41 protein-coding genes and 1 tRNA gene (1 of these 42 only partly in view) are annotated in these 57,671 nt (G+C 71.8%); 13 read left to right on the top strand and 29 right to left on the bottom strand.

Going from position 1 to position 57,671, the window contains the following annotated elements; all coding sequences use genetic code 11:
- Positions 1 to 166: 166 nt before the first annotated feature.
- The 3 genes from uvrC to uvrA all read right to left on the bottom strand — a co-directional run bounded on the left by uvrC (position 167) and on the right by uvrA (position 5,977).
- On the bottom strand, positions 167 to 2,386 hold the full coding sequence (gene uvrC / locus OG896_RS30795) for an excinuclease ABC subunit UvrC (RefSeq protein ID WP_329370576.1): 2,220 nt from the start codon (positions 2,384 to 2,386) through the stop codon (positions 167 to 169).
- A 47-nt stretch (positions 2,387 to 2,433) separates the two neighbouring features.
- A complete protein-coding gene (locus tag OG896_RS30790) occupies positions 2,434 to 2,865 on the bottom strand; it encodes a Rieske (2Fe-2S) protein (RefSeq protein WP_329370574.1) in 432 nt (143 codons plus the stop codon).
- 142 nt (positions 2,866 to 3,007) lie between these two features.
- On the bottom strand, positions 3,008 to 5,977 hold the full coding sequence (gene uvrA / locus OG896_RS30785; RefSeq protein ID WP_329370572.1) for an excinuclease ABC subunit UvrA: 2,970 nt from the start codon (positions 5,975 to 5,977) through the stop codon (positions 3,008 to 3,010).
- Positions 5,978 to 6,222: 245 nt separating this feature from the next.
- Here uvrA and OG896_RS30780 point away from each other — a divergent pair, with 245 nt between their 5' ends.
- Positions 6,223 to 6,879, top strand: coding sequence for an MBL fold metallo-hydrolase (locus OG896_RS30780; protein WP_329370570.1), 657 nt, complete (start codon positions 6,223 to 6,225; stop codon positions 6,877 to 6,879).
- Between the two features lie 56 nt (positions 6,880 to 6,935).
- Here the strand turns inward: OG896_RS30780 and OG896_RS30775 are convergent, their stop codons facing one another.
- Both OG896_RS30775 and OG896_RS30770 read right to left on the bottom strand, forming a co-directional pair.
- Entirely contained in the window at positions 6,936 to 7,415 is a 480-nt protein-coding gene (locus OG896_RS30775; RefSeq protein WP_329370568.1) for a hypothetical protein, read from the bottom strand.
- On the bottom strand, positions 7,412 to 7,891 hold the full coding sequence (locus OG896_RS30770; protein ID WP_329370566.1) for a hypothetical protein: 480 nt from the start codon (positions 7,889 to 7,891) through the stop codon (positions 7,412 to 7,414). The genes OG896_RS30775 and OG896_RS30770 overlap by 4 nt, the downstream gene beginning before the upstream one ends.
- 39 nt (positions 7,892 to 7,930) lie before the next feature.
- Here OG896_RS30770 and OG896_RS30765 point away from each other — a divergent pair, with 39 nt between their 5' ends.
- Positions 7,931 to 8,923: a helix-turn-helix transcriptional regulator gene (locus OG896_RS30765; protein WP_329370565.1), complete on the top strand. Its 993-nt coding sequence runs from the start codon at positions 7,931 to 7,933 to the stop codon at positions 8,921 to 8,923.
- Between the two features lie 31 nt (positions 8,924 to 8,954).
- On the opposite strand, the gene OG896_RS30760 is transcribed toward OG896_RS30765, so the two are convergent.
- The 5 genes from OG896_RS30760 to uvrB all read right to left on the bottom strand — a co-directional run bounded on the left by OG896_RS30760 (position 8,955) and on the right by uvrB (position 16,534).
- A complete protein-coding gene (locus OG896_RS30760) occupies positions 8,955 to 10,064 on the bottom strand; it encodes a cytochrome c oxidase assembly protein (protein ID WP_329370563.1) in 1,110 nt (369 codons plus the stop codon).
- A gap of 149 nt (positions 10,065 to 10,213) precedes the next feature.
- Positions 10,214 to 11,317 (bottom strand): TerC family protein, encoded by a 1,104-nt coding sequence (locus OG896_RS30755; protein WP_329370562.1) that lies wholly within the window; start codon positions 11,315 to 11,317, stop codon positions 10,214 to 10,216.
- A 274-nt stretch (positions 11,318 to 11,591) separates the two neighbouring features.
- The gene (locus OG896_RS30750) at positions 11,592 to 13,559 is read right to left on the bottom strand and encodes a TerD family protein (protein WP_329370560.1); all 1,968 of its coding nucleotides are present in this window, start codon (positions 13,557 to 13,559) and stop codon (positions 11,592 to 11,594) included.
- 82 nt (positions 13,560 to 13,641) lie between these two features.
- Positions 13,642 to 14,220: a TerD family protein gene (locus OG896_RS30745; RefSeq protein WP_328462811.1), complete on the bottom strand. Its 579-nt coding sequence runs from the start codon at positions 14,218 to 14,220 to the stop codon at positions 13,642 to 13,644.
- A 217-nt stretch (positions 14,221 to 14,437) separates the two neighbouring features.
- Positions 14,438 to 16,534 carry an excinuclease ABC subunit UvrB gene (gene uvrB, locus OG896_RS30740; protein ID WP_329370558.1) on the bottom strand — a complete coding sequence of 699 codons (2,097 nt, stop codon included), beginning with the start codon at positions 16,532 to 16,534 and terminating at the stop codon, positions 14,438 to 14,440.
- A gap of 141 nt (positions 16,535 to 16,675) precedes the next feature.
- Between uvrB and OG896_RS30735 the strand changes: the two genes are divergently transcribed.
- Together OG896_RS30735 and OG896_RS30730 are read left to right on the top strand one after the other, a co-directional pair.
- Complete coding sequence (locus OG896_RS30735) at positions 16,676 to 17,203, top strand: methylated-DNA--[protein]-cysteine S-methyltransferase (protein WP_329370556.1); 528 nt, start codon at positions 16,676 to 16,678, stop codon at positions 17,201 to 17,203.
- 250 nt (positions 17,204 to 17,453) lie between these two features.
- Positions 17,454 to 19,814 carry an alpha-L-fucosidase gene (locus tag OG896_RS30730; protein WP_329370554.1) on the top strand — a complete coding sequence of 787 codons (2,361 nt, stop codon included), beginning with the start codon at positions 17,454 to 17,456 and terminating at the stop codon, positions 19,812 to 19,814.
- 67 nt (positions 19,815 to 19,881) lie between these two features.
- On the opposite strand, the gene OG896_RS30725 is transcribed toward OG896_RS30730, so the two are convergent.
- The 4 genes from OG896_RS30725 to OG896_RS30710 form a co-directional block, all read right to left on the bottom strand.
- Complete coding sequence (locus OG896_RS30725; RefSeq protein ID WP_329370552.1) at positions 19,882 to 20,856, bottom strand: slipin family protein; 975 nt, start codon at positions 20,854 to 20,856, stop codon at positions 19,882 to 19,884.
- A 28-nt stretch (positions 20,857 to 20,884) separates the two neighbouring features.
- Positions 20,885 to 21,250: a tetratricopeptide repeat protein gene (locus tag OG896_RS30720; RefSeq protein WP_328462821.1), complete on the bottom strand. Its 366-nt coding sequence runs from the start codon at positions 21,248 to 21,250 to the stop codon at positions 20,885 to 20,887.
- Positions 21,251 to 21,464: 214 nt separating this feature from the next.
- Positions 21,465 to 22,076 carry a dephospho-CoA kinase gene (coaE, locus tag OG896_RS30715; RefSeq protein ID WP_329370550.1) on the bottom strand — a complete coding sequence of 204 codons (612 nt, stop codon included), beginning with the start codon at positions 22,074 to 22,076 and terminating at the stop codon, positions 21,465 to 21,467.
- A 43-nt stretch (positions 22,077 to 22,119) separates the two neighbouring features.
- Positions 22,120 to 23,055, bottom strand: a complete 936-nt coding sequence (locus OG896_RS30710) for a PAC2 family protein (protein ID WP_328462825.1) — start codon at positions 23,053 to 23,055, stop codon at positions 22,120 to 22,122.
- Between the two features lie 212 nt (positions 23,056 to 23,267).
- On the opposite strand from OG896_RS30710, the gene OG896_RS30705 reads away from it, so the two are divergent.
- Entirely contained in the window at positions 23,268 to 24,257 is a 990-nt protein-coding gene (locus tag OG896_RS30705; RefSeq protein WP_329370549.1) for a right-handed parallel beta-helix repeat-containing protein, read from the top strand.
- Between the two features lie 79 nt (positions 24,258 to 24,336).
- Here the strand turns inward: OG896_RS30705 and rpsA are convergent, their stop codons facing one another.
- Positions 24,337 to 25,836, bottom strand: a complete 1,500-nt coding sequence (gene rpsA / locus OG896_RS30700; RefSeq protein ID WP_328462829.1) for a 30S ribosomal protein S1 — start codon at positions 25,834 to 25,836, stop codon at positions 24,337 to 24,339.
- 295 nt (positions 25,837 to 26,131) lie between these two features.
- Here rpsA and OG896_RS30695 point away from each other — a divergent pair, with 295 nt between their 5' ends.
- Both OG896_RS30695 and OG896_RS30690 read left to right on the top strand, forming a co-directional pair.
- Complete coding sequence (locus OG896_RS30695) at positions 26,132 to 26,965, top strand: class I SAM-dependent methyltransferase (protein WP_329370546.1); 834 nt, start codon at positions 26,132 to 26,134, stop codon at positions 26,963 to 26,965.
- Positions 26,962 to 29,544 carry an ATP-dependent RNA helicase gene (locus OG896_RS30690; RefSeq protein WP_329370544.1) on the top strand — a complete coding sequence of 861 codons (2,583 nt, stop codon included), beginning with the start codon at positions 26,962 to 26,964 and terminating at the stop codon, positions 29,542 to 29,544. The genes OG896_RS30695 and OG896_RS30690 overlap by 4 nt, the downstream gene beginning before the upstream one ends.
- Before the next feature lie 205 nt (positions 29,545 to 29,749).
- Here OG896_RS30690 and OG896_RS30685 read toward each other — a convergent pair whose 3' ends face one another.
- Together OG896_RS30685 and polA are read right to left on the bottom strand one after the other, a co-directional pair.
- The gene (locus tag OG896_RS30685) at positions 29,750 to 31,039 is read right to left on the bottom strand and encodes a lytic transglycosylase domain-containing protein (RefSeq protein ID WP_329370543.1); all 1,290 of its coding nucleotides are present in this window, start codon (positions 31,037 to 31,039) and stop codon (positions 29,750 to 29,752) included.
- Positions 31,040 to 31,350: 311 nt separating this feature from the next.
- Entirely contained in the window at positions 31,351 to 34,017 is a 2,667-nt protein-coding gene (gene polA / locus OG896_RS30680) for a DNA polymerase I (RefSeq protein WP_329374383.1), read from the bottom strand.
- Between the two features lie 192 nt (positions 34,018 to 34,209).
- Here polA and OG896_RS30675 point away from each other — a divergent pair, with 192 nt between their 5' ends.
- Together OG896_RS30675 and OG896_RS30670 are read left to right on the top strand one after the other, a co-directional pair.
- Entirely contained in the window at positions 34,210 to 36,495 is a 2,286-nt protein-coding gene (locus tag OG896_RS30675) for an FdhF/YdeP family oxidoreductase (RefSeq protein ID WP_329370541.1), read from the top strand.
- Between the two features lie 115 nt (positions 36,496 to 36,610).
- A complete protein-coding gene (locus tag OG896_RS30670) occupies positions 36,611 to 37,090 on the top strand; it encodes a PaaI family thioesterase (protein WP_329370539.1) in 480 nt (159 codons plus the stop codon).
- Between the two features lie 25 nt (positions 37,091 to 37,115).
- Here OG896_RS30670 and OG896_RS30665 read toward each other — a convergent pair whose 3' ends face one another.
- Together OG896_RS30665 and OG896_RS30660 are read right to left on the bottom strand one after the other, a co-directional pair.
- Positions 37,116 to 37,865 carry a transcriptional regulator gene (locus OG896_RS30665; protein ID WP_329370538.1) on the bottom strand — a complete coding sequence of 250 codons (750 nt, stop codon included), beginning with the start codon at positions 37,863 to 37,865 and terminating at the stop codon, positions 37,116 to 37,118.
- A 105-nt stretch (positions 37,866 to 37,970) separates the two neighbouring features.
- A tRNA-Leu gene (locus OG896_RS30660) sits at positions 37,971 to 38,045 on the bottom strand.
- A 104-nt stretch (positions 38,046 to 38,149) separates the two neighbouring features.
- Between OG896_RS30660 and OG896_RS30655 the strand changes: the two genes are divergently transcribed.
- Positions 38,150 to 38,788 (top strand): ANTAR domain-containing response regulator, encoded by a 639-nt coding sequence (locus OG896_RS30655; RefSeq protein ID WP_329370536.1) that lies wholly within the window; start codon positions 38,150 to 38,152, stop codon positions 38,786 to 38,788.
- A 107-nt stretch (positions 38,789 to 38,895) separates the two neighbouring features.
- Here OG896_RS30655 and OG896_RS30650 read toward each other — a convergent pair whose 3' ends face one another.
- The 6 genes from OG896_RS30650 to pyk all read right to left on the bottom strand — a co-directional run bounded on the left by OG896_RS30650 (position 38,896) and on the right by pyk (position 46,884).
- Positions 38,896 to 39,612 (bottom strand): ABC transporter ATP-binding protein, encoded by a 717-nt coding sequence (locus OG896_RS30650; RefSeq protein ID WP_328462845.1) that lies wholly within the window; start codon positions 39,610 to 39,612, stop codon positions 38,896 to 38,898.
- Complete coding sequence (locus tag OG896_RS30645) at positions 39,609 to 40,592, bottom strand: ABC transporter ATP-binding protein (protein WP_329370534.1); 984 nt, start codon at positions 40,590 to 40,592, stop codon at positions 39,609 to 39,611. Before OG896_RS30645 ends, OG896_RS30650 begins: the two co-directional genes overlap by 4 nt.
- Before the next feature lie 8 nt (positions 40,593 to 40,600).
- Positions 40,601 to 42,493 (bottom strand): branched-chain amino acid ABC transporter permease, encoded by a 1,893-nt coding sequence (locus OG896_RS30640; protein WP_329370532.1) that lies wholly within the window; start codon positions 42,491 to 42,493, stop codon positions 40,601 to 40,603.
- Between the two features lie 5 nt (positions 42,494 to 42,498).
- Positions 42,499 to 43,428, bottom strand: coding sequence for a branched-chain amino acid ABC transporter permease (locus OG896_RS30635; RefSeq protein WP_328462851.1), 930 nt, complete (start codon positions 43,426 to 43,428; stop codon positions 42,499 to 42,501).
- Positions 43,429 to 43,661: 233 nt separating this feature from the next.
- Positions 43,662 to 44,912, bottom strand: a complete 1,251-nt coding sequence (locus OG896_RS30630) for a branched-chain amino acid ABC transporter substrate-binding protein (protein ID WP_329370530.1) — start codon at positions 44,910 to 44,912, stop codon at positions 43,662 to 43,664.
- Between the two features lie 535 nt (positions 44,913 to 45,447).
- Positions 45,448 to 46,884 carry a pyruvate kinase gene (gene pyk / locus OG896_RS30625; protein ID WP_328462855.1) on the bottom strand — a complete coding sequence of 479 codons (1,437 nt, stop codon included), beginning with the start codon at positions 46,882 to 46,884 and terminating at the stop codon, positions 45,448 to 45,450.
- Between the two features lie 314 nt (positions 46,885 to 47,198).
- Between pyk and OG896_RS30620 the strand changes: the two genes are divergently transcribed.
- Positions 47,199 to 49,034, top strand: coding sequence for a bifunctional metallophosphatase/5'-nucleotidase (locus OG896_RS30620; protein WP_329370527.1), 1,836 nt, complete (start codon positions 47,199 to 47,201; stop codon positions 49,032 to 49,034).
- On the opposite strand, the gene OG896_RS30615 is transcribed toward OG896_RS30620, so the two are convergent.
- Positions 49,003 to 50,439, bottom strand: coding sequence for a lysine N(6)-hydroxylase/L-ornithine N(5)-oxygenase family protein (locus tag OG896_RS30615; RefSeq protein WP_329370525.1), 1,437 nt, complete (start codon positions 50,437 to 50,439; stop codon positions 49,003 to 49,005). The two genes, OG896_RS30620 and OG896_RS30615, sit on opposite strands and share 32 nt — an antisense overlap.
- A complete protein-coding gene (locus tag OG896_RS30610; protein ID WP_329370523.1) occupies positions 50,436 to 51,821 on the bottom strand; it encodes a pyridoxal phosphate-dependent decarboxylase family protein in 1,386 nt (461 codons plus the stop codon). The genes OG896_RS30615 and OG896_RS30610 overlap by 4 nt, the downstream gene beginning before the upstream one ends.
- Positions 51,822 to 52,145: 324 nt before the next feature.
- Between OG896_RS30610 and OG896_RS30605 the strand changes: the two genes are divergently transcribed.
- Positions 52,146 to 52,886, top strand: coding sequence for a hypothetical protein (locus OG896_RS30605; RefSeq protein ID WP_329370521.1), 741 nt, complete (start codon positions 52,146 to 52,148; stop codon positions 52,884 to 52,886).
- A 130-nt stretch (positions 52,887 to 53,016) separates the two neighbouring features.
- Here the strand turns inward: OG896_RS30605 and pepN are convergent, their stop codons facing one another.
- On the bottom strand, positions 53,017 to 55,521 hold the full coding sequence (pepN, locus tag OG896_RS30600; RefSeq protein WP_329370520.1) for an aminopeptidase N: 2,505 nt from the start codon (positions 55,519 to 55,521) through the stop codon (positions 53,017 to 53,019).
- Positions 55,522 to 55,661: 140 nt separating this feature from the next.
- Here pepN and OG896_RS30595 point away from each other — a divergent pair, with 140 nt between their 5' ends.
- On the top strand, positions 55,662 to 56,588 hold the full coding sequence (locus OG896_RS30595; protein ID WP_329370518.1) for a hypothetical protein: 927 nt from the start codon (positions 55,662 to 55,664) through the stop codon (positions 56,586 to 56,588).
- Positions 56,589 to 56,766: 178 nt separating this feature from the next.
- On the opposite strand, the gene OG896_RS30590 is transcribed toward OG896_RS30595, so the two are convergent.
- A protein-coding gene (locus OG896_RS30590) for a glutamate synthase subunit beta (RefSeq protein ID WP_328462869.1) crosses the window boundary here: on the bottom strand, positions 56,767 to 57,671 show its 3' portion. It continues 559 nt past the right edge of the window; 905 of the gene's 1,464 nt are visible here — the last part of the coding sequence; its start codon lies beyond the right edge, outside the window; it ends in the stop codon at positions 56,767 to 56,769.

Below are 57,671 nucleotides of genomic sequence, written 5' to 3'. Positions count from 1 at the left end.
CTGGTCCCGTTGTCGGCGGTGTTCTCGTCGATGGTGCTGTTCCCGTTGGTGGTGCGGATGTCGTCGGTGGTGCCGGTCTCGTCGGCGGTGCCGCTCGCGTCGCCGGAGCCGGTCTTGCCGGTGCTGCCGGTGCCCGGTGTGGCGGTCCTGGGTTCTTCGTGCTCGCTCATCTGCTCTTCCCCCGATGGTCTGACGGGTCTGCCGCGGGCCCGGCGGACTGCCCGTCGCTGTCCTCGATGATCTCTCCGGTCGCGGTGTTCACGGCCGGCCCGGCCGGTGCCGCGGCCGCCAGGGTGGCGGCGACCGTCTCCGCGGTGCGAAGGCCGATCCCCGGTACCTCGCAGATCTCCGCGATGGTCGCCGAGCGCAGCCGCTTCAGCGAGCCGAAGTGCTTGAGCAGGGCCTGCTTGCGGGTTGCGCCGAGCCCGGGCACCGCGTCCAGGGCGCCGGCCTTCATCGACTTGGAGCGCTTGCTGCGCTGGTAGGCGATGGCGAAGCGGTGTGCCTCGTCGCGGACCCGCTGGAGCAGGTACAGGCCCTCGCTGGTGCGCGGCAGGATCACCGGGTCGTCGTCGCCCGGCAGCCAGACCTCCTCCAGCCGCTTGGCCAGTCCGCAGACCGCGACGTCGTCTATGCCGAGCTCGGCCAGGGCCCGGCTCGCGGCGGCGACCTGGGGCTGGCCGCCGTCGACCACGACGAGCTGCGGCGGGTAGGCGAACTTGCGGGGGCGCCCGGTGTCGGGGTCGATCGGACCGCCGACCGCCTCGTCCTGCTCCGCCGCGTCGTCGTGCCCGGCCAGGTCGTGCCCGTGCCCGGCCAGGTGATCGGCCAGGTCGTGCTCGTGTCCGGCCAGGTGATCGGCCAGGTCGTGGTCGTGGTCGTCGGGCTGCTGCCGGCCGCCGTCGGGCGGGCCCTGCTGGTCCTGCGGGTTCTCCTCCTGCTCCTCCCACTCGCTGGTGCGCTGCTTCTCCTGGAGGTAGCGGCGGAACCGGCGGGTGATCACTTCGTGCATGGACCGGACGTCGTCCTGCCCGGCGAACGACTTGATCTGGAAGCGGCGGTACTCGCTCTTACGGGCCAGGCCGTCCTCGAAGACCACCATGGACGCCACCACGTCGTCGCCCTGGAGGTGGCTGATGTCGTAGCACTCGATACGCAGCGGCGCCGTGTCGAGGTCGAGGGCGGTGGCGATCTCCTCCAGCGCGCGGGAGCGGGTGGTCAGGTCCGAGGCGCGCTTGGTCTTGTGCAGGGCCAGCGCCTGCTGCGCGTTGCGCTGCACGGTGGCCATCAGGTCCTTCTTGTCGCCGCGCTGCGGCACCCGCAGGCTGACGTGCGAACCGCGCCGCTCGGCCAGCCACTGCGCCACCGGCTCCTCCGGCTCGGGCAGCGCCGGGACCAGCACTTCCTTGGGCACGCCGCCGCTGCCGCCGGACTGCTCCGCGTCACCGCGCTCGTCGCCGTACAGCTGCTGGATGGCGTGCTCGACCAGGCCCGCGGTGTCGACCGCCTCCACCTTGTCGGTGACCCAGCCGCGCTGCCCGCGCACCCGGCCGCCGCGGACGTGGAAGATCTGCACGGCCGCTTCGAGTTCGTCCTCGGCGACCGCGATCAGGTCGGCGTCGGTGGCGTCGGCGAGCACCACCGCGTTCTTCTCCATGGCGCGGCGCAGCGCCTCGATGTCGTCGCGCAGCCGGGCCGCCTGTTCGTACTCCATGGCGGCGGCCGCGTCCTTCATCCGCTGCTCCAGCCGGCGCAGGTAGGTGCCGGTGTGGCCGGCCATGAAGTCGCTGAACTCCTCGGCGAGTTCACGATGGTCCTGCGGGCTGATCCGGCCTACGCAGGGCGCGGAGCACTTGCCGATGTAGCCGAGCAGGCAGGGCCGGCCGATCTGCGCGGAACGCTTGAACACCCCGGCCGAGCAGGTGCGGACCGGGAAGACCCGCAGCAGCAGGTCGACGGTCTCGCGGATCGCCCACGCGTGGGCGTACGGCCCGAAGTAGCGCACGCCCTTGCGCTTGGGCCCGCGCATCACCTGGACCCGCGGGAACTCCTCGTTCATCGTCACGGCGAGCGACGGATAGCTCTTGTCGTCGCGGTACTTGACGTTGAACCGCGGGTCGAACTCCTTGATCCAGGAGTACTCCAGCTGCAGCGCCTCGACCTCGGTGGAGACCACCGTCCACTCCACGGACGCGGCGGTGGTCACCATCGTGGCGGTGCGCTGGTGCAGGTTGGTGATGTCCTGGAAGTACGACGACAGGCGCTGCCGCAGGCTCTTCGCCTTGCCGACGTAGATCACCCGGCGGTGCTCGTCCCGGAACTTGTAGACCCCTGGGGAGTCGGGGATCTGGCCCGGCTTCGGTCGATAGCTGCTGGGGTCTGCCATGCCTTCCACCCTACTGTCGGGAGACGACGATCCAGGGGCAGGAGCGGTCAGGTCGCGGGGCCCGCCGTCAGCTTGCCGCCGACCGCCTTGATGTCCACCGCCGGCAGCGCCTTCGGGGCCGGGCCGCGCACGACGGCGCCGGTCTCGGCGTTGAACTCGCTGCCGTGGCACGGGCAGGACGCGGTGGTGCCGTCCACCGTGTCGAGCACGCAGCCCTCATGGGTGCAGACCGCGCTGAACGCCTTGAAGGTGCCCTGGGTCGGCTGCGACACCAGCACCTTGTCGTCGCGGAAGAGCTTGGCGCCGCCGACCGGCACCGCGGAGGACGCGCCGAGGTCCACCGGCTTGGTCGGGCCGTCCGCGGAGTCGTTCTTCTTGCCGCCGCACGCGCTGAGGCCGACTCCGGCGGCTCCGACGGCGCCGGCCAGGGCCGCGCCGCGAAGGACGGTCCGACGGGTGGCGGGCAGTTCGGTGGACATGGGCGCTCCTGGTGCGGGATGTGACCGGTCTTGCGGTCCGTACCTTACGTCCCGCACCTGGACGCCTTTGCGACGGCATACCGCGACAATGTCCCCGGCCCGCGTGGAGCCGGGGACACCTGCCGTCCGGGACGCCCGCCGGCTATGCCTTGGCGGCGCGCTTGCGCGGAGCCACGGCCTTCTTCGCCGTCTTCGCTGTCTTCGCCGCCGCGGTCGCCTTCTTCGCCGGAGCCCGCTTCCTGGGCGCGGGCACGGCCGCGTCGCTGACCGCGTCCGGGCTGAGGATGTCCCGCAGGAACTTGCCGGTGTGGCTGGCCGGGACGCCCGCGATCTGCTCGGGGGTGCCCTCGGCGACCACCAGCCCGCCGCCGCTGCCGCCCTCGGGGCCCATGTCCACCACCCAGTCGGCGGTCTTGATCACATCGAGGTTGTGCTCGATGACGATCACGGTGTTCCCCTTGTCGACCAGCCCGGAGAGCACCTTGATCAGCTTGCTGATGTCCTCGAAGTGCAGACCGGTGGTGGGCTCGTCCAGCACGTAGACGGTGCTGCCGGTGGCGCGCCGCTGCAGTTCGGAGGCGAGCTTCACCCGCTGCGCCTCGCCGCCGGAGAGGGTCGGGGCGGGCTGGCCGAGCCGGACGTACCCCAGACCGACTTCGTTGAGGGTGCGCAGGTGGCGGGCGATGGCGGGCACCGCCTCGAAGAAGTCCAGCGCCTCCTCGATCGGCATGTCCAGCACCTCGGCGATGGACTTGCCCTTGTAGTGCACCTCAAGGGTCTCCCGGTTGTACCGCGCGCCGTGGCAGACCTCGCAGGGGACGTAGACATCCGGGAGGAAGTTCATCTCGATCTTGATGGTGCCGTCGCCCGAGCAGTTCTCGCAGCGGCCGCCCTTGACGTTGAAGGAGAAGCGGCCGGGCAGATAACCGCGGACCTTCGCCTCCATCGTCTCGGCGAACAGCTTGCGGACGTTGTCGAAGACGCCGGTGTACGTGGCCGGGTTGGAGCGCGGGGTGCGGCCGATCGGCGACTGGTCGACGTGCACCACCTTGTCCACCAGGTCGTCGCCGTCCACCCGGGTGTGGCGGCCGGGGACGCTGCGGGCGCCGTTCAGCTCGCGGGCGAGGTGGGTGTACAGGATGTCGTTGACCAGGGTGGACTTGCCGGAGCCGGAGACACCGGTGACCGCGGTGAGCACGCCCAGCGGGAAGGACACGTCGATGTCCTGGAGGTTGTGCTCGCGGGCGCCGTGCACCGTCAGCCGGCGCGCACGGTCGATCGGGCGGCGGTCGGCCGGGGTCGGGATGGAGCGCTTGCCGGAGAGGTACTGCCCGGTCAGCGACTCCTCGTTGACCAGCAGCTCCTTCAGGGAGCCGGAGTGGACGACCTTGCCGCCGTGCTCGCCGGCGCCGGGGCCGATGTCCACCACCCAGTCGGCGGTCTTGATGGTGTCCTCGTCGTGCTCGACGACGATCAGGGTGTTGCCCAGGTCACGCAGCCGGACCAGGGTCTCGATCAGCCGGTGGTTGTCCCGCTGGTGCAGGCCGATGGAGGGCTCGTCCAGGACGTAGAGCACGCCGACCAGGCCGGAACCGATCTGGGTGGCCAGCCTGATCCGCTGCGCCTCGCCGCCGGACAGGGTGCCCGCGGCGCGGTTGAGCGAGAGGTAGTCCAGGCCGACGTCGACCAGGAAGCGAAGCCGCTCGTTGACCTCCTTGAGGACGCGCTCGGCGATCTTCTTGTCGCGGGCGGCGAGCTTCATCCCGGCCAGGAACTCGGCGCAGTCGCTGATCGACATCGCGGCGACGTCGGCGATCGACCTGTCCTGCACGGTGACCGCCAGAACGATCGGCTTCAGCCGCCGGCCCTCACAGGTGGGGCAGGGCACCGCCCGCATGTACCCCTCGAAGCGCTCGCGGCTGGAGTCGCTCTCCGACTCGTTGTGCCGGCGGCGGACGTAGGGGATCACGCCCTCGAAGTGCGTGGTGTACGAGCGCTCGCGGCCGAACCGGGTCTTGTACGCCACCCGGACCTCGGACTTGTGCCCGTAGAGCAGCGCCTTCTTGGCGCGCGCGGGCAGACCCGCGTACGGGATGTCGGTGCGGAAGCCGACCTCCTTGGCGACGCTCTGCACCAGCTTGTCGAAGTACCCCTTGGACATGCCGCTGGACCACGGTGACAGGGCGCCCTCGTCGAGCGACTTCTGCTCGTCGGGCACGATCAGCTCGGGGTCGATCTCCATCCGGGAGCCGATGCCGGTGCAGTCCGGGCAGGCGCCGAAGGGCGAGTTGAAGGAGAAGGAGCGCGGCTCCAGCTCCTCGAACGACAGGTCGTCGTAAGGGCAGTAGAGGTGCTCGGAGAACATCCGCTCGCGCTGCGGGTCGTCCTCGGGCAGGTCGACGAAGTCGAGGATGACCATGCCGCCGGAGAGGCCGAGCGCGGTCTCCACCGAGTCGGTGAGGCGGCGCTTGGCGCTGTCCTTGACGGTGAGGCGGTCGACGACCACCTCGATGGTGTGCTTCTCCTGCTTCTTCAGCTTGGGCGGGTCGGTGAGCTGGACGGTGGCGCCGTCCACCCGGGCCCGGCTGTATCCCTTGGTCTGGAGGTCGGAGAAGAGGTCGACGAACTCGCCCTTGCGCTCGCGCACCAGCGGGGAGAGCACCTGGAAACGGACGCCCTCCTCCAGCTCCAGCACCCGGTCCACGATCGCCTGCGGGGACTGCCGGGCGATCGGACGGCCGCACTCGGGGCAGTGCGGCTTGCCGATCCGGGCGAAGAGCAGCCGCAGGTAGTCGTAGACCTCGGTGATGGTGCCGACGGTCGAGCGCGGGTTGCGGGAGGTGGACTTCTGGTCGATGGAGACGGCCGGTGACAGGCCCTCGATGAAGTCCACGTCGGGCTTGTCCATCTGCCCGAGGAACTGCCTGGCGTAGGACGAGAGCGACTCGACGTACCGGCGCTGGCCCTCCGCGAAGATCGTGTCGAAAGCGAGCGAGGACTTCCCGGAACCGGACAGCCCGGTGAACACGATGAGCGAGTCCCGGGGCAGGTCCAGCGAGACGTTCCGGAGATTGTGCTCGCGAGCGCCGCGGACGGTGAGTCGGTCGGCCACGCCAGTGCACCTTTCCGTAGTAGGGGGACGGTGAACGGTCAACACCCCCCGGTCAGCCTAAACGGGGAACGGTCGACATTTCTTCCTCTCGGACCTCTTGCCGGTCCTGTCGCCGCCGTCTGGCCCGGCCGCTGCGACACTCACGACTCTATAGCACGCACATTCGATTCCCGGCCTTCCACTGCCCCTTTCACCCGATCGTGTGGTGCATGCGTCCCAGGCGTGACAGGCCATAGGCTGGGCGCATGGCGTATACGGGAGAGGTCACGGTCGGCGGCACGCCCGACGTGCACGAGCTGGAAGACCTGATCATCACGAAGGTCGCGGTCGGCCCCATGAACAACAACGCGTACCTGCTGCGCTGCCGGGCCACCGGCGAGCAGCTGCTGATCGACGCGGCCAACGACGCGGGGACCCTGCTGGAGGTCGTCGGTACCGATGGTCTCACTTCCGTGGTCACCACCCATCAGCACGGCGACCACTGGCAGGCGCTCCAGGACGTGGTGACGGCCACCGGGGCCGCCACCTACGCCGGGCGCGAGGACGCCCCGGGCATCCCCGTGCCCACCGGCACCCTGCTGGACGACGGCGACACCGTCCCGCTCGGCCCGCTGCGCCTCACCGTCCGCCACCTCGTGGGCCACACCCCCGGCAGCGTCGCCGTCATCTACGACGACCCGCACGGTCACCCGCACGTGTTCACCGGCGACTGCCTGTTCCCCGGCGGCGTGGGCAACACGCACGACGACCCCGCCGCGTTCACCAGCCTCCTCGACGGCGTGTCGGCCAAGCTCTTCGACGTCCTCCCGGACGAGACCTGGGTCTACCCGGGCCACGGCGACGACACGACCATCGGCGCCGAGCGCCCCCACCTCGCGGAGTGGCGCGCACGCGGCTGGTGAGCGGGGCAGGGCCGCAGGGCCGGCCGGACCGGTCCGGCCGTGCGGTCCGGTACGGCTCAGTCCCGGCGGCGGGTCAAGCGCATCGTCCAGTTGGTCAGCCAGGTGGCGCCGCCGTCGGTGGAGAACGCCTGCTCCCACCGGGCGGCGTCGGCGGTGACGCCGCTCCACAGGAACCGGACCCGCACGTTGCGGCCCTCGTGGCGGTCGTTGCCGTGGAACTCGCCGACGCCGTCGGTGAAGCGGCCGACGACCGGTGGGAACAGGGTGCCGGTGCGCTCGCTCGCCCAGTACAGGGACCACTCCTGGCGGACAGGGTCGTGGAGCCGCAGGGTCAGGCCGGCGGAGCCCTTGGTGGGGAAGGTCACCTCGTCGAAGTTGGCGTTCCCCCCGAAGTGGCCGGAGGCGCGGCTCACGCCGGGGAACTCCTCCCAGGGCGACTGCGGGTCGAGGAAGTCGGTGCGCCGCCGGTTGGCGACGTCCCAGGTGCCGACGAGGAAGTCGAAGTCGTGCGCGGTGCTGCTCGGGGTGCTGGTCACGGGCGGTCTCCGGTGGTGCCGTCGGGAAGGGTGTCCAGGAGGTAGGCGTCCAGGTCGGGCGGGTCGGCGGCCAGGACGTGCCGCACCCAGGCGTCCCGCTCGTGCAGCAGCGGCGGCAGCTCCCAGACGCAGCCGATCAGCGACCGCTCGACCCGGACGAAGCGGGTCGGGTCGTGGTCGGGGCAGCCGAGCACTGGCTGCCCGGCCGCCGCTCCCGCGAAGTGCAGGGCGTTGTCCCAGGCCCAGGTGTAGGCGTTGAGGTAGGCGCCGTCGTCCCCTCCCCTGTGGAGGACGACGAAGCCCGCGCCGGGCGTCCCGTCGGGTTCGGGCAGCAGGTCGGGCAGGAGCGCGTACGCGGCCGCCTCGACCTCCGGCGCGATCCCCGCGGGGTCGGCGGTGACGTGGTACCGCTTGAGGCGGCGACCGCCGACCTCCAGCGGCGGCCGCGCGGTCAGCAGTTTCTCGGTGAAAGGCATGGCTGGACGCTAGAACGGCTTCACTGACACCCTGTGTCAGTGAAGTCCAGCCGGCTGCTGTCGATCCTGCTGCTGCTCCAGAACAGGGGCCGGCTGACCGCCGCCCAGCTCGCCGCGGAGCTGGAGGTCTCGGTCCGCACCGTCTACCGCGACGTGGAGGCCCTGCACGCCGCCGGTGTCCCGCTCTACGGCGACGCCGGCCACGCCGGCGGCTACCGGCTGCTCGACGGCTACCGGACCCGGCTGACGGGGTTCACCTCCACCGAGGCCGACGCGCTGCTCCTGTCCGGCGCGCCGGGCCCGGCCGCGGACCTGGGGCTCGGCCCCTCCCTGGCGGCGGCCCAGCTGAAACTGCGGGCGGCCCTTCCCGCGGAGCTGCGCGCCCAGGCGACCAGGATCGCCGCCCGCTTCCACCTCGACGCGCCGGGCTGGTACACCGAGGACGCCGATCTGCGGTTCTTGCGGCAGGTCGCGGACGCGGTCTGGCACAGCAGGACGATCGAGGTCCGGTACCGCCGCTGGAAGGAGCCCACCGACGTCGACCGCCGGCTGGAACCGTACGGCCTGGTGCTCAAGGCCGGCCGCTGGTACGCGGTGGCGGGCCCGGGGCCGCGTACGTACCGCGTGGACCAGATCCTCGCGCTGACGCCCACGGCGGAGGGCTTCCAGCCGCCGCCGGACTTCGACCTGGCGGACTACTGGCAGCGCCACCAGGCGGACTTCCACGCCCGCCTGCACCAGGAGGAGGCCACGGTACGGCTCTCCCCCGCGGCGGCGGCGCGGCTGACCGGGGCGGCGGCCCGGGCGCTCGCGGCCACCGGCAGCACGGAAACGGACGGCTGGACCCGCGCGGTACTGCCCGTGGAGTCCGCGGACCAGGCGCACGCCTTCTTCCTGTCGCTGGGCGCCGAGGCCGAGGTACTGGCGCCGGCCGCGCTGCGCGCACGGCTGGCCGAGACCGCGGCCGCGCTGGCGGTCCGCTACGCCGGGCCCGCGCCGGAGGCGGAACCGCCCACGGCCGCCGCGCCCTGACCCGCCTCCGGGCGCCGGGCCGCGGTGGCGCTCAGCGGCGGCGGCGCATCCGCTCGCCGACCTCGCCCTCGTCCGTCTCCCACCAGGGGCGGGTGGACACGGGCACCTCGGCCCGAGCGGGCGCGGCCGGGGCCGAGGGGGCGGGCACCGCGGCGGAGGGCGCGCCGCCGCCCGAAGCGCCACCGGAAGCCCCGCCCGAAGCGCCCGCGGGAGAGTCGGAGGCCGCCGAAGCCCCGGAAGGCACCTGCTGCTCGGCCCGGGCCGACAGCACGGCCTCGCGGTCGAGGGCGGCGTCGAGCGCGGCGGTCTTGTCCCGGTCGGCGCGCCACCACTCCATGAAGACCAGCAGGAGGAAGGGCAGCCCGACGAGTTCGGCGAGGGCGAGCATGAGGCCGCCGCCGAGCATCTGGTCGCGCTTGACGGAGGGCCCCCAGTCGCGGGTGTGCGTGTGGTACCAGTGGCCGGCGACCAGGGTGCCGCTGGTCATCACGACGATGCCGGGCACGGAGTCGAAGAGTCCGTCGAGGAAGACCAGGACCGCGCGCACCGGGTGGTTGCACCAGCGCGGCAGCAGCTCCTGGCGGCTGAGCATGGGCAGCACGAACAGGCATCCGGTGAGCAGCAGTTGCAGGTGCATCAGCTGCCGTACGGAGTCGTGGGCGAGCGCGTGCGGGAAGTACGGCGTGAAGTAGATGGTCAGTTCGGAGACGAGCACCAGGACCGAGCTGATCAGCGGGTAGGTGAGCACGCGCACCGGGCGGGAGGAGAACGCGCGGCGCAGGCGGCTGCCGGGGGCGGCGAGGCCGATCGGGTCGCCGAGCGCGAGGCCGAGCGGGGCGAACAGGTCGAGCAGGATGTTCTGCACGGCCGCGGGCCAGAACAGCACCCGGTTGTAGACGGCGAGCGCCGACATGGTCGCGAACACCAGGGTGCCGAGGCCGAAGACGTAGAAGACGGCGACCCGCCACAGCGGCCAGCGGCCACCGGAGGCGAGCCTGCGCCGTACGCCGTATCCGTACACCGCGCCGAGCAGGAGCACGGCGGCCAGGGCGACGCCGTCGAGTTGCCAGGTGCCGAGGAAGCGGCTCCCGGTCAGCTCGGGCAGTGCCTGGAAGCCGGGCGCGGCTGCCGTGGTCGCCACATCTGTGCCTTTCGCGTGGGTCCTGGGCCGACGGAGCCACGCTAGTCCCCGGGCCGGGCCGCCCGTACGCAGGGGGGCGGCCCGGGGCCGGGGTGTCGTCAATCGCCGTGGGCCGCCCGGGGCGCCGCCGGACGGCCGTCAGGGGTGTGTCAGGACCTCTGGCGGCGCTGGGCCGGCTGCCGGTCGAGCCGGTGGGAGCCGGACTCCGGGGCGGGTCCGCCCTGGTCGGAGGGGTCCTCGGCGGTGTTCCCCGCGGTGTCCCCGGCGGGGTGTTCCCCGGCGGGCGCGGGCGTGGTGCCGTCGGCCGGGGCGCCCCCGCGGCTGACGGCCAGGCTCGTCGCGGTCGTCACCGCGAGCACGGCCACGATCACCCCCAGGGAGACGGGGATGGAGATCTCGGGGACGTGCACCCCGGCCTCGTGCAGGGCGTGCAGCACCAGCTTGACGCCGATGAACCCGAGGATCACCGAGAGCCCGTACGACAGGTGCACCAGCCTCTTGAGCAGGCCGCCGATCAGGAAGTAGAGCTGGCGCAGGCCCATCAACGCGAACGCGTTGGCGGTGAAGACGATGTACGGGTCCTGGGTGAGGCCGAAGATCGCCGGGATCGAGTCGAGCGCGAAGAGCACGTCGGTGGTGCCGATGGCGAGCATCACCACGAGCATCGGGGTCATCAGCCGCTTGCCGTTCTCGGTGACGAAGAGCAGCGTGCCGTGGTAGCTCCGGGTGGACGGGACGCGCTTGCGCACCGCCTTGAGCACCCGGTTCTCCTCGAACTCCTCGTCCTGCTGGGGTCCGGCCATCGCCTCCTTGACCAGCTTCCACGCGGTCCAGATCAGGAACGCGCCGAAGATGAAGAAGACCCACGAGAAGCTCGCCACGATGGTGGCGCCGGCCGCGATGAACACCGCGCGCAGCAGGAGCGCGATGAGCACGCCGATCAGCAGCACGCGCTGCTGGTACCGCGTGGGCACCGCGAACTTCGCCATGATCAGCACGAAGACGAAGAGGTTGTCGACGCTGAGCGACTTCTCGGTGATGTATCCGGCGAAGAACTCGCCGGCGGGGCGGCCGCCGGCGAAGACCAGCAGGCCGACGCCGAACAGCCCGGCGAGGACGACCCAGACCGCGGTCCAGATCCCGGCCTCGCGGACGGACACGTCGTGGGGGTTGCGGCCGATCAGAAAGTCGGCGCCGATGAGGGCGAACAGTCCTGCGATGGTGAGCGCCCAGAGGGTGAGCGAGACATCCACGGGATCTCCGGCTGTAGCGGTCGGTCAAACAACCGTACACGAATGCCCAAGAAATGGTAAAGAGATGCCGAAGGTGACGGCGTGTCGCACTCCGGGCGGCAGCGGCTCGCCGGGCAGGTCGTGCGTGCTCGCGGGCAGTCCGTACGGGGCCGAGCGGGCGGCTTCGGGCCGTGCGGACGCCGCGTCAGATCGGGCGGGGAACGGGGGCGGCGTGGGGAACGGTGGCGGCGTCAGCCGCGGCGGCCGGGGCGGGCGCGGTACGGCCGAGCCGCCCTCACCTCCCGTATGCCGGACGGGCCGCGGCCAGCCTGCGCAGCACCTGCGCCACCACCTGGCTGCCCGGCGGCACCAGCGCGGGTTCGTACGTCCACGCGTGGCCCACCCACGGGTCGGCGAGGTGGTCGCTGGGCAGCGGGGTGAGCCGCAGCATCGAGCGCCACAGCGGGTCGAGCACCGGGCCGTACGCCGAGGCGTCGTCGCGATCGGCGACCAGCAGCAGGTGGACGCCCGCGGCGGGCCCTTCGTCGGCGAGGTAGCGCAGCTGGTTGACGGCGCGGTCGTCGAAGCCGTACGGGAACTCGTTGACGATCAGCAACTGCTCGGCCTGGTCGAACCCGGGCGGCAGCGAGTCGGCCGCGCCGCCGCGCATGGCCATCTGGAGCAGGTCGACCCGCGCGGTGAGGCGGCCCAGCACCTCGTTGACACCGGCGGCGCCCGCGGCCGGCGGCGGCAGCGCCAGCGCGCCACCGGAGTACAGCGGGGCGAACGCGGTGGCGGCCGAGCCGGCCGGGTCCAGCGCGTGCATGGCGAAGCCGCCCGCCGGGTGGCAGGCCAGCAGCCGGGCGGCGGTCGCGACGGCGACCTCCATCGCGACGCCGCGGTCGTCGGCGCTGTCGATCCACAGCCCGCGCTCCAGCGGCAGCCGGACCAGCAGCGGGATCTGCAGTTCGGGCGCCTCGGGCACGGTGAGGCCGCCGAGCCGCACGGCGAGCGCCGGCTGCTCGGGCACTTCGTACGCGTGCCAGGCCGGGTTCTCCCAGCCGGCGAACGCGGGCGGCAGCGCGGGCTCGACCACCTCGGCCTCGGCGGCGAGTTGGGCGAGGTCGCGGTCGAGCACGGCCCTGGCCTGGTCGACCAGCGCGACCTGCTTCGTCATCGCCTGGTCGCGGGCCGCCTCGGCCTGCGCTCCGCCGCGGGTGCGCGGGTCGGCGAGCAGCGCGTCCAGCTCCTGGTCGTACCGCGACTGCGCGAAGTCCTCGGCGCTGCGGTACGCGGCGACGGTGCGGGCCAGATCCTCGAACATGCCCCAGATCTGGTTGTGCAGCCGCTCCTCCAAGGTCCAGCCGCCGGCGTCCCCGGCGACCGGGACGGGCGGGCCGTCCGCGGCGGCGGATGCCGCGGCGGACGGGGCGTACTGCGGCGGGTGCGGCGGCATCGGCGGGGCGCTCGACGCGGACGCCGGCTCGGGCTGCGGCGCGGCCGGTACGGTGCGGCGGCGCGGGTGGCGGTAGTCCACCGGGCCGGCCGGCGGCGCTTCGGCGGGGGCGGGCACGGTGGGCGCCGCGGAGGTCGTGTGTGCCGCGGGCGAGGTGGGCGACGTGGGCGTGGCGGGCGAGGTGGGCGCTGGGGGCGCGTCCACCGAGCGGGACTGCTCGCGCTCCACCGCGTCGTGGATCTCCTGCGCGACCGCGCGGGCGTCGGGCACGCCCTGGTCGAGCAGCAGCGCGGGCAGCCCGCCGTCGTACCCCTGGCCGACCGCGCGGACCTTCCAGGTGCCCTGGCGCCGGTAGAGCTCGACGGCGAGCAGGGCGGTCTCGCGGCCCAGGCCGGTGAGGGTGTAGCCGGCGATGGCGGTGCCGTCGGGGTCGGTCACGGCCACCTGCGGGGCCGGCGCGGCACCGAAGTCCGCGGGGGCGCCGGCGCGGCCGACGGGCAGCGCCAGCAGGACGTGCACGCGGTGCACGTCCTGCGGCATGGCGCCCAGGTCCACGGCGAGGCGGTGCTCGGCGGCGGCCTGCCGGGGCACCTCGACACCCGGAAGCTGCGGAGCGCCGGGGTGGGCCAGCCACTCCCGCCCGGCCGCCGGGCCCGACCGGCCGTCGCCGCTGTCCGGCCCGAAGGCCCGGCCCTCCGCGTCGCCCAGGGTGACCGCGGCCACCACCGGGGTCCCCGCCGACACCCGGATCTCCAGCCGGTTGCCGGGCAGCGGATGGTTCTGCCCCCGGACCAGTTCGGCCGTCATGCCAGCCGCCCCCTGCTTTTCGTTGTCGTGCGTGTCCGTCTGCGCGCCGTGGCCCGGTCGCCCGGGCCACGGCCCCACCCTGCTACAGGGCGGGCAGTATCGCCGGGATCAGGTCCTGGAACGTCCGGCCGTTGGCCGCGGTGCCGATCGCGGTCATCGACCAACCGGTGGTGCCGCGCTGCACCTTGGCCATGATCTGCGCGGTGTACGGGCCGCCGCCGGTGAGGGTGTAGCGGGCCAGCTCCTGGCCGTTGCTCTCGTCCACCAGGCGGCAGAACGCGTTCTGCACCTCGGCGAAGGTCTGGCCGGTGAAGGAGTTCACCGTGAAGACGATCTGGTCGACGTGCACCGGGACCCGCTGGAGGTCGACGATGATCGACTCGTCGTCGCCGCCCTGGCCCGCGCCGCCGACGAGGTTGTCGCCGGTGTGCCGGACCGAGCCGTCGTCACTGGTGAGGTGGCGGAAGAACACCACGTCGACCGGCTGCTTGTCGGCGAAGAGGACCGCGGAGGCGTCGAGGTCGATCTCCCGCGTGCGGCTGCCGAACAGACCCCGGCGCGGCGCAGCCTGCCAGCCCAGCCCCATCCTGACCGCGGTCAGCGTCCCCCCGTCGGCCTTGCTCAGGCTGATCTTCTGCCCCTTGGTCATGTTGACCGTCACGCGCTGTCCCCTCTCACCCGTTGTGTTCCGACTGCTTCGTGCGCTTCATCCGCGGCTCAGGCACGGAAAAGCCGTGCCCGCACCCTAACAAGACGCCGCCGGACGGTATCCCGGTTCGTCAGCGCGGAATTCCGATTGTCCGCCCGCCCCCTCACGGTGCTGACGCGCTTGCCCGCCCGGGGATACCGCGACGCAACATCCGCGGGCGCGGCCGGCGTTACGCGATGCCCGCCTCGCGCATCTGCCGCAGCTCCTTCTTCAGGTCGCTCAGCTCGTCCCTCAGCCGGGCCGCCACCTCGAACTTCAGCTCGCCGGCCGCGGTGTGCATCTGCTCGGTGAGTTGGGCGATGAGATCGGCGAGTTCCTCGGCGGGCATCGCCGCCCCCGTCCGCTTCTCGCCGGCCTTGCCGGCCAGCGCCGGCACCGGCGCCTTGCCGCGCGAGCGCTGCCGCCCGGAGCCCAGCAGCTCCTGCGTGTCGGCCTCCTCGCGCGCGTAGGCGTCCAGGATGCCGGCGATCTTCTTGCGCAACGGCTGCGGGTCGATGCCGCGCTCGGTGTTGTACGCGATCTGCTTCTCCCGGCGGCGGTTGGTCTCGTCGATGGCCTTCGCCATCGCCGGGGTGATCCGGTCGGCGTACATGTGCACCTGGCCGGAGACGTTACGGGCGGCGCGGCCGATGGTCTGGATGAGGGAGGTGCCCGACCGCAGGAAGCCCTCCTTGTCCGCGTCGAGGATCGCCACGAGCGAGACCTCGGGCAGGTCCAGGCCCTCACGCAGCAGGTTGATGCCGACCAGGACGTCGAACTCGCCGGCGCGCAGCTCCTGGAGCAGCTCCATCCGGCGCAGCGTGTCGATGTCGCTGTGCAGGTACCGCACCTGCACGCCCAGCTCCAGCAGGTAGTCGGTGAGGTCCTCGGCCATCTTCTTGGTGAGGGTGGTGACCAGCACCCGCTCGTCCTTCTCCGCGCGCACCCGGATCTCGTGCACCAGGTCGTCGATCTGGCCCTCGGTGGGCTTGACCACGACCTCGGGGTCGATCAGTCCGGTCGGCCGGATGATCTGCTCCACCACGCCGTCGCCGCGGGAGAGTTCGTACGGCCCAGGGGTGGCCGACAGGTAGACCTTCTGGCCGACCCGGGTCAGGAACTCCTCCCACTTCAGCGGGCGGTTGTCCAGCGCGGAGGGCAGCCGGAAGCCGTGGTCGACGAGGGTGCGCTTGCGGGACGCGTCGCCTTCGTACATCGCGCCGATCTGCGGCACCGTGTTGTGCGACTCGTCGATGACCAGCAGGAAGTCCTCGGGGAAGTAGTCGATGAGGGTGTCCGGGGCGGAGCCGGGGCCGCGGCCGTCGATGTGCCGGGAGTAGTTCTCGATGCCGGAGCAGGTGCCGATCTGCCGCATCATCTCGATGTCGTACGTGGTGCGCATCCGCAGCCGCTGGGCCTCCAGGAGCTTGCCCTGCTTCTCCAGCAGGGCGAGCTGGCCCTCCAGCTCCTGCTCGATCCCGGCGATGGCCCGCTCCATGCGCTCGGGTCCCGCGACGTAGTGCGTCGCGGGGAAGACGTAGACCTGCTCGTCCTCGGTGATGACCTCGCCGGTGAGCGGGTGCAGCGTGTAGAGCGCCTCGATCTCGTCGCCGAACATCTCGATGCGGACGGCCAGCTGCTCGTAGACCGGGAAGATCTCGACGGTGTCGCCGCGGACCCGGAAGGTGCCGCGGGTGAACGCCAGGTCGTTGCGCGTGTACTGGATGTCGACGAACTTGCGCAGCAGCCGGTCGCGGTCGATCACGTCGCCGACCTTGAGCCGGACCATCCGGTCGATGTACTCCTGCGGGGTGCCCAGGCCGTAGATGCACGAGACGGAGGCGACCACGACGACGTCCCTGCGGGTGAGCAGCGAGTTCGTCGCCGAGTGGCGCAGCCGCTCCACCTCTTCGTTGATCGACGAGTCCTTCTCGATGTAGGTGTCCGTCTGCGGGACGTACGCCTCCGGCTGGTAGTAGTCGTAGTACGACACGAAGTACTCGACCGCGTTGTTCGGCAGGAGCTCGCGGAACTCGTTGGCGAGCTGGGCGGCCAGCGTCTTGTTCGGGGCCATCACCAGGGTGGGGCGCTGGAGCCGCTCGATCATCCACGCGGTGGTCGCCGACTTGCCCGTGCCGGTGGCGCCGAGCAGCACCACGTCCTGTTCGTCGGCGCGGATACGGCGCTCGAGGTCCTCGATCGCCGCCGGCTGGTCGCCGCTGGGCTGGAAGGGGCTGACGACCTCGAAAGGCGCCACAGTGCGTTCGATGTCTGAAACGGGCCGCATGACACCACCGTACGGCGCCCCTGTGACAATCACGGTCCCGCTCGCCCCGCCCACCTCACGAAACGGCTTTGACCTGCGGTTTCCATGGTGGCGGCGGTGAGGCCGGGGGCGTTGTCGGACCCTGCGTCTAGCGTGGTGGGCATGGACGAGGTGGCGTGGGTGGTGCGGGACACGGCGGTGGGGCCGCTGATGGCGGCGTGGAGCGGTCAGGGTCTGGTGCTGGTGGCGTTCAGGGCGGGGCCGGCGACGGTGGCGCGGGAGGTGGGCGCGCTGGAGCGGCGGCTGGGGTGCGCTGTGGTGGAGGACCCGGAGCGGCTGGCGCCGGTGACGGAGCAGCTGGCCGCGTACTTCGCGGGGGAGCTGAAGGAGTTCGATCTTGCGCTGGACTGGTCGCTGACCACCGGTTTCAACCGGCGGGTGCTGCGGGAGCTGGCGACGGGCGTGCCGTACGGCGCGGTGGTGGGCTATCAGGACCTCGCCGACCGGGTGGGCGAGCCGGGCGCGGCGCGGGCGGTGGGCGCGGCGATGGGGGCGAATCCGCTGCCGGTGGTGGTGCCCTGCCACCGGGTGGTGGAGAGCGACGGCGGCATAGGCGGCTTCGGCGGCGGCCTGGAGATCAAGCGGACGCTGCTGGCGCTGGAAGGGGTGCTCCCCGCTCCGCTGTTCTGACGGCATCCCGGCGGGTCGGTGGGCCGGTGGGTGCGCGCGCTGCCCCGCTTCCGGCGGGTCGGTGGGCCGGCCCCGCGGACCGGGTGCCGGTGCGCCCGGGTGGGCCCGGCTGCGCCCGCCGGGCGAAGCGTGCCCGGGAACGGCCCGTTCGGTCCGATCTATTGACATGCCCCCGCCTCCTCCCCAGGATCACTCATCGGATGTATACCCATTCGCGATGGGCCAATCCCCAGGGCACTGAGGAGGGCGCATGACCACGTTCCCACGACGCCAGGTACTCGGAATGGCAGCGGGCGCAGCCGTGGGCACCACACTGATCTCCGCAGGAAGCGCGGCGGCCGACACCGCCGACACCGCAGCATCGCAGGCCACTTCGAATACGTGGGGGACCGTGCCGGACGCGGTACAGGTCCCGCTGGACGCCTGGTTCGACAACGACGGCATCGACACCGCGGCCGCCCGCGGCGGGGACTTCGACGGCTCCGGCTACTCCTTCCCCGGCGAGGAGCTGCCGTCAGGGACAGCAGTCGTCGGAGGGGTGAGCTTTCGCTTTCCCTCGTCCGCGGCCGGCGCCAAGAACAACATCGTGGCGAACGGGCAGCGCGTCGACCTCCCGCCCGGCGGGTATCTGTTCGCCTCGTTCCTCGTCTCGTGCAGCTACGGCGCGACCTCGGGCACCGCGACCGTGCACTACGCGGACGGCAGCACGTCCACCGCCGCGCTCGGCGGCGGCGACTGGTACTCCGGCGGCGGTGCGTTGACCACGACCTTCCGCTACTCCCCCGACGGCACCGACCCGCACCCGGTCTCCATGAGCGTCAGCGAGCTGTGGACGGACCCGACGCGGCAGGCCGTCGGTGTCACCCTTCCCTCCACCGGGCCGGCCCAGGCCGGCACCTCCGCGCTGCACGTCTTCGCGCTCTCCCTGCAGCCGGCCGCCACCGGCCGCGCGCTGACCATCCGCTCGGCCGCCTCCACCAACTCGCTGACCGGCCCGCACGGCACCCAGAGCGTCGAGGCCACCGTGCTCAACGCCGGCACCGTGTGGGTCCGGCCCACCGACGCGCTCTCGGTGGACGTCTCGGTCGACAGCGGCTCCGCCGGCGCCCGTACGATCGCCCCCGCCGCGGTGCCGTTCCTCGGGCCCGGCGAGCAGGCCCGGCTGCGGATCGGCATCCGCAACGCGCCGGGGACCGCGCCCGGCACCGCCGCCACGGGCACCGTGCGGGTCACCGGCCGCGGCCGGACCGCCGCCGCCCGCAGCACCCCGCTGATCCTCGGCACCCCCGACTACCAGCCCACCGACGCGTCGCTCGACACCCACCAGGCCCCGTACTGGTTCAGCGACGCCAAGTTCGGCATCTTCATCCACTGGGGCGTCTACTCGGTGCCGGCCTGGTCGCCGGTCGGCGGCTCGTACGCCGAGTGGTACTGGAACTCGATGCAGACCACCGGCGACCCGGTGAACGCCTACCACGCGCAGACCTACGGCGAGGACTTCGCGTACGACGACTTCATCCCGATGTTCACCGCGAGCCGGTTCAACCCCCGTTCCTGGGTGGAGCTGTTCCAGGACGCGGGCGCCGAGTACTACGTGCTGACCTCCAAGCACCACGAGGGCTTCGCGCTGTGGGACACCAAGGTCTCCGACCGCAACGCGGTCCGGATGGGACCCCACCGCGACCTGGTCGACGCGCTGTTCACCGCGTCGCGCACGTACACCCCGCGGCTGCACAACGGCCTGTACTTCTCGATGCCCGAGTGGTTCAACCCGGACAACCCGTGGATGGGCCACGCCCCGCGCAACCCGTACACCCTGGAGCCGGTGCCGTACACCGGCTACACCGCGGGCAAGGACTTCGTCGCGGACTACCAGGCCCCGCAGATGCGGGAGTTGATCGAGGGCTACGACCCCGACGTCATCTGGTGCGACATCGGCGGCGCCAACGACAGCGACCATGTGCTCGCCGACTACTTCAACCACGCCAAGAACCGGGCGCGTCCGAAGGACGTGACGGTCAACGACCGCTCCGGCATCGCGCCGCACGACTTCACCACGCCGGAGTACACCACCTACGCCAACACGGTGGTGGCGAAGTGGGAGGCCAGCCGCGGCCTGGACCCGCACAGCTACGGCTACAACCGCGCGACCCCCGACGACCAGTACATGACCGCGGAACAGGTCGTGCAGACGCTCGTCGACATCGTCAGCAAGAACGGCAACTTCCTGCTCGACATCGGGCCCAAGGCCGACGGCACCATCCCGTCGGTCATGGAGCAGCGGCTGCGGGAGACCGGCCGGTGGCTGCGGGTCAACGGCGAGTCGGTCTACGGCACGACGTACTGGTCGGCAATGGCGCAGCTCGACGAGCTGCGGTTCAGCGTCAAGCAGGGCGAGGCGTTCTACATCTCCTCGCTGGGCGACCCGGGCAGCAAGCTGGTGGTGCGGGCGCCGGTGCCGATCCGCAAGGGCGACAAGGTGACCATGCTGGGCCATGACCGGCCGCTGGACTGGGAGTTCGACGGCGGCACGCTCACCGTGCAGGTCCCGGCCGCGGCCCGCGCGGCCGGGAGGTACGCCTGGGTGTTCAAGGTCCACTGGTCGCGCTGACGTGCTGACCGCGCCGCCCCGCGGTCCCGGGGCGGCTACGTCCCCGGTCCCCGTCCCCGGCCCCCGCTCACTCCTCGGAGCTGCGCGGGTCGGGGATCTGCGGGCGGCCCGCGGCCCGGGGCAGTTCGGCCGGGGCGGGTGCGTCGGGCTCGGTGAGCGCGGCGCGCTCGGCCGCGGGATCGGCCTTCGGGCCGGCCCCGGCGGCCTGCTCGCCGGCCGACCCGGCCTCCGCCTCGGCCGGCGCCCCCTGCTCGGCGCCGCCCGTACCGCCGGTGCCCCCGGTGCCGCCCGCCGCCCGGTCGAAGAAGCGCAGCATCTCCACCGGGAACGGCATGACCAGCGTGGAGTTCTTCTCCGCGGCGACCTCCACCACGGTCTGCAGCAGCCGCAGTTGCAGGGCCGACGGGTTGGCGTCCATGGTCTTGGCCGCCTCGGACAGCTTCTGGGACGCCTGGAGCTCACCGTCGGCGGTGATGATGCGCGCCCGCCGCTCCCGATCGGCCTCGGCCTGCCGGGCCATGGACCGCTTCATGGACTCCGGCAGCGCCACATCCTTGATCTCGACCCGGTCGATGTGCACGCCCCACCCGGTGGCGGGGGTGGACAGCATCAACTCCAGCCCCTCGTGCAGTCGCTCCCGCCCCGAGAGCAGGTCGTCCAGTTCGCTCTTGCCGATGATCGAACGCAGCGAGGTCTGCGCGACCTGGAGCATCGCGAACTGGTAGTTCTGCACGTCGACCGTGGCCCGGATCGGGTCGATCACCCGGAAGTACAGCACGGCGTCGACCCGCACCGACACGTTGTCGCGGGTGATGCCGTCCTGCGCGGGCACCGGCATGGTGACGACCTGCATGTTCACCTTCGTCATGCGGTCCATGAACGGCACCAGCATGCGCGGGCCCGGCTCCTTGGGCAGCGCGTTGACCCGACCGAAGCGGTAGATCACCCCGCGTTCGTACTGCTTCACCACCTTGACGCTGCTCATCAGCCCGATCACGCCGATGACGGCGAGGATGATCACAAGGACGACGACGGCTTCCATACCCGGGCCCCTCTCGCAGGGCAGTAGGTCAGTTCGCGTCGAAGCGGGCAGCGGCCAGGTAGTCGGGGCGCGGGTCGAGCGCGGCGGCGAGCCGGAAGTGTCGCTGGGCCTCGGCGGAGCGGTTGGCGCGCTCCAGGGTACGGGCGAGCGCGAAGTGCGCGAAGGCGTTGTCGGGTTCCCGTTCGAGAACGATCTGGAACTCCAGCTCGGCCGGGCGCAGTTGGGCCGCGGCGAAGAAGGCGCGGGCGCGCAGCAGGCGGGCCGCGGTGTTCTCCGGGTGGGCGGCGATCACGGGGTCGAGGAGCTTGACGGCACCGCGCGGGTCGCGGGCGGACAGCAGCTGCTCCGCGGCGCGGTAGTCGATGACGAGGGTTTCCGGGGACCGCTCTTGCAAGGCCGCCTCCCTGGAATCGGGCACGGGTGACGAGTGATCGTCTGGTCAGACATACCCAACACAACCGGCGGCAACCGCATTCCCGACGGCATCCCGCCCGGCTCGGCCCGGCCCTTGCCTGCCCGCCCCACCTGCCCGGCCGGTCCCCATGGCCCGGTCCCCATGACCCTTGTCCCGCCGCGCCCCCGCGCCCCCGCGCCCGCCCCGTACGGCCCTACGCCCCCGCGGACCCGCTCGCGCGTTCCCGCAGCTTCCGCCAGACCTCCCGCACCTGCGGTTCGAGGTCCTCCAGCGGCCCGTCGTTGTCGATCACCAGGTCCGCGATCGCCAGTCGCTCCTCACGGGCGGCCTGCGCGGCCATCCGGGCGCGGGCCTCCGGTTCGGCCATGCCGCGCTGCCGGACCAGCCGGTCGAGTTGCGTGGCGGGGGCGGCGTCCACGACGACCACCAGGTCGTAGCGCGGGGCGAGGCCGTTCTCGGTGAGCAGGGGGACGTCGTGCACCACGATCGCGTCCGGGCCCGCGGCCTGCTGGAGTTCGGCGGAGCGCTCCGCGACCAGCGGGTGCACGATCGCGTTGAGCGCCTTGCGGCGCTCCTCGTCGGCGAAGACGATCGCGCCGAGCTTCGGGCGGTCCAAGGCGCCGTCCTCGCACAGTACGCCCGGGCCGAACTCCGCGGCCACCGCGGCCAGTCCGGGCGTGCCGGGCTCGACCACCTCCCGCGCGATGCGGTCGGCGTCCACCACGGTCGCGCCGTACGACCCGAGCAGGCGCGTCACCTCGCTCTTGCCGGCACCGATGCCCCCGGTCAGCCCCACGTTCAGCATGTGCAGAGCTTAACGGGACGGCTCCGGCGCGCGGGCTGCCGGCTCAGCGCCCGTCGTCTTCCTGGTCGGCGAGGAACCGCTCGAACTCGGCGGCCAGGTCGTCCGCGGAGGGCAGGTCCACGGGTTCGGCGATCAGGCTCTCGCGGTTCTGCGAACCGGCCACCGCGTCGTACTGGCTCTCCAAGCCGCGGACGACGGAGACGAGTTCGCCGTCGCCCTCGGCGACCTGGCGGTCGATCTCGACGCGGACGGTGTGGGCCTCGCGGCGCAGCGCGTGCGCCACGTCGGGCAGCACCAGGCCGGTCGCGGCGGTGATGGTCTCCAGGACGGCGAGCGCGGCGTCGGGGTAGGGCGAGCGCGCGAGGTAGTGCGGCACGTGGGCGGCGACGCCGAGGACGTCGCGGCCGGCTTCGGCGAGCCGCAACTCGACCAGGCTGGCGGCGCTGCCGGGGACCTGCGCCTCGTCGAACCAGGCGCGGTGGCCGGGCATCAGGTCCACCCGGTTGCCGTGCGGGGTCAGGCCGACCGGGCGGGTGTGCGGCACGCCCATCGGGATGCCGTGGAAGTTGATGGCCAGTCGGACGCCGAGCCGCTCGATCACCTGGAGCACGGCGGCACTGAAGCGCTCCCACTCCACATCCGGCTCGGAGCCGGTGAGCAGCAGGAACGGCGTGCCGGTGGTGTCCCGCACCAGGTAGAGGTCGATGCAGGGCGCTTCGTACGACGACCAGTGGTCGCGCTCGAAGGTCATCAGCGGGCGGCGCGCGCGGTAGTCGACCAGCCGGTCGGCGTCGAAGCGCACGACGAGCTGGTTGTCGAGCCGGTCCAGCAGGTGCTGTGCGATCTGCTGGCCGGTCTCGCCGGCGTCCATGTAGCCCTCGAAGTAGTAGAGCAGGACGGGCCCGGCGTCGCCGACCGCTTCGTCAACGGCTTCGGCACCGCCCGGTTCGTACGCGTACAGCCCCTGCGGATCGCCCACGGTGATCGTCCTCCCTCGGTCCTCGTCAGCCACAACGAACCGTATCCGCCTGCCATTCCCGCGCACGCGGGCCAACCGGTTTCCGGCCGGGGCCGGTTCCCACCCTTGACCGGCCACCGGACCGCCCCTACGGTCGCGACACGCCGTCGTTGTTCATGATGACGGCCATCGTCCACATACCTGATACGTACCTGAATCCGAAAGGTGTTCGGATGCGAACCCCTGCGCTCCCCCACGCGCTCCCCCACCCGTTCCTCACGCTGTCCGCGACCGGCGCGCTGCTGGCCGTCGGCTGCCTGCTCCCGGCCGCCACCGCCACCGCGGCACCCGCCGCCACCGTCGAGGTCACCACCGCCAAGGAGCTCAAGGCCGCGCTCACCGCGGCCGCTCCCGGCCAGACCATCCACCTCGCCGACGGCACGTACACCGGCAACTTCAAGGCGTACACCCCGGGCACCGCGGACGCCCCGATCACGCTCACCGGCTCCTCCGCCGCGATCCTCAGCTCCTCCGGCGGCTACGGCCTCTACCTGGACGGCGCGAGCTACTGGAACGTGGACGGGCTGACCGTCACCGGCGGCCAGAAGGGCATCGTCACCGACACGGCCGACCACGTGGTGATCGACTCGGTGACCGTGCACGACCTGCAGATGGAGGGCGTGCACTTCCGCACCTCCAGCACGGACGACGTGATCCGGAACTCCCGGATCTACAACACCGGCCTGCAGCGCCCCGGTTACGGCGAGGGCGTCTACGTCGGCACCGCCAACACCCTGGACGACAAGAGCGACCGGGTGCAGATCCTCGACAACGTCATCGGCCCGAACGTCGGCGCCGAGAACATCGACCTCAAGGAGGGCACCACCGGCGGCGTCGTCTCCGGCAACACCTTCGACGGCAGCGGCCTGAGCATGACGAACTACGACGACTCGTGGGTCGACGTCAAGGGCAACGACTACACGATCACCGGCAACCACGGCAGCCGCACCATCAACGACGGCTACCAGACCCACACCCAGCAGCCCGGCTGGGGCTGCGGCACCGTCTTCCGCGCCAACGACTCCGACCTCACCGGCTCGACCGGCGCGAACCAGCTCGCGATCGACGTCACCAACGCGTCGGCCGACTGCCCCACCACCGTCTACGGCTCCAACACCGTCACCGGCGGCAAGGGCCTGACCAACATCGCGGTCACCCCGTAGGCCGGCGGAAACGGCGGTGGGCCCGCACCTCTCGGGAAGAGAGGTGCGGGCCCACCGTGGAGCCTTGGAGCGGAGAGCGTCAGCTCTGGCCGCCCGCGAGCTTCTCGCGCAGTGCGGCGAGCGCCTCGTCGGAGGCGAGGGCGCCGCTGCTGTCGTCGGACTCCGAGGAGTACGAGCCGCCACCGGTGCCCGCGGCCGCCGCCGGGGAAGCGGAGCCGGCCTCGGCCGCCGCCTGCTCGTCGGCCTCGCGGGACTTGATGACCTGCGCCTGGTGCTGCTCGAAGCGGGCCTGGGCCGTGGCGTACTGGCCCTCCCACTCCTCGCGCTGCTTGTCGTACCCCTCGAGCCAGTCGTTGGTCTCGGGGTCGAAGCCCTCGGGGTAGATGTAGTTGCCCTGGTCGTCGTAGGACGCGGCCATGCCGTACAGGGTCGGGTCGAACTCGACCGAGGCCGGGTCGGCGCCGAAGGACTCGTTGGCCTGCTTGAGGCTCAGCGAGATCCGGCGACGCTCCAGGTCGATGTCGATGACCTTGACGAAGATCTCGTCGTTGACCTGGACGACCTGCTCGGGGATCTCCACGTGGCGCTCGGCCAGCTCGGAGATGTGCACCAGGCCCTCGATGCCCTCGTCCACGCGGACGAACGCACCGAACGGAACGAGCTTGGTGACCTTCCCGGGCACGACCTGCCCGATCTGGTGGGTCCGGGCGAACTGCTGCCACGGGTCTTCCTGGGTCGCCTTCAGCGACAGGGAGACGCGCTCGCGGTCCATGTCGACGTCCAGGACCTCGACCGTGACCTCCTGGCCGACCTCGACGACCTCGGAGGGGTGGTCGATGTGCTTCCAGGACAGCTCGGAAACGTGCACCAGGCCGTCGACCCCGCCGAGGTCCACGAACGCACCGAAGTTGACGATCGAGGAGACGACGCCGGAGCGCACCTGGCCCTTCTGCAGGGTGGTGAGGAAGGTCTGGCGGACCTCGCTCTGGGTCTGCTCCAGCCAGGCACGGCGGGACAGGACCACGTTGTTGCGGTTCTTGTCCAGCTCGATGATCTTCGCCTCGAGCTCCTTGCCGACATACGGCTGGAGGTCGCGGACCCGGCGCATCTCGACGAGCGACGCGGGCAGGAAGCCGCGCAGGCCGATGTCGAGGATGAGGCCGCCCTTGACGACCTCGATGACGGTACCGGTGACGATGCCGTCCTCTTCCTTGATCTTCTCGATGGTGCCCCACGCGCGTTCGTACTGCGCGCGCTTCTTCGAGAGGATCAGGCGGCCTTCCTTGTCCTCCTTCTGGAGGACCAGGGCCTCGATCTCGTCGCCGACGGCAACGACCTCGTTGGGGTCGACGTCGTGCTTGATCGACAGCTCGCGGGAGGGGATGACGCCTTCGGTCTTGTAACCGATGTCGAGCAGGACCTCGTCCCGGTCGACCTTCACGATGACGCCGTCGACGATGTCGCCGTCGTTGAAGTACTTGATCGTCTCGTCGATCGCGGCGAGGAAGGCTTCCTCGTTGCCAATGTCGTTGACCGCCACCTGCGGGGTGGTACGAGGGGCCTCGGTGCTGCTCGTCATTAGGGAAAGGACTCCGGTACGGACAGTAAGTCGTAGGTACTGCTACGCCGGGAGCCTTTTTCTACCTGCCGCCCCCACCTACTCACGGGGGCCCGAAGCCGCTAGGCCGAGGGTTTGCAACAGTTCGAGCGTGGCCTGCTCCGTCTGAGGCGCGCAGGCTCGCAGCGCAACTTGTAGCATACGGGGGCAGCCGGGCACGGTCAATGCGCGAAGAGGCACAGCAGGCGCATAACGGACCGAACCGGCCCAACTCCACCACCCGCTGGTCTTCTCAGAGAGTACGACGACTGCCGCGATGATCCAAGGACCCGAACCCGAAGCGACCCGGCGCACCGCGGGGACCACGGAGAGCAGCCGGGCGAACCGCCGGTGGTGGGACCGCAACGCCGACGAGTACCAGCGCGAGCACGGCGACTTCCTCGGCGACGACCGCTTCGTGTGGGGCCCGGAGGGGCTCGACGAGGCGGAGGCCGGGCTGCTCGGCCCGGTCGGCGGGCTCAAGGACCTGGACGTCCTGGAGATCGGCGCCGGCGCCGCCCAGTGCTCCCGCTGGCTCGCCGCGCGCGGCGCCCGCCCGGTCGCCCTCGACCTGTCCCACCGCCAGCTCCAGCACGCCCGGCGGATCGACCTGGACGACGACGCCGGCCCGGGCAAGGGGAACGCGCCCGCCCTGGTGCAGGCCGACGCCGGCACCCTGCCCTTCGCCGACGCCTCCTTCGACCTGGCCTGCTCCGCCTACGGCGCGCTGCCCTTCATCGCGGACACCGCACGCGTGCACCGCGAGGTGGCGCGGGTGCTGCGACCCGGCGGCCGGTGGGTGTTCTCCGTGACGCACCCGGTGCGCTGGGCCTTCCCCGACGAGCCCGGCCCCGAGGGCCTGACCGCCGTCTCCTCCTACTTCGACCGGACCCCCTACGTCGAGCAGGACGACCGCGGACTGGCCGTCTACGTCGAACACCACCGCACCCTGGGCGACCGGGTGCGGGAGATCGCCGCGGCCGGGCTGCGGCTGGTCGACGTGGTCGAGCCGGAGTGGCCGGCGTGGAACGACCAGGAGTGGGGCGGCTGGTCCCCGCTGCGCGGACGGCTGCTGCCGGGCACCGCGATCTTCGTCTGCCTCGCCCCGTGATCCGGCCGCGGCCCGAGGGCCTGGCCCTGCCGGTCGCCCCGGTGGTGCCCGCGCTGCTGGCCGCGCTGCGGGAACGCGGCCGCGCGGTGCTGGCCGCACCGCCCGGGACCGGCAAGACCACGCTGGTACCGCTGCTGCTGGCCGCCGAGTTCGGCGGGCGGGTGCTGGTCGCCGAGCCCCGGCGGATGGCCGCGCGGGCCGCCGCCCGGCGGATGGCCTGGCTGCTCGGCGAGGAGGTCGGCGGCACCGTCGGCTTCACGGTGCGCGGCGAGCGGCGGGTGTCGGCGGCCACCGCCGTGGAGGTGGTCACCACCGGGGTGCTGCTCCAGCGGCTCCAGCGCGACCCCGAACTGGGCGGCGTGGGCACGGTGATGCTCGACGAGTGCCACGAACGACACCTCGACGCCGACACCGCGACGGCCTTCCTGCTGGACGTACGGTCCGTGCTGCGGCCGGAGCTGCGGCTGCTGGCGGCCTCCGCGACGACCGACACCGCGGCGTGGGCGGCGCTGCTGGACGGCCCGGTCGTCGAGGCCGAGGGAGTGCTGCACCCGGTGACGGTGCGATGGGCACCGCCGCCCCGCCCGGTACGCCCACCGCACGGCATGCGGGTGGACCCGGCGCTGCTGGACCACGTGGCGGCCACCGTGCGCCGCGCCCTGGGCGAGCGGGACGGCGACGTGCTGTGCTTCCTGCCCGGCGCCGGCGAGATCGCCCGGGTGGCCGGGATACTCGGCGGGCTCGGCGTCGACATCCTGCAAGTGCACGGGCGGGCGCCCGCCGCCGTCCAGGACGCCGCGCTCGCCGCCGGGCAGCGCCGCCGGGTGCTGCTGGCGACGTCCGTGGCCGAGTCGAGCCTGACCGTGCCCGGAGTGCGGGTCGTGGTGGACTGCGGGCTCGCCCGCGAACCGCGGATGGACCACGCACGCGGCCTCGGCGCGCTGACCACGGTGCGGGTCTCCCGGGCCGCCGCCGACCAGCGGGCCGGCCGCGCGGGCCGGGAGGCGCCCGGCACCGTCTACCGCTGCTGGGCCGAGGCCGAGCACGCCCGGCTGGCCAGGCTGCCCGCGCCCGAGATCGCCCTCGCCGACCTCACCGCGTTCGCGCTCCAGGCCGCCTGCTGGGGCGAGCCGGACACCACCGGGCTCGCGCTGCTCGACGCTCCCCCGCCCGGCGCCCTGGCCGCCGCCCAGGCCACGCTGCGCGGGCTCGGCGCCACCGACACCGCCGGTCGCGCCACCGACCGCGGCAAGCGGCTCGCGCTGCTCGGCCTGCACCCCCGGCTCGCCCGCGCCCTGCTGGACGCCGCCCCCGAGGCGGGCGCCGCCCGCGCCGCGGAAGTGACCGCCCTGCTGTCGGAGGAGATTCCCGGCTCCTACGGCTCCGACCTGACCGGCGCCTGGCACCGGGCCCGGCGCGGCGGGGACCCGTACGGCGCCCGCTGGCGTTCCGAGGCCCGCCGCTTGGAGGGCGCCCTGCGCACCTCGTCCCCGGCAGGCACCGGCAGGGGCACGGGCCGCGGAACCGGCAAGGGTGCCGGCGCGGGCAGGGACGGCGGAACGGCTGCCGGTACGGGCAGGGGCGGCGGCGATACGGCTGCCGGCGCGGGCGAGCTCACGGACGACGCGGTGGCCGGGCTGGTCGCCGCGCTGGCCTTCCCGGAGCGGGTGGCGCGGCGGCGCGGGCCGGGCGCGTACCTCATGGTCGGCGGCACCGCGGCGGAGGTCGCCGGCGGCATCGGCGAGGCGGAGTGGATCGCGGTCGCGGTCGCCGACCGGAGCGCGGGCCGGGCCGGCGCCCGGGTGCGGGTGGCAGCCGTCGTCGACGAGGGCATCGCCCGGCAGGCGGCCGGCGACGCCCTGGAGTCGTACGAAGAGGTGCGCTGGCGGGACGGCGACGTGGTCGCGCGCCGCGTGGAGCGGCTGGGCGCGGTCGAGTTGGGCACCGCGCCGCTGCGCCGCCCCGACCCGTCCGCGCTGCGCGCCGCGCTCCTGGAGGGACTGCGGGCCGAGGGCACCGGGCTGCTGCGCTGGTCGCGCGAGGCGGGCGAGCTACGGCAGCGGATGGCGTTCGCGCACCGGGTGCTGGGCGGGGCGTGGCCGGACGTCGCCGAGGAGGCGCTGCTGGCGCGGGCCCCCGAGTGGCTGGGGCCCGAGCTGGCCGCCGCCCGGCGCCGCGCCGACCTCGAACGCGCCGACGCCGGCGCCGCGTTGAACCGCCTGCTGCCCTGGTCGACCGGCGAGGCGGCCCGCTTCGCCGAGCTGGTACCCGAACGGATCAAGGTCCCGACCGGGTCCCGGGTCCGGGTGGACTACAGCGGCGAGCAGCCCGTACTCGCCGTCAAACTCCAGGAGTTGTTCGGGCTGCGGGACACACCGACCGTGGCCGGGGTGCCGGTCCTCATCCACCTGCTCTCGCCCGCCGGGCGCCCGGCCGCCGTCACGGCCGACCTCGCGTCCTTCTGGCGCGAGGGGTACCGGGCGGTCCGAGCCGAGCTGCGCGGGCGCTACCCGCGCCACCCGTGGCCCGAGGACCCCTCGACCGCCCAACCCACCCGCGCGGTACGCCCACGGAAGTAGGGAGCCGGGACCCTCCGGGGGCCCGTTCTGCCGGTTGGGGGACCACCTGCCGGTGGTGGGCTGGTCGCGCGGTTCCCCGCGCCCCTGACGGGTGACCGTCTTCTCGCGGAAGCAGCCGGGCTTACCCAGGGCAACCATCCACCGGTGAGTGATCCCTGAACGGACAGAACCACCCACCCCGGAGGGTCATGCCACCCGGCCCCGGTTACGGCTTGAGCGCTGCCCCGGTAGCCGCGCCGGCGGTGTTGGTGGGGTCGGGGGTCCCCGTGCCGTCGCTGCCGTCACCGCTGCCCGCGCCGTCGCTCCCGCAGGGGTCCGGCGTCGGCGTGGCCGTGCCGGAGTCCGTCGGCGTCGGCGTGGCCGTCGGCGTGGCGGTGCCCGAGTCCGTGGGAGTGGGCGTCGTGGAGTCCGTGGGGCAGCCCGGGCCGGTCGGGTCACCGGTGGGCGGCGTGGTGGGCGAGCCCGTCGGGTCCCCGGTGGGCGGCGTGCTGGGCTGGCCGCCGGTCGGGCTGCCCGTCGGGCTGGACGAACCCGGCGAGGTCGGCGCCACGGTGCCGCCCACACTCTTCGTCGGCGACGGAGACGGCGACGCGGTGCCCGAGGGCGACGGCTTCGGGGAGGACGTCACCGGAGCCGGCGTCTTGATCGCGGGGCCGGACGAGCCCGGACGGTCCGGCACGGAGACCGTGCCGCCCTGCCGGAAGTGCTCGTACCAGGCCATCACCAGGTTCAGGTAGTCCTGCGAGTGGTTGTAGCCGAGGATCGCCCGGTCCATGTCACCGGGCACCGCCAGGTTCCGGCCGTCGGCGCACAGGTAGTGCGCGGCCGCGAGAGCGGCGTCGAAGATGTTGTTCGGGTCGCTCACCCCGTCGCCGTTGCCGTCCGCGCCCCACGTGCGCCACGTGGACGGGATGAACTGCATCGGCCCGACCGCCCGGTCGTGCACCGGGTCGCCGTCGTACCGGCCGTTGTCGGTGTCGGTGATGTCCGCGAAGCCCTTGCCGTTCAGCACCGGGCCGAGGATCGGCTTGTACGTGGTGCCGTTCGCGTCGACGGCGCCACCGCGGGCCTGCCCGGACTCGACCTGCCCGATCGCGGCCAGCAACTGCCACGGCAGGTGGCAGCCCGGGTCGGACTGCGCGACCGACTCCTGTGCGTGCTCGTACGCCGCGAGCACCGTCGTCGGCAGGCTCGCGCCGCCGCCGGGCACCGTCACGGTCGTCCCGCTGCCGCTGCCGGGGGTCGAGGCGACCGGGCCCTGCGGCGTGTTGAGCGGGGGAAGTTGGGTGACATACGGGGAGTCGCCGTCGATGGAGCCGTCGGGCGTCGCGCCCGCCTGGGCCTGCGACTGCTGCTCCTGCGTGGCGGCATGAGCGACCGGGAGGAGGCCGGGGGCCTGTGAGGCTCCCAACGCGGCCATCGCCGCGGCGGCCACCGCGGTGCCCGCCGCTGTCCTGCGCACCCTCTTGCTCTTACCGAAGCGCCGCGCTGCCATATCGGCGTCCCTCCCCAAAGCGAGATACGGGCCCGTCCCGGCTCCGCAACTCGGATGACCCTACGGCAACTTCAGCCCCCCGACTACAGGGTCCCGATGAATCCACAGGGTACGGATGTGGTCCGCCCGGTGCCGGACCCGCCGGGCTGCCCCCTTCTGCCGGTTCGGGGACCACCCGCCGGTGAACGGTTGCGCACGCAGGGCCCCGCGCCCCTTGGCCGGTGCGGCTCCTGCGCGAACAGAGCGTCACCTACCCACCGGCAGGTGGTCCCCGAACCGACGGAACCACCCACCCCGGAGGGTCCCGTTGACTAGTGGGCCGCGGACTCCCAGTCGGGACCCGCACCCACGGACACGTCGAGCGGAGCACGCAGCGGGTACGCCGTGGACATCTCGTGGCGGACCAGCGCCTCCACCTGCTCGCGCTCGCCCGGGGCGACCTCCAGGACGATTTCGTCGTGCACCTGGAGCAGCATCCGCGAGTCGAGCTGCCGCTCGGTCAGCGCCTCGTCGACCCGGAGCATCGCGATCTTCACGATGTCCGCGGCCGACCCCTGGATCGGCGCGTTGAGCGCCATCCGCTCGGCCATCTCCCGGCGCTGCCGGTTGTCGCTGTTGAGGTCGGGGAGATAGCGGCGGCGGCCGAGCAGCGTCTCGGTGTACCCGGTGCCGCGGGCCTCCTCGACGGCGCGGTGCAGATAGTCCCGCACCCCGCCGAACCGCTCGAAGTACGTCTCCATCAAGGCACGCGCCTCGGCCGCCTCGATCCCCAACTGCTGCGACAGCCCGAACGCCGACAGGCCGTACGCCAGGCCGTACGACATCGCCTTGATCTTGCGGCGCATCTCCGCGTCGACCTTGTCCCGCTCGACGGAGAACACCTGGGAGCCGACCGTGGTGTGCAGGTCCTCACCGGAGGTGAACGCGGCGATCAGGCCGTCGTCCTCCGACAGGTGCGCCATCACCCGCAGTTCGATCTGGCTGTAGTCCGCGGTGAGCAGCGACTCGTACCCCTCGCCGACGACGAAACCGCGGCGGATCGCCCGGCCCTCGTCGGTGCGCACCGGGACGTTCTGCAGGTTGGGATCGGTGGAGGACAGCCGCCCGGTGGCCGCGACGGTCTGGCTGAACGTGGTGTGGATACGGCCCTCGGGCGCGATCGTCTTGACCAGGCCCTCCACGGTGACCCGCAGCTTCGCCTGCTCACGGTGGCGCAGCATGATCACCGGCAGCTCGTGGTCGGTCTGCCCGGCCAGCCAGGCCAACGCGTCGGCGTCCGTGGTGTAACCGGTCTTCGTCTTCTTCGTCTTGGGCAGGCCCAGCTCGCCGAAGAGCACCTCCTGGAGCTGCTTGGGCGAGCCGAGGTTGAACTCGTGGCCCACCGAGGCGTGCGCCTCCTCCACCGCGTGCCGCACCGCGCCCGCGAACTGCTCCTCCAGCCCCTCCAGATGCGCCCGGTCCGCCGCGATCCCGGCCCGCTCCATCTTCGCCAGCAGCGCCGACGTCGGCAGCTCCACGTCATGCAGCAGCTCGGCCGCGCCCACCTCCGGCAGCCGCTGCCCGAACACCTCGCCCAGGTCCAGCACGGTCCGCGCCTGCACCATCAGCGCCTCGGCGGCGGCCGCCTCCCCGTCGTCCTCCTCGCCGAACGCCAACTGGCCGCTGTCCGAGGCCGCCGGTGCCAGCTCACGCCCCAGGTACTCCACCGACAGCACGTCCAGCGCGAACGACCGGCGGCCCGGCTTGATCAGGTACGCCGCCAGCGCGGTGTCCATCCCGACGCCCTCCACCCGCCAGCCGTGCTCGGCGAAGACCCGCATCACGTTCTTCGCGTTGTGCACCACCTTGGGCCGCTCGGCGTCGGCCAGCCACGCCGCGAACGCCTTCTCGTCCGCCCCGTCCAGCTGCGCCGGGTCGAACCACGCCGCGTCCTCGCCCGCGGCCAGCGCGACCTGCGTGACACCGCCCGAACCCAGCGCCCAGGTGTCCACGCTCGCCAGCCCCACCGGGCCCCCGGCATGCGACTCCAGCCAGCCCGGCAGCTCGCCGGCCGACAGCACCTCGCCCTCGACCGCCACCCCCTCGGCGATCTCCGCCTCCTCCGCGGCCGCACCCGGATCGGCGGCGAACAGCCGCTCCCGGAAGTTCGGATTGCGGAACTCCAGCGCGTCCAGCACCTGGCCCAGCGCCTCGCGGTCGTACGGCTCCCGGCCCAACTGCTCGGCGCCCGCGGGCAACGCCACGTCCCGCACCATCTCGGTCAGCCGCCGGTTCAGCTTCACCGCGTCCAGATGGGCCCGCAGGTTCTCGCCCGCCTTGCCCTTCACCTCGTCGACCCGCTCGCACAGCTCCGCGAACGAACCGAACTGGGTGATCCACTTCGCCGCGGTCTTCTCCCCCACCCCCGGGATACCCGGCAGGTTGTCCGACGGGTCACCGCGCAGCGCCGCGAAGTCCGGATACTGGCTCGGCGTCAGGCCGTACCGCTCCTCGACCTTCGCCGGGGTGTACCGCGTCAGCTCCGACACGCCCTTCGTCGGGTACAGCACCGTGACATGGTCCGACACCAGCTGGAACGAGTCCCGGTCGCCGGTGACGATCAGCACCTCGTAACCCAGCGCCTCCGCCTGCGTGGCCAAGGTGGCGATGATGTCGTCGGCCTCGAAGCCCTCCACCGCGAACCGCGGCACCAGCATCGCGTCCAGCAACTCCCCGATCAGCCCGACCTGCGAGCTGAACTCGTCGGGCGTCTTCGACCGCGTCGCCTTGTACTCCGGGAACTCGTCGAACCGCCACGTCTTGCGCGACACGTCGAACGCCACCGCCAGGTGCGTCGGCTGCTCGTCACGCAACGTGTTCGCCAGCATCGACGCGAACCCGTACACCGCGTTCGTCGGCTGGCCCGTGACCGTGTTGAAGTTCTCCACGGGCAGCGCGTAGAACGCCCGGTACGCCAGCGAATGCCCGTCGAGCAGCATCAGCCGCGGTCGGTCGGTCGTCTTCTTCGATCCGGATACTTTCTCAGCCACGATCCGATCCTCCCACGCCCCACCGACACTCCCTTCTTTCGCCGCCGGCTCGACGGCTGCCACGGGTGGACCGGGAAGGCGTTCGCGCCCGCTCGGGGACCGCAGGGCCCGGAGGCGAGCCGGCGGCAATACAGTGGCCGTATGGCGAAGAAGCCCCCCACCGGTGACCCTGTCCAGGACGCGCCGCACGTCGGCCCGCCGAAGCACGCCGCCGCGGGGCTGCCCGCGGTCGCGCAGAGCATGAAGATCGCCGAAGCCCAGATGGGCGCCCGAAGGACCGCGCTGACCCTGCTGAAGGTCAACCAGAAGAGCGGCTTCGACTGCCCCGGGTGCGCCTGGCCCGAAGGCGACCACCGCCACACGTTCGAGTTCTGCGAGAACGGCGCGAAAGCCGTCGCGGAGGAAGCGACACTACGCCGGGTCACCCCCGACTTCTTCGCCGCGCACCCCGTCTCCGACCTGGCCCGCCGCAGCGGATACTGGCTCGGCCAGCAAGGCCGCATCACCCAGCCGATGTACCTGCCCGAAGGCGCCGACCACTACGAAGCCGTGCCCTGGGAGCGGGCGTTCGAGATCATCGCCGGCGAACTGGGCGCCCTGGACAGCCCCGACGAAGCCGTCTTCTACACCTCCGGCCGCACCAGCAACGAAGCCGCCTTCCTCCTCCAGCTCTTCGCCCGCGCCTTCGGCACCAACAACCTCCCCGACTGCTCCAACATGTGCCACGAGTCCTCCGGCTCCGCCCTCACCGAGACCCTCGGCGTCGGCAAGGGCAGCGTCCTGCTGGAAGACCTCCACCGCGCCGAACTGATCATCGTCGCGGGCCAGAACCCCGGCACCAACCACCCGCGGATGCTCTCCGCCCTGGAGAAGGCGAAACGCGGCGGCGCCCGCATCGTCACCGTCAACCCGCTCGCCGAAGCCGGCACCGAACGGTTCAAGAACCCGCAGACCGCCACCGGCCTGGCCGGCCGCGGCACCGCGCTGTCCGACCTGCACCTGCCCATCCGGCTCGGCGGCGACCAGGCCCTCTTCCGCGCCCTTGGCCGCCTCCTCATCGAAGCCGACGCCCTCGACCACGACTTCCTCACCACCCACACCCACGGCTACCAGCAGTACGAAGCCGCCGCCCGCGCCACCGACTGGACCGAGGTCGAACGCGCCACCGGCCTCACCCGCGCCGAGATCCACGAGCTGCACGCCCTCGTCCTCGACGCCAAGAGCGTCGTCGTCTGCTGGGCCATGGGCCTCACCCAGCACAAGCACGCCGTCCCCACCATCCGCGAAGTCGTCAACTTCCTGCTGCTCGGCGGGAACGTCGGCCGCCCCGGCGCCGGCGTCTGCCCCGTCCGCGGCCACTCCAACGTCCAAGGCGACCGCACCATGGGCATCTTCGAACGCCCCGCCCCCGCCTTCCTCGACGCCCTGGAGAAGGAGTTCGGCTTCGCACCGCCCCGCCACCACGGCTACGACGTCGTACGCGCCATCCGCGCCCTGCGCGACGGCACCGCCAAGGTCTTCCTCGCCATGGGCGGCAACTTCGTCTCCGCCTCCCCCGACACCGACGTCACCGAAGCCGCCGTCCGCAAGGCACGGTTGACCGTCCACGTCTCCACCAAGCTCAACCGCTCCCACGCCGTCACCGGCGCCCGCGCCCTGATCCTGCCCACCCTCGGCCGCACCGAGAAGGACCGGCAGGCCGGCGGCGACCAGTTCGTCACCGTCGAGGACTCCATGGGCATGGTGCACGCCTCCCACGGCAACCTCGCCCCCGCCTCACCCCACCTGCTCTCCGAACCCGCCATCGTCAGCCGCCTCGCCCGCGCCGTGCTCGGCCCCCGCCACGCCATCCCCTGGGCCGACTTCGAAGCCGACTACGACCAGGTCCGCGACCGCATCGCCCGCGTCGTCCCCGGCTTCGACGACTTCAACACCCGCGTCCGCCACCCCGGCGGCTTCACCCTCCCGCACGCCCCCCGCGACAGCCGCACCTTCCCCACCGCCACCGGCAAGGCCAACTTCACCGCCGCGCCCCTGGAATACCCCGAAGTCCCGGCCGGACGGCTGCTGCTCCAGACCCTCCGCTCGCACGACCAGTACAACACCACCATCTACGGCCTCGACGACCGCTACCGCGGCATCAAGGGCGGCCGCCGCGTCGTCCTCGTCCACCCCGACGACGCCACCGCGGCCGGCCTCGCCGACGGCGACTACGCCGACCTCGTCAGCGAATGGACCGACGGCACCGAACGCCGCGCCGACGGCTTCCGCGTCGTGCACTACCCCACCCCCCGCGGCTGCGCCGCCGCGTACTTCCCCGAGACCAACGTGCTGGTGCCGCTCGACCACACCGCCGACACCAGCAACACCCCCGCGTCGAAGTCCGTGGTGATCCGGCTCGAACCCCACGAACCCGGCCGGCCCTGACTCCGGGCGGCCCTGCCCCGGCCCGACCGGACCCCGACCGGCCCGCACTCCCCCCCGGCCCTTACCCTCGACCTGCACGAACCGGTCGCACAACCGCAGAACGGAGCCGACCCGCATGGGCGAGCAGACCCCCACCCAGTTCTCCCCGGAGACGCTGGCGCAGTACGCCGGACTCGGCATCGACCTGCCCGCGCTGTTCTCGGCCGGCCCGCTCGGCAGCCGGATGGGCATCCGGATCACCGAGGCCGCGGCCGACAAGGTGGTGGGCACCATGCCCGTCGAGGGCAACACCCAGCCGTACGGGCTGCTGCACGGCGGCGCCTCCGCGGTCCTGGCGGAGACCCTCGGGTCGGTCGGGGCGATGCTGCACGGCGGGCCCAACAAGATCGCGGTCGGCGTCGACCTCAACGCGACGCACCACCGCAGCGTGCGCACCGGCACGGTGACCGGGACCGCCACTCCGGTCCACCGCGGGCGCTCCTCGGCCAGCTACGAGATCGTCATCACCGACGACGCCACCGGCAAGCGCGTCTGCACCGCCCGCCTCACCTGCATGCTCCGCCCCGCCTCCCCGCCCGCCCCCACGACCGCCTGACCCCGCCTGCCCCCGCCCGCGGGCCTCAGTACTTGGGGCCCACGTGCAGGTCCATCACCGCGACACAGGCCCGCCGGGCGACGGAGATGTTCCGCGCCTCACCGCGTCTACGGGTCTCGGTCCACGCCACGCCGACGCGGTCGAGCGCGTCCGTGAACAGTCCCCGGATGTCGGCCGATGTGTTGGTGAAGAAGTACCGCGGGTACGCGTAGCGCTTCGGCAGCCCTCCGACCGTCCGCACGGTCCAGTTGGTGACCCGGCAGCCGTCGGAGTGGATCAGCCCGCGGATGAACTCCCACGGGTACGCGGCCACGATCGTCTGCTGCCAGGGCTCCAGTGTGATCTTCCGCTCGTGTTTCCGCCCGGGACCGTGCTGGGGGAAGACCGCGGGCCACTGCTTGCTCATCGACGTGACCTGCACACAGCCTTGTTGGGCCACTCGGAAGACGGCACCGCCAGGACGGACCGCGCGGATCGCCTCCTCGCAGGCGTCGATGAGTCCGGGCCAGGCGTTGCCGCAGGCGATCCGCAGCGCGTGCACCCCGCGCCGGTGGGCGCTGATGCAGCCGTCACCGAGGTAGAGGCCGAGCAGGTACGGATACGCGGAACCGTCCGTCCGCAGCGGCGTCGCTCCCCGGCTGACCGGCTTGATGCCGTGGTCACGCCAACTCCTGAGCGCGGCGCGCGATATGCCGGTGGACCGGCTCACCGAGTTCAGGCTGCGGCCGGTGGCCACCTGCGCCAGCGCATGGCGTCGAGTCGCGGAATCGTACATGTGAGCCATGATCGACGCGCGGTTGGATCATGGAAGGGGGCGCCGGAGAGATTCACCCGATCGGCCTACGCCGAAAAGGCGCTGGCCTTCGAATCGAAGGTAAAGTGCCCCGAGTCGGACTCGAACCGACACTGTATGGGTTTTGAATCCATTGCCTGCTGCCAATTGGGCTACCGGGGCCTTCAAAACAGAGGTCAGCTTACCACCTCCGTATTCAAACTCTACCCGAGCTGGGTAGGCTCAGGTAGCAGGATTCGACGCCATGACCCGAGGAGCACCGCACCGTGAGCGCCCCCGACGAGCCCACCCCCGCGCAGGACGACGCTTCCGCGCATGTGCCGCCCGTGACCACGCGTGTCGTCATCGCCGAGGACGAGGCGCTGATCCGGCTGGACCTGAAGGAGATGCTGGAGGAGGAGGGGTACTCCGTCGTCGGGGAGGCCGGCGACGGCGAGGTGGCGGTGAAGCTCGCGCAGGAACTCCGCCCCGACCTGGTGATCCTGGACGTGAAGATGCCCGTGCTGGACGGCATCAGCGCGGCGGAGCAGATCGCCGGGGAGAAGCTGGCACCGGTGCTGATGCTGACCGCCTTCTCGCAGCGGGAGTTGGTGGAGCGGGCCAGGGACGCGGGCGCGATGGCGTACCTGGTGAAGCCGTTCACCAAGAGCGACCTGGTGCCGGCGATCGAGATGGCGGTGAGCCGGTTCCAGGAGCTGCGCGCCCTGGAGTTGGAGATCGCCGATCTGTCGCTGCGGCTGGAGACGCGCAAGCTGGTGGACCGGGCGAAGAGCGTGTTGCAGACGAAGTACGGGCTGAGCGAACCGGCGGCGTTCCGGTGGATTCAGAAGACGTCGATGGACCGCCGGATGTCGATGCAGGCGGTGGCGCAGGCGGTCATCGACGAGGTGACGGAGAAGGACTGACCGGACGCCGCCCAAGGCACCGGCCAGGCACCAGCCATGCACCGGTAAGGCCCGCACTCCTGGAGTGCGGGCCTTACTCGTGGGGTGCTATCGGTGTTGCCTGGTGCTCAGTCCTCGCCGAGGTAGGTCTTGCGGACGCCCTCGTCGTGGAGCAGGTCCTGGCCGGTGCCGGAGATCTTGATGCTGCCGATCTCCATGACGTGGGCCTGGTCGGCGAGGGAGAGGGCCGCCTGGGCGTTCTGCTCGACGAGCAGGATGGTGGTGCCCTGGGACTTCAGCTCGACGATGGTGGACATGATCTTCTGCATCATGATCGGCGAGAGGCCCATGGAGGGTTCGTCGAGCATGAGCAGTTTGGGCTGCGACATCAGGGCGCGGCCCATGGCGAGCATCTGCTGCTCGCCGCCGGAGAGGGTGCCCGCGGCCTGTTTGCGGCGTTCGCCGAGGATCGGGAAGAGCTCGTAGGCGCGCTCGACGTCCTTGGTGATGCCGGCGGTGTCCCTGCGCAGGAAGGCGCCGAGCAGCAGGTTCTGCTCGATGCTGAGCCGGGGGAAGATGTGCCGGCCTTCCGGGGAGTGGGCCAGGCCGAGGGCGACGATCTTGTGCGGGGGTACCCGGCTGAGCACCTTGCCGTCGAAGGTCACCCGTCCGCCGATGGGCTTGAGCAGGCCGCTGAGGGTGCGCAGGGTGGTGGTCTTGCCGGCGCCGTTGGTGCCGATGAGGGTGACGACCTGGCCGGCTTCGACCGAGAAGGAGATGCCCTTGACGGCCTCGATCTTGCCGTAGGCGACCCGGAGGTCCTCTACTTCGAGCAGTGCGGTCATCGGTCGTTCTCCTGCTCGTGCGCGCCGGTGCCGGGCTCGGGGTCCGGCTCGGTCGGGGGCTCCGGCTGCGGCTCCTGCTCCGGCTCCTGCTCAGCCGGGGGTTCCGGCTCGACCGGCGGTTCCGGCTCCGCCTCGGCCTTGGGCGCCGCCGGCTGCGGTGTCCCCTCCGCCTCGAACGGCTCGCCCAGGTAGGCCGCGATGACGCGTTCGTCGCTCTGGACGACCTCGGAGCTGCCCTCCACCAGCTTCTGGCCCTGGACCAGGACGGCGACGCGGTCGCAGAGGTTGAAGATGAACCGCATGTCGTGCTCGATGACCAGCACGGCGATGCCCTGGTCGCGGATGGCGAAGACCAGTTCCTCGGTGGCGCGGGTCTCCTGCGGGTTCATGCCGGCGGTGGGCTCGTCGAGCAGCAGCAGCCCGGGTTCGCTGGCGAGTGCGCGGGCGATCTCCAGCTTGCGCTGCTCGCCGTAGGGGAGGTTGCGGGCGAGGTGGTCGGCCTTCTCCGCGAGGCCGGTGAACTGGAGCAGTTCCATGGCGCGTTCGCGGGAGCGGGCTTCGGCCTTGTGGTAGCCGGGGCCGCGGATGAGGGCGGAGAGCAGGCCCTCGCGGGTGCGGGTGTGCCGGCCGACCAGGACGTTCTCCAGCACGGTCATGTTGGCGAACAGCCGGATGTTCTGGAAGGTGCGGGCGACGCCTGCCTTGGTGACGAGGTGGGGCTTGGGCGGCAGGACGGTGCCCTTGTAGCTGACGGAGCCCTCGGTGGGGACGTACAGCCCGGTGAGGCAGTTGAAGAAGGTGGTCTTGCCGGCGCCGTTGGGGCCGATCAGGCCGACGATCTCGCCGCTGTTGACGGTGAGGCTGACGTCGCGGACGGCGGTGAGGCCGCCGAACCGCATGATGACGCCGCTGGCCTGGAGCAGCGGGGTGCTGCCGGGGGTGGCCGCCGGGGCGGCGGAGGTGCTGGTCGTGGTGGTCATGGTGTCCTTCACGCCCCTGCCTCGCCGACGGCGATGGTGTCGTCGCCGAGCGGTCGTTGCGTGGGTAGCAGGGCTTCTTCCTCGTGGAACTCGAGCTTGCGGCGCCGGTTGGGGATGATGCCCTCGGGCCTGAGGCGCATGATCAGGATGAGCGTGACGCCGAAGGCGAAGAGTTCGTAGCGCTGCAGGAAGCCCAGCTTCTCGGGGACGATGTAGAGGAGCGCGGCGCCGAGGATGGGTCCGCTGACGGTGCCCATGCCGCCGAGGACGACGGCGGCGAGCAGGAACGCGGAGTTGGGCGGTGCGGCGCCGGAGAACTGGTAGGGGTTGGGCACGACGCTGTAGGTGACGTGGGCGCTGACGGTGCCGGCCAGGCCGGCCAGGGAGGCGCCGAGCGCGAACGCGATGAGCTTGACCCGGAAGCCGTTGATGCCCATGGCGGTGGCGGCGGTCTCGTCCTCGCGGATGGCGATCCAGGACCGGCCGATGCGGGAGTCGGAGGCGCGGGTGAAGACGAGCACCACGATCACCGTGATGACGAGCATCAGCAGGTAGTAGTTGGCGAACCGGCCGAGGGTGATGGAGCCGATCTGGTGCGGGTTGCCGAGGTTGTAGCCGAAGACCGACAGGTCGGGGATGTTCGGGATGCCGTTCGGCCCGTTGGTGACCTTGGGTCCTGAGACGCCGTCGAGGTTGTTGACGGCGATGCGGAAGATCTCTCCGAAGCCGAGGGTGACGATGGCCAGGTAGTCGCCGCGCAGCCGCAGGGTGGGGGCGCCGATGAGGACGCCGAAGACCAGGGAGGCGGCCATGCCGGTGAGGGCGGCGGCCCAGAAGGGGAACTGGACGCCGGACCAGATGGAGTACTGGGAGCCGGAGACGAGGGCCGCGGCGTAGGCGCCGACGCCGAGGAAGGCGACGTAGCCGAGGTCGAGCAGGCCGGTGAGGCCGACGACGATGTTCAGGCCCAGGGCGACGGTGCCGAAGATGAGGATGTTGACGCCGAGGTTCGCCCAGTGCTCGTTGTTCTGGACGAACGGGTAGGCGATGGCGGCGAGGATGCCGACCGACATCGAGAACGGCCGGTGATCGCCGGTGATCTTGGAGAACTGCCGGGTGAGTCCGGCGGCGCTGAACGCCAGGAGGGCGAAGACGAGCAGGATCAGGTAGCCGACGAAGAGTTCGGTGTAGCCGGTGGCCAGCCCGTAGGTGAGGACTTTCACGCCGACGGCGGCGACCACGACGACGATGAGGTACTGCACCCACAGGGGCGCCTTGGCGGGGTCGGAGACCGGCAGCTCGCGGTGGTTGAGCCGGGCCGAGCGCAGCCAGCGGTAGGCGCCGCGGGTCGCGCCGTTCTCGCTGAGGCGGCCGAGTTCGTAGTACTCGGCGTCGGAGTCGTCCAGGGGGCGGCGGTCGATGGGCAGGCCCAGGGCGCCGACGAGCAGGACCAGCGAGGCGACGGCGGCGACGAAGCCGCCGGGGTTGAGGTTGGCCAGGCCGCCGAGTTCCTGCGCGATGGCGATGACGGCGTACCAGGTGGTGGCGAAGGTGCCAGCGGCGAGCAGCAGGACGGCGTTGGGCGACCGGTTGGGCACCAGCCAGGTCAGGCCCTTGACCCCGAAGGCCCCGAGGGCCACCAGGCCGGTGAGGATGGCGCCGATGAGGGTGAGGACCTGCAGGCCGCCGGGGTAGCCGTTGACGGTGAGGTCGCCGGGGAAGTCGGAGGTGTAGGTCCAGGACATGAAGGTGGACACCACGGTGCCCAGGGCGCCGACGAGGGTCGCGATGCGGGCGACGCCGGGTGGCAGGGTGACGAAGGAGTCGGCGCGCGGTGCGTCGGGGTTGGTGGTGCCGAGCGGGACGGGCTGGAGGGCCGCGGTGGTGGGGATGTCTGTCATCGGGATCACGCCCTGTCCGCTACGCGTTCACCCAGCAGGCCCTGTGGTCTGACCAGCAGGACCACGATGAGCAGGACGAATGCCCATACGTTGGCCCAGCCTTGGCCGCCGAGTTGGTGCATGCCGGGGATGTTGGCGATGTAGGCGGTGGCGCAGGCTTCGGCGATGCCGAGGACGAGTCCGCCGAGCATGGCGCCGTAGATGTTGCCGATGCCGCCGAGGACCGCCGCGGTGAAGGCTTTCAGGCCGGCCTGGAAGCCCATGTTGTAGGTGACCTGGCCGTACTTCAGGCCGTAGGCGACGCCGGCGACGGCGGCGAACAGGCCGCCGATGGCGAAGGCGATCACGATGATGCGGTTGGTGTCGATGCCCATGAGCTGGGCGGTGTCCGGGTCCTGTGCGGTGGCCTGCATGGCGCGGCCGGTGCGGCTGCTGCGGACGAAGGCGGCCAGGCCGATCATGCAGATCGCGGCGGCGACGACGAGGAAGATGTCGTTGCGCTGGATGCTGATGGAGCCCAGGTGGTAGGGGTGCGTGCCGAGTTGGGGGAAGTCCTTGGCGTTGTCGGCGCCGGGGTACCACACGAAGATCGCCTGCTGGAGGGCGAGGGAGAGGCCGATGGCGGTGATGAGGGGCGCGAGTCTGGGTGCGCCGCGCAGCGGCCGGTAGGCGAACCGTTCGGCGCCTACCGCGATCAGCATGGAGACGATGGCGCCACCGACGAGCATCAGGGGCAGCGCGGCCCAGATGTTCATGCCGCTGGGCAGGATGTTCCATACGGTGAGCGCGCCGAAGGCGCCGGTCATGAAGATCTCGCCGTGGGCGAAGTTGATGAGCTGGACGATGCCGTACACCATCGTGTAACCGATGGCGATGAGCCCGTACATCGAGCCGAGGAACAGCCCGTTGGCCAGCTGTTGCGGCAGGGTGTGCACCGCATGGCCTCCATGTCGCTGGGAGCAGGTGAGTCGGGGACGGTGGGCGCGGTCCCCCGGGGCGCGCGGAGCGGTGGTGCGGTGGTGCGGGGTCCGGGTGCGGAGCGGTGGTGCGGGTCGGACGGTGGTGCGGGGTCCGGGGAGTGCTGCGGGGTCCGGGGGTGGTGCGACAAACGGCGGGCCGCGCGGCCGGGGTGACCGGCCGCGCGGCCCTCGGGTGGTGCGGGGTCCGGTCAGCCCGAGTAGACGCCGGTCTTCACGGAGGTCCACTTGCCGTTCTTGACCTGGTACACGGTCAGCTGCTTGTTGGTGGTGTCGCCGTACTGGTCGAAGGAGACGTGACCGGCGATGCCCTGGAAGTCCGTCTTCTGGACGGCGTCGACGACCTTGGAGCGGGCGTCGTTCATGGCCGGCAGCTTGCCGCCGTTGGCGTCCATCACGGCCTTGACGGCGCGGATGATGGCGGTCGCGGCGTCGTAGGAGTAGCCGCCGTAGGTGCCGTAGTCGCCCGGGTAGCCCTTGGCCTTGTAGGTCTTGATGAAGGTCTGGGCGGCGGGGAGGGTGGCGACCGGGACGCCGACGGAGGTGGCGAGGTCACCGGTGGCGGCCGCACCCGCGGTCTTGATGTACGTGTCGGAGTACATGCCGTCGCCGCCCATCAGCGGGATGTTCACGCCGCCGGCCTTGAGCTGCTTGGTGATCAGCTCCGACTCGTCGTACTGGCCGCCGTAGTAGAGCATGTCGGCGTGCGACTGCTTGATCTTGGTGACCAGGGCCGAGTAGTCGGTGTCACCGGTGTTGACGTGGTCGGTGCCGGCGATCTTGCCGCCCAGGGAGGAGAACTTGCCCTTGAAGATCGCGGCCAGGCCGGCGCCGTACGCCTGCTTGTCGTCGACGACGAAGACGTTCTTCTTCTTCAGGGTGTTGTAGGCGTAGTCCGCCGCGAAGCCGCCCTGGTTGGCGTCGGTGGTGGCGGTGCGGAAGTAGGTCTTGAAGGGGCGGACCTTCTTGCCGCTCGCCCAGTTCTTGCCCTGGGTGAGGGTCGGGTCGGTGTTGGCGGGCGAGATCTCCACCATGTTCGCGGTGGCGAAGACCTGCTGCATCGACTGGGCGACGCCGGAGTTGAGCGGGCCGACGGCGCCGATGACGTTGTCGTTCTGCACCAGGGCGGTGGCGTTCTGCTGGCCGGTGGCCGGCAGCGCCTTGTCGTCGAGCGCCTTGACCTTGAAGGTCACGCCGGGGACGAGCTTCTGGGCGTTGGCGTCGTCCACCGCGATCTGCGTGCCGTACTGCAGGCCGAGGCCGGTGGCGGAGTTCTGGCCGGTGAGCGGCGCGTCGACGCCGATGGTGAGGGTGATGTTGCTGCCGCCACCGCCGTCACCACTGCTCTTCTTGCTGTCGTCGCTGCGCGAGCCGCAAGCGGTCAGTGTGAGGGCTCCTGTGGTCAATACGGAGGTGAGCAGCAGCAAAGAGCGGTGTCGCACAAGCGGTCCTTTCCCCTGGCCCGACCGGTCCTCATGGACGGCCGAAGTCACGTGCGGCAGTCCGAAGTCGCTAATTCGGAAGCGCGGTGACTGGCGGTGACTCTAGGCGCGTCACGCGGCATCGGGGAGCGGTACGGCGAAGAGTGTGACTGTCTTGTTATGCCAAACGCCCTTACTTGAGCTTCCGTTGAGGTTTGCCGAGCCGTTTGGGTGCTTTGCGCAAGGTCCGCATGGTGAGAACCCGCACTTCCAGTGGGCGTGACCGGGCGGCGACGGCGGTACGCCGTCATTTCGGACCAGAACACCGCAAGGGGATTACCCGAGTGCCCGCGGGTGGCGGCGGCCTGCCCGGTCCGGGCCCGATTGGATATTGCAGGCATGTAACACAGCGTTAATAGCGGTGCTTTGACGTTTCCGCCACTGACCGAAAATCGACGGCCCCGCGGGACTGGTCGTCCCGCGGGGCTCGGTATTGGAGAAGGGGGCGCCGGCCGCTCCGCCCTGCGAAGTCAGCACCAACGTCCGCGATAACGCATTACTTCTTCGGGGAGTCGTCCTCACCGATGTGATGTACCCGGACCATGTTGGTGGTGCCGGGCATTCCGGGCGGCGAGCCGGCCGTGATCACCACGACGTCGCCCTTCTTGCAGCGCCCGATCCGCAGCAACTGCTCGTCCACCTGCTGCACCATCTCGTCGGTGGTCTGCACCATCGGGCCGAGGAAGGTCTCCACGCCCCAGGTCAGGTTGAGTTGGGAGCGGGTGTCCTGCTCGGGGGTGAAGGCGAGCACCGGGATCGGCGAGCGGTAGCGGGACAGCCGGCGCACGGTGTCGCCGGACTGGGTGAAGGCCACCAGGTACGCGGCGCCGAGGAAGTCGCCCATCTCGGCCGCGGCGCGGGCCACGGCGCCGCCCTGGGTACGCGGCTTGTTGCTGTCGGTGAGCGGCGGCAGGCCGGCGGCGAGGATGTCCTCCTCGGCGGCGGCCACGATCCGGGACATCACCTTCACCGTCTCGATCGGGTACTTGCCGACGCTGGTCTCGCCGGAGAGCATCACCGCGTCGGTGCCGTCGATCACCGCGTTGGCCACGTCGCTGGCCTCGGCGCGGGTGGGGCGGGAGTTGTCGATCATCGAGTCGAGCATCTGGGTGGCGACGATGACCGGTTTCGCGTTGCGCCGGGCGAGCTTGACCGCGCGCTTCTGGACGATCGGCACCGCCTCCAGCGGCATCTCGACGCCCAGGTCGCCACGCGCGACCATGATCCCGTCGAAGGCGTCGACGATGTCCTCCAGGTTCTCCACCGCCTGCGGCTTCTCGATCTTGGCGATCACCGGGACCCGGCGGCCCTCCTCCGCCATGATCCGCAGCACGTCGTCCATGTCGCGGCCGCTGCGCACGAAGGACAGCGCGATGACGTCGGCGCCGGTGCGCAGCGCCCAGCGCAGGTCGCGGATGTCCTTGTCGGACAGGGCCGGCACGGAGACGGCGACACCGGGCAGGTTGAGGCCCTTGTGGTCGGAGACCATGCCGCCCTCGATCACCATGGTGTGCACGCGGGGGCCCTCGACGTCGGTCACCTCCAGGGTGACCCGGCCGTCGTCCACGAGGATGCGCTCACCGCGGGCGACGTCGGCCGTCAGTCCCTTGTAGGTGGTGCCGCAGATCAGCTGGTCACCCTCGATGTCGTCGACGGTGATGGTGAACTCGTCGCCGCGTTCAAGCAGTACGGGGCCCTCGGCGAAACGTCCCAGCCTGATCTTCGGACCCTGAAGGTCGGCGAGGATGCCGACGCTGCGCCCGGTCTCGTCGGCGGCCTTGCGCACGCGTCGGTAGCGGTCCTCGTGCTCGGCGTATCCGCCATGGCTCAGGTTCAGGCGGGCGACGTCCATCCCGGCCTCGACCAGTGCTTTGATCTGGTCGTAGGACTCGGTGGCGGGGCCCAGGGTGCAGACAATTTTGGCTCGGCGCATGTGTCGAGCGTATGACTTACTCGTTGGTAGGGAGCGCGGTGACGTCAACAGCCCAACGACGTTCGGATTAACGGTTGTTGACAAGTATCGAAGTGTGCAGGGGCCCGCTCCGATGAGCGCGTCCGTCACCCTCGGTGGCGGTCCGCGCGCCTTACCTGCGACGGCCGCCGTCCGATCATGGGCGGATCGTGTACGAGCGATGGTCCGTTCACCCGCCGGGGGTGTTGCAAGCGGCTTCGCGTGGTCCAGAATCTACGCGCGTTGCAGTTTCGAACCCGGCCCCACGTGCCGCTCATCCCGCAGGGAGAACCCAGATGCCGCTCAACCGCAGGGACTTCATCAACCGATCCGCCGCGACAGGTGCGGGTGTCGCGCTCACCGGCGCGGCCGGCGCGGTGGCGGCGACCCCCGCGCAGGCGTCCGACAAGCGCCCCGGGCACGGCCACGGGCCGGGCCACCGGCCCACGACGTACAGCCTGCGCGTGCTGGGCACCACCGACGTGCACGGCCACGCCCTGAACTGGGACTACTTCACCGACGCCGAGTACGACGACGCCGACCACAACGACGTCGGCATGGCCAAGCTCGCCACCCTGATCGAGGACGCCCGCGCCGAGAAGGGCCACGACCGCACCCTGCTGGTCGACGCCGGCGACATCATCCAGGGCACCCAGCTGTCGTACTACTACGCCCGCGTCGAGCCGATCACCGGCGCACGCAAGGGCCCCAAGCACCCGATGGCGCTGGCGATGAACCAGATGAAGTACGACGCCGCCGCGCTCGGCAACCACGAGTTCAACTACGGCATCCCGCTGCTGCGCGCCTTCCAGGACCAGTGCGACTTCCCGCTGCTGGCCGCCAACGCGGTCGACGCCAAGACGCTGCGCCCGGCCTTCCCGCCCTACCTGGTCAAGGAGTTGCGGGTGAAGGGCGGCCCGAACATCAAGGTCGGCATCCTGGGCCTGACCAACCCCGGCATCGCGGTGTGGGACAAGGCCAACGTGCAGGGGCAGCTGGCCTTCCCCGGCCTGGTCGAGCAGGCGAAGATCTACGTCCCGAAGCTGCGCGCGCTCGGCTGCGACGTGGTGTTCTGCACCGACCACTCCGGCCTGGACGGCAGCACCACCTACGGCGACGCGGTGCCCTACCCGGAGAACGCGTCCTCGCTGGTCGCCGCACAGGTGCCCGGCATCGACGCGATCCTGGTCGGCCACACCCACGTGGAGCGCCCGCAGACGCTGGTGGTCAACGAGCAGACCGGCAAGACCGTGGTGCTGTCCGAGCCGCTGATGTGGGGCATGCGGCTGAGCGTCTTCGACATCGACCTGGAGCTGGAGCACGGCCGCTGGAAGGTCACCTCGGTGCAGGCCGGGGTGCGCAACGCCAACACCGTCGCCGAGGACCCGGTCGTCGCCAAGCTGGTGCGCGACGAGCACCAGAAGGTCGTGGCCTACGTCAACCAGGTCGTCGGCACCTGCACCGAGGCGATGTCAGCGGCGGAGTCCACCTACAAGGACACCCCGATCATCGACTTCATCAACCAGGTGCAGTCCGACACCGTCACCGCCGCGCTGGCCGGCACCCAGTACGCCGACCTGCCGGTGCTCTCCCAGGCGTCGCCGTTCTCCCGCACCGCGTCCATCCCCGCCGGGCAGGTCTCGCTGCGCGACGTGGCGGGCCTGTACGTCTACGAGAACACCCTGGACTCGAAGATCCTCACCGGCGCCCAGGTCAAGGACTACCTGGAGTGGTCCGCGGAGTACTTCGTGCAGACCGCGCCGGACGCCCCGGTCGACGTCACCAAGATCACCAACGCGAACAACACCCCCGACTTCAGCTACGACGTGCTCAGCGGGGTGTCGTACGACATCGACATCGCGCAGCCGGCCGGCTCCCGGATCGTGAACCTCACCCACGGCGGGGCGGCGATCGACCCGGCCGCGCAGTTCGTGCTCGCGGTGAACAACTACCGCTCCAGCGGCGGCAGCAACTACCCGCACGTGGCGACCGCGCAGTCGGTGTGGTCCAGCTCCGACGAGATCCGCAACACCATCATCGCGTGGGTGCAGGCGCGCGGCACGATCGACCCGTCCACCTTCGGCGGCGACCAGTGGCGGCTCACCCGCGCCGGAGCGCCGCTGTTCGGGTAGGCACGTCGCTCGCGGCGGCGCCGTCGAGTCCGAAGGTGGTGAAGGCGGTCCTGGCCGGCAGGGGGTAGTGCTCCTCGCCGGTCAGCAGCGCCGTCAGGTCGTTGAGCACCAGCGCGGAACGCCAGGCCGCCAGGCCCAGGTCGGGGGCGCCGACGCCGTGCGAGTGGCGCTCGGCGTTCTGCACGTAGACCCGGCCGGAGACCGACCGGTCCAGCCGCATCCGGTAGCGGGCGTCGATCCTCGGCCGCCCCGCCTCGTCCCGCTCCATGTACGGCGCGAGCGGGTCGAGCAGGCGGTCGAGGGGGCGCTCTTCGTAGCCGGTGGCCAGCACCACGGCGCTGGTGACCAGCCGGGTGCGGGTGCCCTGGTCGGCGTGTTCCAGGTGCAGTTCGACGCTCTGGGTGCCGAGCCGGCCGGCGGTGCGGACGGCGACACCGGGGGTGAGCACCGCGTCGGGCCAGCCGCCGTCCAGGGTGCGGCGGTACAGCTCCTCGTGGATCGCGGCGATGGTGTCGGCGTCGATGCCCTTGTGCAGCTGCCACTGCCGCGGCACCAGCCGGTCGCGGACCGGCTCGGCCAGGCCGTGGAAGTAGCGGGTGTAGTCGGGGGTGAAGTGCTCCAGGCCGAGCTTGCTGTACTCCATGGGCGCGAACGCCGGGGTGCGGGCCAGCCAGGTGATCCGCTCCCGGCCGGCCGGGCGGTTGCGCAGCAGGTCGAGGAAGACCTCGGCGCCGGACTGGCCGGAGCCGACCACCGTGATGTGGTCGGCGGCCAGCAGCCGGGCCCGCTCCTCCAGGTAGCGCGAGGAGTGCACGACCGGCACCGTGGGCGTGTCGGCCAGTGGCCGCAGCGGCTCGGGGACGTGCGGCCGGGTGCCGATGCCGAGCACCAGGTGGCGGGCGTAGGTGCGGGCCAGCGCCTCGGCCTCGCCGTGCGCGTCGACGTGGGTGTGGTCCACCTCGAACAGGGCGCGGGCCGGGTTCCACCGCACGCTGTCGACCTGCTGGCCGAAGTGGGTGGTGGGCAGCGACTCCGCGACCCAGCGGCAGTAGGCGTCGTACTCGGCGCGGTGCACGTGGAAGCGCTCGGCGAAGTAGAACGGGAAGAGCCGCTCGCGGCTCTTCAGCCAGTTCAGGAAGGTCCAGCGGTTGGCCGGGTCGGCGAGGGTGACCAGGTCGGCGAGGAAGGGCACCTGCAACGTGGCGCCGTCGATCAGCAGTCCGGGGTGCCAGCGGAAGTCGGGGCGCTGGTCGTAGAAGGCGGCGGTCAGGCCCGGCAGGCCGTCGGCGAGCGCGGCCAGCGAGAGGTTGAACGGCCCGATGCCGATGCCGAGCAGGTCGAACGGTTCGTCCGCGGGCGCGGCGGTGTCGGGGGCGCCGTCGGTACCGGCCGGAGTGGGGTTCATCGTGCCGTGGTGCCTTCCGTGGTGAGCTTCAGCAGCGTGTCGAGGTCGTCGGAGCGCAGGTGCGGGTTGAGCAGGGTGGCCTTCAGCCACAGCCGGCCGTCGGCGCGGGCCCGGCCGAGGACGGCGCGGCCCTCGTACATCAGGCGGCGGCGCAGTTCGGCGGTCTCCTCGTCGTCCGCGGCGGTCGGGCGGAACAGGACGGTGCTGATCGCGGGGGGTGCGTGCAGGGTGAGCGCGGGGTGGCGCCGGACCCGGTCGGCGAGGTCGGTGGCGAGGTCGCAGACGGTGTCCACCAGGGCGGCGATGCCCTCGCGGCCCAGCGCGCGCAGGGAGACGGCGATCTTGAGGACGTCGGGGCGGCGGGAGGTGCGCAGGGACCGGCCGAGCAGGTCCGGCAGGCCGGCCTCGGTGTCGTCGGCGGCGTTGAGGTAGTCGGCCTGGTGGGTCAGCGGGCGCAGCGCGGTGCCGTCGGGCACGGCGAGCAGGCCGGCGGCGACCGGCTGCCAGCCGAGTTTGTGCAGGTCGAGGGTGACCGACACCGCGGACTGCAGGCCGTCGAGCTTGGCGGCCTCGCGGCTGCTGAACAGCAGCGGCCCGCCGTAGGCGGCGTCCACGTGCAGTTCGGCGCCGTGGGCTCCGGTGACGTGGGCGATGGCGGGCAGCGGGTCGATCGCACCGCTGTCGGTGGTGCCCGCGGTGGCCACCACCAGGGGGCGGCCGGGCAGTTGGTCGAGTGCGGTGTCCACGGCCGCGGGATCGAGCACGCCGGCGGGGGTGTCCAGCACGATCGGCTGCGGCAGGCCGAGCAGCCAGGCGGAGCGCTGGACGCTGTGGTGGGCGTTGGCGCCGCACACGACCTGGACCCGGGGGCCGCCGGCGGCGCGCTCGCGGGCGAGCAGCAGCGCGAGCTGGTTGGATTCGGTGCCGCCGGTGGTCACCAGGGCGTCGGGGGCCGGCAGGTCGGGGTAGACGACGGCGGCCAGCGCGGCGGTCACCCGCGCTTCGAGGGCGCTGGCGGCCGGCGCCTGGTCCCAGGAGTCCATGGACGGGTTGAGCGCGGAGGCGGCCAGGTCGGCGGCAGCGGCGACGGCCAGCGGCGGGCAGTGCAGGTGCGCGGCGCACAGCCCGTCGGCGGGGTCGGCGGCGCCCGCCGCCATCAGGTGCACCAGCGTGGCGAGGGCTTCGTGCTCGCCGGTGCCGGAGCGCGGCAGCACGTCGGGGACGGCCCGCTCGACGAGCCGGGCCACTTCCTCGGGGCCGCCGCGCGGCATCGGTCCGCCGCGGTCGCGCGCGCCCTCCGCCAGGGCGCCGCACACGGTGTCCACCAGGGGCCGCAGCGCCTCGGCGGCTCCACGTCCACCGGCAAGTCCGGGCATCGGCATGGTCGTTCCTCACTCAGCGGCGGCGCGACGCGGTGCGCGTCGGCGCCCGCCGGCGCGCACGACAAGGGCGCCCTGCTCAACGACGATTGGCCCGAATGGGTACGTTCCGGCGGTTGTTCTGACCGCACGGGCCGCCGCCGGCGGGATGTACGGCGTGAACCCGGAATGGATGCGGTCCAGTTGTGGAGATCCCGTACAGCAAAGCCGTGGTGTTTCCGGTTCGGGAGGTTCGGGTGGGGCGGTCGGATAGGTTCGTGCGGGCCGCATCGGTTCGATTGCGGCCGTTTTGCTGAGACTTTCGACCATCTGTCCGGGGGGACTTCCGTGCGTATCAAGAAGGCTGCCGCGTCCGTGGCCGCGCTCGCGGCCTGTGCTCTGCTGCTGACGGCGTGCAACGACGACACACCCGCGGCCGACGGCACCACGCCGCCCGCTTCCGCGTCCGACACCGCGACGCCGGCCCCGGTGCCGACGACGCCGCCGCCCACCACGCCCGACGGCGACAAGCTCAAGGCGGCGCTGCCGACCGTCGCGACGCTGCCGTCGGGCTGGACGGTGGAGAAGGGCAGCGAGGCCGACAGCGCCAACGGCCTGGCCGACCCCGACCCCGCCCGGCTGCCGACCGACACCTGCAACGACGCGCTCACCGTCGTGGAACCCGACGACCTGCTGACGGACTACCGGGCCTCGGACGCGTACGAGACGATCCTGGACCCGATGAGCAGCTCCCAGGAAGTGGCGTTCGCCGGCTTCGAAGGGGACAACGCGGAGAAGCTGATCACGACGATCAAGACCGTGGTGAAGCGCTGCGGGACCTACGAGGCGAACACCGGCGACAGCAAGAAGGTCACGACCACGTCGACGCTGACGCCGGTGAAGGACCTGGGCGACGAGGCGTACGCGTTGAAGGTCACCCCGAAGGGCGACTACGAGAGCAGCACCGACATCCTGGTGCGGTCCGGCAACGTGATCCTGTGCGTCGACGCGGGCTCGTCGGAGCTCACCGAGCCGGAACTGATCGCGCAGACACGGAAGTTCGCCGCGCCGATGCCGATCAAGCCCTGATCGGGCGGCCGTTGGGGCCCGGCCCGCGCTCTCGCGCGCGGGCCGGATCTCCCCCCGGGCTTCCCGGTCCTCCTGGCGCCCCGATCAGCCGGCGATCAGCCGCCGTTCAGCCCGCCGTTCAGCCCGCCGTTCAGCCGCCGAACACCTGCCGGACCCGCAACGCCCTTGCCAGATCGTCCAGTTGGTCGTCGAACGTGCGGCGCAGCGCAGGGATCACGGCGGGGTCGTCGAGGGCGGCCCGGCCCAGCGCGAGCGTCTCCGCGGTGATCTCGGTGAACGGGAAGCCGCTGCGGGCGACCATGTTCGCGACGGCCGGCCCGCGGCGGGCGGCGAGCGCGACGGCGTCGGGGAAGTAGCGGGGCAGGTAGCCGTCCAGCAGGGCCCGCTGCTCGTGCTGCCAGAAGCCTTCCGCGGCCGCGCCGAGCAGCGGGTTGGAGCTGGAGTCGTCATGGAAGATCGCCTGCCAGGCGGCGGACTTGGTGTCCTTGTCGGGCAGCGCCGCACGGCAGCGGGCGGCGGACTCGTGGCCGGTGGCGCTGGTGTCGCGGGCCAGTTCCGCGTCGATGTCGGCGGCGCCGGCCGCACCCAGCACGGCCAGCCGCGCCAGCAGCAGCCAGCGCAGCTCCTGGTCCAGCGTGCCGCCGCCGGGGAGCACGCCCCGGTCGTACCAGTCGCGCAGTTCGGCCGCGTCGGTGGCGCTCAGCGCGGAGGCGATCAGCGCGCGGGTGGCGGTGAGCCGGTTGCCGGCCCGGCCCTCGGCGAGCAGCGCGCGGGCGGTCCCGGCGAGGCCGGCGAGCGCGTCGGGCCGCAGCGCCGGGTCGAGGTAGCGGTCGGCGACGGTCGCGCGGGCGAAGGTGAGCACGCCCTGCACGATCGCCGGGTCGGACTCGGCCGGCAGATGCCGGCCCACCAGCGCCAGGTACTCCGCGGGCGCCAGCCGGGCGTCGCGCACCAGGTCGCGGGCCGCGTTCCACGCCACCGAGCGGGACAGCGGGTCGGGGATGCTGCCGAGGGCGTCGCGGACCGCCTCCCACGAGCGGTCGTCGAAGCGGACCTTGACGTAGCTGAGGTCGCCGTCGTTGAGCAGCACCAGGTCGGGCCGGGGGCCGTCGAAGGTACGGCGCTCGACCGCGGCGGTGGCCGTGATGTCGACGGTGGCGCGCTCGCGCAGCACCAGCCGCGCCGGGTCGCCGGGGGCCCGGTCGTACAGTCCGACGCCGATGCGGTGCGGGCGTTCGCCGCTGTGGCCGATCTCCAGCCGCCAGCCGCCGGGCGCGGGCGAGGCGGCCGGGGTGAGGGTGTCCACGCCGGTGGTGCGCAGCCATGCCTCGGCCCACGCCGTCACGTCGCGGTCGGTGGCGGAGGCGAGCGAGTCGATCAGGTCGGCGAGGCGGGCGTTGCCGAAGCGGTGCCGGGCGAAGTGCTCGTTGAGGCCGGCCAGGAAGTCCTCGTGGCCCATCCACGTGATGAGCTGGCGCAGCGCGGAGCCGCCCTTGGCGTAGGAGATGCCGTCGATGTTGGTCAGCGCGGACGCGGTGTCGGGGACGTCCTCGGGCAGCGGCGCGACCGGGTGGGTGGAGGGGCGCTGGTCGCTGTCGGAGCCGCGGAACTTGCGGTGGGCGCCGTAGCCGGTCCAGGCGTCGTCGAAGCCGGGGGCCTCGGAGGCGATCTGGAAGCCCATGTACTCGGCGAACGACTCGTTCAGCCAGATGTCGTCCCACCAGCGCAGGGTGACCAGGTCGCCGAACCACATGTGGGCCATCTCGTGGGCGATGACCACCGCGCGGTCCAGCAGTTCGGTGGGGGTGGCGGCGGAGCGGTAGACGTACTCGTCGCGCAGGACGACCAGACCGGGGTTCTCCATCGCGCCGAAGTTGAACTCGGGCACGAACGCCTGGTCGTAGGAGTCGAACGGGTACGGCTCGGCGAACATCTCGCGGTAGCGGTCGAAGCAGCCGAAGGTGAAGGCGAACAGGTCGGGCGCGGCCCGGTCCAGGTGCTCGGCGAGCGAGCGGCGGCAGTGCAGGGCGAACGGCAGCCCGGCGTGCTCGGCGCGCACCGTGTGGTACGGCCCGGCGGCGACCGCGACGACGTACGTGGGCAGCGGCGGGGTGGTGGCCATCTGCCAGCGGCCGGGCGCGGTGCGGGTGGCGGTGCCGTTGCCGAGCACCGCCCAGTCCTCCGGCGCGGTGACCGCCACGTCGAAGCGGGCCTTCAGGTCGGGCTGGTCGAAGGCGGCGAAGACCCGGCGGACGTCGTCGAGGAAGAGCTGGGTGTACAGGTACGTCTCGCCGTCGGCGGGGTCGGTGAAGCGGTGCAGTCCCTCGCCGGTGTGCGAGTAGTTCATGTCGGCCTCGACCCGCAGTTCGTGCGGGCCCGCGGTGAGTCCGGGCAGCGGCAGCCGGTTGCCGTCGGCCAGCGCGTGGTCGAGCGGGGCGCCGTCGAGCAGCACCCGGTGCAGGGCGGCGGGCTCGATCTCGGCGAAGCTGTCGCAGTCGCGGAGCGCCGCGAATCGGATGACGGTGGTCGATCCGAAGCGTTCCTCGCTCCTGGTGAGGTCGAGGTCGATCGCGTAGTGCTCTACGGCCAGGTCACGGGCGCGGGTCTCGGCCTCGGCGCGGTTGAGGGCAGGCATGCCCCTCATGCTGCCGCACGAAAGCCGCTGGTGGAACGCCTTTGCCGATCATGAATGCGGTGGTGGTGCACACATTCGGTTCCCGGGCCCGCCCGCCGCGGGCGGGCGTGGCCTAGGCTCGCAGGGGCGGGGAGGTGGTCATGGGCGAGGGAGCCGGGGGCGGCGAGGAAGCCGCCGGGGGGCCGATCGTGCACGGGTTTCCGCACCTGGAGACGGTACGCGGCGCGCTGACCGCGATCCATCGGCGGCTGTCGGCGGACGGGGTGGCCCGGTTCGCGACCAGCGTGCGGCCGGAGCTGGTGGACTTCCCCGACGACGAGGACCCGTATCTGGGCGCGCTGCGGGTGGCCCGGGTGATGGTGCAGCACCTGCGGCTGCCGGACGCCCGGATGGTGGTGGGCTTCCGCGACATGGCGCACGCCGGGAACGTCGAACTGGCCGCGGGCCCGGAGTACTTCGTGGAGCTGCACTCCCGTTTCCGGACCGACCGGCGGGACGTGGGGGCCGCGCTCGCCCACGAGGTGATGCACGTCTACCTGCACCGGCTCGGCCTGTCCTTCCCCGGCACCCGCGACAACGAGATCCTCACGGACACCGCGACCGCGTACCTCGGTGCGGGCTGGCTGCTGCTGGACGCCTACCGCGAGGAGCCGTCGATGCGCGGGGACCGGATGACGATGTCCGCGTACAAGCTGGGGTATCTGACGCCCGAGGAGTTCGGGTACGTCCTGGCCAAGCGGGCGGCCGCCCTTGGCGACGACATCGAGCCGTGGTTCCGCAGCCCGCAGGCCCGCGACGCCTACCGGGTCGGCCTCACCCGCGCCCACCAGGACCTGCGCAGGCCGCCGCTGGCCGCCGCGTCGTGGGCGGCCCGCCGCCTCTACGCCAAGAACCGCCGGGCCGGCGTCGCCCCCGCCGCGGCCGACTACTCCTTCGAGGGCTCCCCGGACCGGCTGCGCGTCTCCTTCCCCTGCCCCACCTGTTTCCAGCGCATCCGCCTCCCCTGCAAGGGCCGCCTGCGCGCCCGGTGCACCCTGTGCAGGACGGAGCTGGAGTGCGAGACGTAGGAGCCGCCTCACGGGGGCGCCCCTTCGGGGGAACGCCCTCCGCGAGGGCGCCGCGGAAAGGTGCAGCGCTCGCCTCCTTGGTCGGGGAGTGGCGAGCGCTGCGGGTGTTGCTGCGTACCGCACGCCGTTGTGCGGGACATCTCGGGGGCCGGGCGGAGCCCGGCGGAAGCCGCTCGGGTCAGACCGTGAGCGGCCGGTCGGTCGGACGGATCGGCGAGGGCAGAGCCGACGGCACCCCCGTGAGGTACGCGTCGACGGACTTCGCCGCGGAGCGCCCCTCGGCGATGGCCCACACGATCAGCGACTGGCCGCGGCCGGCGTCACCGGCGACGAAGACCCCGTCGACGTTGGTCGCGTAGGAGCCGTCCCGCGCGATGTTGCCGCGCGCGTCCAGTTCCAGGCCGAGCTGCTCGATCAGCCCGTTCTTCTGGTCGGTGCCGGTGAACCCCATCGCGAGGGTGACCAGGTCGGCCGGGATGACCCGCTCGGTGCCCTCCTGGGGCACGAACTTGCCGTCCTGGAAGACCACCTCGACCAGGTGCAGTTCGCGCACATGCCCGTCGGCGTCGCCGGTGAACTTCACGGTGTTGACGGCGTAGACCCGCTCGCCGCCCTCCTCGTGCGCGGAGGTCACCTTGTAGACCATCGGCATCGTCGGCCACGGCTGGTGCGCGGGCCGCTCGTCGGACGGGCGCGGCATGATCTCCAGCTGGGTGACGGACAGCGCGCCCTGCCGGTGCGCGGTGCCGACGCAGTCCGCGCCGGTGTCACCGCCGCCGATGACCACCACGTGCTTGCCCTCGGCGGTGATCGGCGGGGCGACGAAGTCGCCCTCCTGCACCTTGTTGGACAGCGGCAGGTACTCCATCGCCTGGTACACGCCGGTCAGTTCGCGGCCCTCGACCGGCAGGTCGCGCCACTGGGTGGCGCCGGCCGCGATGACCACGGCGTCGTACCGCCGGGCGAGCTTCGCGCCGTCCAGGTCGGTGCCGATCTGCACACCGGTACGGAACTTGGTGCCCTCCGCCCGCATCTGCTCGATCCGGCGGTTGATGTGCCGCTTCTCCATCTTGAACTCGGGGA

The sequence above is a fragment of the Streptomyces sp. NBC_00669 genome (genome assembly GCF_036226785.1).
Lineage (GTDB): Bacteria > Actinomycetota > Actinomycetes > Streptomycetales > Streptomycetaceae > Actinacidiphila.
The sequence above is the reverse complement of the archived record's forward strand: the minus strand, read 5'-3'. Positions and strand labels throughout refer to the sequence as shown.

Excerpts from the sequence above, each read along its gene's own strand:
- uvrC (WP_329370576.1), bottom strand. The coding sequence starts at position 2,386 with ATGGCAGACCCCAGCAGCTATCGACCGAAGCCGGGCCAGATCCCCGAC.
- OG896_RS30790 (WP_329370574.1), bottom strand. The coding sequence starts at position 2,865 with ATGTCCACCGAACTGCCCGCCACCCGTCGGACCGTCCTTCGCGGCGCG.
- OG896_RS30780 (WP_329370570.1), top strand. The coding sequence starts at position 6,223 with ATGGCGTATACGGGAGAGGTCACGGTCGGCGGCACGCCCGACGTGCAC.
- OG896_RS30770 (WP_329370566.1), bottom strand. The coding sequence starts at position 7,891 with ATGCCTTTCACCGAGAAACTGCTGACCGCGCGGCCGCCGCTGGAGGTC.
- OG896_RS30750 (WP_329370560.1), bottom strand. The coding sequence starts at position 13,559 with ATGACGGCCGAACTGGTCCGGGGGCAGAACCATCCGCTGCCCGGCAAC.
- uvrB (WP_329370558.1), bottom strand. The coding sequence starts at position 16,534 with ATGCGGCCCGTTTCAGACATCGAACGCACTGTGGCGCCTTTCGAGGTC.
- OG896_RS30735 (WP_329370556.1), top strand. The coding sequence starts at position 16,676 with ATGGACGAGGTGGCGTGGGTGGTGCGGGACACGGCGGTGGGGCCGCTG.
- OG896_RS30730 (WP_329370554.1), top strand. The coding sequence starts at position 17,454 with ATGACCACGTTCCCACGACGCCAGGTACTCGGAATGGCAGCGGGCGCA.
- OG896_RS30725 (WP_329370552.1), bottom strand. The coding sequence starts at position 20,856 with ATGGAAGCCGTCGTCGTCCTTGTGATCATCCTCGCCGTCATCGGCGTG.
- coaE (WP_329370550.1), bottom strand. The coding sequence starts at position 22,076 with ATGCTGAACGTGGGGCTGACCGGGGGCATCGGTGCCGGCAAGAGCGAG.
- OG896_RS30705 (WP_329370549.1), top strand. The coding sequence starts at position 23,268 with ATGCGAACCCCTGCGCTCCCCCACGCGCTCCCCCACCCGTTCCTCACG.
- rpsA (WP_328462829.1), bottom strand. The coding sequence starts at position 25,836 with ATGACGAGCAGCACCGAGGCCCCTCGTACCACCCCGCAGGTGGCGGTC.
- OG896_RS30695 (WP_329370546.1), top strand. The coding sequence starts at position 26,132 with ATGATCCAAGGACCCGAACCCGAAGCGACCCGGCGCACCGCGGGGACC.
- OG896_RS30685 (WP_329370543.1), bottom strand. The coding sequence starts at position 31,039 with ATGGCAGCGCGGCGCTTCGGTAAGAGCAAGAGGGTGCGCAGGACAGCG.
- polA (WP_329374383.1), bottom strand. The coding sequence starts at position 34,017 with ATGCTGCTCGACGGGCATTCGCTGGCGTACCGGGCGTTCTACGCGCTG.
- OG896_RS30675 (WP_329370541.1), top strand. The coding sequence starts at position 34,210 with ATGGCGAAGAAGCCCCCCACCGGTGACCCTGTCCAGGACGCGCCGCAC.
- OG896_RS30670 (WP_329370539.1), top strand. The coding sequence starts at position 36,611 with ATGGGCGAGCAGACCCCCACCCAGTTCTCCCCGGAGACGCTGGCGCAG.
- OG896_RS30665 (WP_329370538.1), bottom strand. The coding sequence starts at position 37,865 with ATGTACGATTCCGCGACTCGACGCCATGCGCTGGCGCAGGTGGCCACC.
- OG896_RS30650 (WP_328462845.1), bottom strand. The coding sequence starts at position 39,612 with ATGACCGCACTGCTCGAAGTAGAGGACCTCCGGGTCGCCTACGGCAAG.
- OG896_RS30645 (WP_329370534.1), bottom strand. The coding sequence starts at position 40,592 with ATGACCACCACGACCAGCACCTCCGCCGCCCCGGCGGCCACCCCCGGC.
- OG896_RS30640 (WP_329370532.1), bottom strand. The coding sequence starts at position 42,493 with ATGACAGACATCCCCACCACCGCGGCCCTCCAGCCCGTCCCGCTCGGC.
- pyk (WP_328462855.1), bottom strand. The coding sequence starts at position 46,884 with ATGCGCCGAGCCAAAATTGTCTGCACCCTGGGCCCCGCCACCGAGTCC.
- OG896_RS30620 (WP_329370527.1), top strand. The coding sequence starts at position 47,199 with ATGCCGCTCAACCGCAGGGACTTCATCAACCGATCCGCCGCGACAGGT.
- OG896_RS30615 (WP_329370525.1), bottom strand. The coding sequence starts at position 50,439 with ATGAACCCCACTCCGGCCGGTACCGACGGCGCCCCCGACACCGCCGCG.
- OG896_RS30610 (WP_329370523.1), bottom strand. The coding sequence starts at position 51,821 with ATGCCGATGCCCGGACTTGCCGGTGGACGTGGAGCCGCCGAGGCGCTG.
- pepN (WP_329370520.1), bottom strand. The coding sequence starts at position 55,521 with ATGCCTGCCCTCAACCGCGCCGAGGCCGAGACCCGCGCCCGTGACCTG.
- OG896_RS30595 (WP_329370518.1), top strand. The coding sequence starts at position 55,662 with ATGGGCGAGGGAGCCGGGGGCGGCGAGGAAGCCGCCGGGGGGCCGATC.